The 56,942-nt window shown below is 73.1% G+C and carries 50 protein-coding genes (1 of these 50 running past the window's edge); 28 read left to right on the top strand and 22 right to left on the bottom strand.

All coding sequences use genetic code 11. From position 1 onward, the window contains the following. Positions 1–1,556, bottom strand: partial view of a hybrid sensor histidine kinase/response regulator gene (locus tag RAN62_RS00250; RefSeq protein WP_305782350.1) — the 5' portion only. Its footprint begins 511 nt before the window's first position; the window shows 1,556 of its 2,067 coding nt (coding positions 1–1,556); the start codon lies at positions 1,554–1,556; its stop codon lies off the left edge, out of view. 259 nt (positions 1,557–1,815) lie between these two features. On the opposite strand from RAN62_RS00250, the gene RAN62_RS00245 reads away from it, so the two are divergent. From RAN62_RS00245 to RAN62_RS00225, 5 genes are all read left to right on the top strand, one after another. After that, the gene (locus RAN62_RS00245; RefSeq protein WP_305782349.1) at positions 1,816–3,540 is read left to right on the top strand and encodes a serine/threonine-protein kinase; all 1,725 of its coding nucleotides are present in this window, start codon (positions 1,816–1,818) and stop codon (positions 3,538–3,540) included. An 18-nt stretch (positions 3,541–3,558) separates the two neighbouring features. Further along, positions 3,559–4,347, top strand: a complete 789-nt coding sequence (locus tag RAN62_RS00240; protein WP_305782348.1) for a L,D-transpeptidase family protein — start codon at positions 3,559–3,561, stop codon at positions 4,345–4,347. A gap of 64 nt (positions 4,348–4,411) precedes the next feature. After that, entirely contained in the window at positions 4,412–4,627 is a 216-nt protein-coding gene (locus RAN62_RS00235; protein ID WP_305782347.1) for a hypothetical protein, read from the top strand. 93 nt (positions 4,628–4,720) lie between these two features. Beyond that, on the top strand, positions 4,721–5,908 hold the full coding sequence (tuf, locus tag RAN62_RS00230; RefSeq protein ID WP_305782346.1) for an elongation factor Tu: 1,188 nt from the start codon (positions 4,721–4,723) through the stop codon (positions 5,906–5,908). A 41-nt stretch (positions 5,909–5,949) separates the two neighbouring features. Continuing rightward, positions 5,950–6,639 (top strand): aspartate/glutamate racemase family protein, encoded by a 690-nt coding sequence (locus tag RAN62_RS00225; protein ID WP_305782345.1) that lies wholly within the window; start codon positions 5,950–5,952, stop codon positions 6,637–6,639. On the opposite strand, the gene RAN62_RS00220 is transcribed toward RAN62_RS00225, so the two are convergent. Next, positions 6,632–7,426, bottom strand: a complete 795-nt coding sequence (locus RAN62_RS00220; protein WP_438874447.1) for an SGNH/GDSL hydrolase family protein — start codon at positions 7,424–7,426, stop codon at positions 6,632–6,634. The genes RAN62_RS00225 and RAN62_RS00220 overlap by 8 nt on opposite strands. Before the next feature lie 179 nt (positions 7,427–7,605). On the opposite strand from RAN62_RS00220, the gene RAN62_RS00215 reads away from it, so the two are divergent. Continuing rightward, entirely contained in the window at positions 7,606–7,995 is a 390-nt protein-coding gene (locus RAN62_RS00215; RefSeq protein WP_305782343.1) for a hypothetical protein, read from the top strand. A gap of 79 nt (positions 7,996–8,074) precedes the next feature. On the opposite strand, the gene RAN62_RS00210 is transcribed toward RAN62_RS00215, so the two are convergent. Genes RAN62_RS00210 through RAN62_RS00195 form a run of 4 tightly spaced genes read right to left on the bottom strand, consistent with a single transcriptional unit; the run spans position 8,075 to position 10,529 of the window. Continuing rightward, positions 8,075–8,344, bottom strand: coding sequence for a DUF6510 family protein (locus RAN62_RS00210; RefSeq protein ID WP_305782342.1), 270 nt, complete (start codon positions 8,342–8,344; stop codon positions 8,075–8,077). Further along, on the bottom strand, positions 8,341–9,075 hold the full coding sequence (locus tag RAN62_RS00205; RefSeq protein WP_305782341.1) for a ferredoxin reductase: 735 nt from the start codon (positions 9,073–9,075) through the stop codon (positions 8,341–8,343). The genes RAN62_RS00210 and RAN62_RS00205 overlap by 4 nt, the downstream gene beginning before the upstream one ends. Then, positions 9,075–9,674 (bottom strand): sulfite oxidase-like oxidoreductase, encoded by a 600-nt coding sequence (locus tag RAN62_RS00200; protein ID WP_305782340.1) that lies wholly within the window; start codon positions 9,672–9,674, stop codon positions 9,075–9,077. The genes RAN62_RS00205 and RAN62_RS00200 overlap by 1 nt, the downstream gene beginning before the upstream one ends. Positions 9,675–9,731: 57 nt before the next feature. Continuing rightward, positions 9,732–10,529, bottom strand: a complete 798-nt coding sequence (locus RAN62_RS00195) for a patatin-like phospholipase family protein (protein WP_305782339.1) — start codon at positions 10,527–10,529, stop codon at positions 9,732–9,734. Between the two features lie 290 nt (positions 10,530–10,819). Between RAN62_RS00195 and RAN62_RS00190 the strand changes: the two genes are divergently transcribed. Both RAN62_RS00190 and RAN62_RS00185 read left to right on the top strand, forming a co-directional pair. Then, on the top strand, positions 10,820–11,866 hold the full coding sequence (locus RAN62_RS00190; RefSeq protein WP_305782338.1) for an IPT/TIG domain-containing protein: 1,047 nt from the start codon (positions 10,820–10,822) through the stop codon (positions 11,864–11,866). Between the two features lie 65 nt (positions 11,867–11,931). Further along, a complete protein-coding gene (locus tag RAN62_RS00185; RefSeq protein WP_305782337.1) occupies positions 11,932–13,044 on the top strand; it encodes a hypothetical protein in 1,113 nt (370 codons plus the stop codon). Positions 13,045–13,091: 47 nt separating this feature from the next. Here the strand turns inward: RAN62_RS00185 and RAN62_RS00180 are convergent, their stop codons facing one another. Next, a complete protein-coding gene (locus RAN62_RS00180) occupies positions 13,092–14,213 on the bottom strand; it encodes a glycoside hydrolase family 26 protein (protein WP_305782336.1) in 1,122 nt (373 codons plus the stop codon). 223 nt (positions 14,214–14,436) lie between these two features. Between RAN62_RS00180 and RAN62_RS00175 the strand changes: the two genes are divergently transcribed. The 5 genes from RAN62_RS00175 (at position 14,437) to RAN62_RS00155 (ending at position 18,953) form a co-directional block, all read left to right on the top strand. After that, positions 14,437–14,727 (top strand): DUF1540 domain-containing protein, encoded by a 291-nt coding sequence (locus tag RAN62_RS00175; RefSeq protein WP_305782335.1) that lies wholly within the window; start codon positions 14,437–14,439, stop codon positions 14,725–14,727. 356 nt (positions 14,728–15,083) lie between these two features. Continuing rightward, entirely contained in the window at positions 15,084–15,836 is a 753-nt protein-coding gene (locus tag RAN62_RS00170; protein WP_305782334.1) for an NUDIX hydrolase, read from the top strand. Then, a complete protein-coding gene (locus tag RAN62_RS00165) occupies positions 15,833–16,783 on the top strand; it encodes a lipopolysaccharide kinase InaA family protein (RefSeq protein WP_305782333.1) in 951 nt (316 codons plus the stop codon). Before RAN62_RS00170 ends, RAN62_RS00165 begins: the two co-directional genes overlap by 4 nt. An 11-nt stretch (positions 16,784–16,794) precedes the next feature. Continuing rightward, on the top strand, positions 16,795–17,754 hold the full coding sequence (locus RAN62_RS00160) for a hypothetical protein (protein WP_305782332.1): 960 nt from the start codon (positions 16,795–16,797) through the stop codon (positions 17,752–17,754). Further along, positions 17,751–18,953 carry an adenylosuccinate synthetase gene (locus RAN62_RS00155; protein ID WP_305782331.1) on the top strand — a complete coding sequence of 401 codons (1,203 nt, stop codon included), beginning with the start codon at positions 17,751–17,753 and terminating at the stop codon, positions 18,951–18,953. The genes RAN62_RS00160 and RAN62_RS00155 overlap by 4 nt, the downstream gene beginning before the upstream one ends. Here RAN62_RS00155 and RAN62_RS00150 read toward each other — a convergent pair. Beyond that, the gene (locus RAN62_RS00150; protein ID WP_305782330.1) at positions 18,940–19,623 is read right to left on the bottom strand and encodes an alpha/beta fold hydrolase; all 684 of its coding nucleotides are present in this window, start codon (positions 19,621–19,623) and stop codon (positions 18,940–18,942) included. The genes RAN62_RS00155 and RAN62_RS00150 overlap by 14 nt on opposite strands. A gap of 54 nt (positions 19,624–19,677) precedes the next feature. Here RAN62_RS00150 and RAN62_RS00145 point away from each other — a divergent pair, with 54 nt between their 5' ends. Continuing rightward, positions 19,678–20,631 carry a helix-turn-helix transcriptional regulator gene (locus tag RAN62_RS00145; RefSeq protein WP_305782329.1) on the top strand — a complete coding sequence of 318 codons (954 nt, stop codon included), beginning with the start codon at positions 19,678–19,680 and terminating at the stop codon, positions 20,629–20,631. On the opposite strand, the gene RAN62_RS00140 is transcribed toward RAN62_RS00145, so the two are convergent. Continuing rightward, on the bottom strand, positions 20,537–21,766 hold the full coding sequence (locus RAN62_RS00140; RefSeq protein WP_305782328.1) for an MFS transporter: 1,230 nt from the start codon (positions 21,764–21,766) through the stop codon (positions 20,537–20,539). The two genes, RAN62_RS00145 and RAN62_RS00140, sit on opposite strands and share 95 nt — an antisense overlap. A 56-nt stretch (positions 21,767–21,822) precedes the next feature. On the opposite strand from RAN62_RS00140, the gene RAN62_RS00135 reads away from it, so the two are divergent. Beyond that, positions 21,823–22,323: a MarR family winged helix-turn-helix transcriptional regulator gene (locus tag RAN62_RS00135; RefSeq protein ID WP_305782327.1), complete on the top strand. Its 501-nt coding sequence runs from the start codon at positions 21,823–21,825 to the stop codon at positions 22,321–22,323. Here the strand turns inward: RAN62_RS00135 and RAN62_RS00130 are convergent, their stop codons facing one another. Then, complete coding sequence (locus tag RAN62_RS00130; RefSeq protein WP_305782326.1) at positions 22,324–23,469, bottom strand: DUF5925 domain-containing protein; 1,146 nt, start codon at positions 23,467–23,469, stop codon at positions 22,324–22,326. 190 nt (positions 23,470–23,659) lie between these two features. Between RAN62_RS00130 and RAN62_RS00125 the strand changes: the two genes are divergently transcribed. Both RAN62_RS00125 and RAN62_RS00120 read left to right on the top strand, forming a co-directional pair. Beyond that, a complete protein-coding gene (locus tag RAN62_RS00125) occupies positions 23,660–24,472 on the top strand; it encodes an alpha/beta fold hydrolase (RefSeq protein ID WP_305782325.1) in 813 nt (270 codons plus the stop codon). Continuing rightward, positions 24,469–25,116, top strand: a complete 648-nt coding sequence (locus tag RAN62_RS00120) for a 4'-phosphopantetheinyl transferase family protein (protein ID WP_305782324.1) — start codon at positions 24,469–24,471, stop codon at positions 25,114–25,116. Before RAN62_RS00125 ends, RAN62_RS00120 begins: the two co-directional genes overlap by 4 nt. A gap of 46 nt (positions 25,117–25,162) precedes the next feature. Here the strand turns inward: RAN62_RS00120 and RAN62_RS00115 are convergent, their stop codons facing one another. The 5 genes from RAN62_RS00115 to RAN62_RS00095 form a co-directional block, all read right to left on the bottom strand. Then, positions 25,163–25,921 (bottom strand): class I SAM-dependent methyltransferase, encoded by a 759-nt coding sequence (locus RAN62_RS00115; protein WP_305782323.1) that lies wholly within the window; start codon positions 25,919–25,921, stop codon positions 25,163–25,165. A gap of 82 nt (positions 25,922–26,003) precedes the next feature. Continuing rightward, entirely contained in the window at positions 26,004–27,215 is a 1,212-nt protein-coding gene (locus tag RAN62_RS00110; protein ID WP_305782322.1) for a VWA domain-containing protein, read from the bottom strand. Beyond that, positions 27,212–29,527 (bottom strand): DUF5682 family protein, encoded by a 2,316-nt coding sequence (locus RAN62_RS00105; RefSeq protein WP_305782321.1) that lies wholly within the window; start codon positions 29,525–29,527, stop codon positions 27,212–27,214. The genes RAN62_RS00110 and RAN62_RS00105 overlap by 4 nt, the downstream gene beginning before the upstream one ends. Further along, the gene (locus tag RAN62_RS00100; protein WP_305782320.1) at positions 29,520–30,581 is read right to left on the bottom strand and encodes an ATP-binding protein; all 1,062 of its coding nucleotides are present in this window, start codon (positions 30,579–30,581) and stop codon (positions 29,520–29,522) included. The genes RAN62_RS00105 and RAN62_RS00100 overlap by 8 nt, the downstream gene beginning before the upstream one ends. Continuing rightward, complete coding sequence (locus RAN62_RS00095) at positions 30,578–33,415, bottom strand: SWIM zinc finger family protein (RefSeq protein ID WP_305782319.1); 2,838 nt, start codon at positions 33,413–33,415, stop codon at positions 30,578–30,580. Before RAN62_RS00095 ends, RAN62_RS00100 begins: the two co-directional genes overlap by 4 nt. A gap of 53 nt (positions 33,416–33,468) precedes the next feature. On the opposite strand from RAN62_RS00095, the gene RAN62_RS00090 reads away from it, so the two are divergent. From RAN62_RS00090 to RAN62_RS00075, 4 genes are all read left to right on the top strand, one after another. After that, on the top strand, positions 33,469–34,113 hold the full coding sequence (locus RAN62_RS00090) for an NAD-dependent epimerase/dehydratase family protein (RefSeq protein WP_305782318.1): 645 nt from the start codon (positions 33,469–33,471) through the stop codon (positions 34,111–34,113). A 125-nt stretch (positions 34,114–34,238) separates the two neighbouring features. Continuing rightward, complete coding sequence (locus RAN62_RS00085) at positions 34,239–34,529, top strand: winged helix DNA-binding protein (protein WP_305782317.1); 291 nt, start codon at positions 34,239–34,241, stop codon at positions 34,527–34,529. 223 nt (positions 34,530–34,752) lie between these two features. Further along, the gene (locus tag RAN62_RS00080) at positions 34,753–35,460 is read left to right on the top strand and encodes a DUF305 domain-containing protein (protein WP_305782316.1); all 708 of its coding nucleotides are present in this window, start codon (positions 34,753–34,755) and stop codon (positions 35,458–35,460) included. Positions 35,461–35,733: 273 nt separating this feature from the next. Beyond that, the gene (locus RAN62_RS00075; protein ID WP_305782315.1) at positions 35,734–36,738 is read left to right on the top strand and encodes a glutathione S-transferase family protein; all 1,005 of its coding nucleotides are present in this window, start codon (positions 35,734–35,736) and stop codon (positions 36,736–36,738) included. Positions 36,739–36,889: 151 nt separating this feature from the next. On the opposite strand, the gene RAN62_RS00070 is transcribed toward RAN62_RS00075, so the two are convergent. Further along, on the bottom strand, positions 36,890–37,363 hold the full coding sequence (locus RAN62_RS00070; RefSeq protein ID WP_438874446.1) for a hypothetical protein: 474 nt from the start codon (positions 37,361–37,363) through the stop codon (positions 36,890–36,892). Between the two features lie 94 nt (positions 37,364–37,457). Here RAN62_RS00070 and RAN62_RS00065 point away from each other — a divergent pair, with 94 nt between their 5' ends. The 3 genes from RAN62_RS00065 to RAN62_RS00055 are packed head-to-tail and all read left to right on the top strand — an operon-like array spanning position 37,458 to position 39,994. Next, positions 37,458–38,144, top strand: a complete 687-nt coding sequence (locus RAN62_RS00065) for a response regulator transcription factor (protein WP_305782313.1) — start codon at positions 37,458–37,460, stop codon at positions 38,142–38,144. After that, on the top strand, positions 38,137–39,483 hold the full coding sequence (locus RAN62_RS00060; protein WP_305782312.1) for a sensor histidine kinase: 1,347 nt from the start codon (positions 38,137–38,139) through the stop codon (positions 39,481–39,483). Before RAN62_RS00065 ends, RAN62_RS00060 begins: the two co-directional genes overlap by 8 nt. 34 nt (positions 39,484–39,517) lie before the next feature. Next, positions 39,518–39,994: a hypothetical protein gene (locus tag RAN62_RS00055; RefSeq protein WP_305782311.1), complete on the top strand. Its 477-nt coding sequence runs from the start codon at positions 39,518–39,520 to the stop codon at positions 39,992–39,994. Between the two features lie 67 nt (positions 39,995–40,061). Here the strand turns inward: RAN62_RS00055 and RAN62_RS00050 are convergent, their stop codons facing one another. Next, positions 40,062–40,841, bottom strand: coding sequence for a DUF5995 family protein (locus tag RAN62_RS00050; protein WP_305782310.1), 780 nt, complete (start codon positions 40,839–40,841; stop codon positions 40,062–40,064). 170 nt (positions 40,842–41,011) lie between these two features. After that, positions 41,012–43,813 (bottom strand): helix-turn-helix transcriptional regulator, encoded by a 2,802-nt coding sequence (locus tag RAN62_RS00045; RefSeq protein ID WP_305782309.1) that lies wholly within the window; start codon positions 43,811–43,813, stop codon positions 41,012–41,014. A gap of 172 nt (positions 43,814–43,985) precedes the next feature. Here RAN62_RS00045 and RAN62_RS00040 point away from each other — a divergent pair, with 172 nt between their 5' ends. From RAN62_RS00040 to RAN62_RS00025, 4 genes are all read left to right on the top strand, one after another. Continuing rightward, on the top strand, positions 43,986–44,621 hold the full coding sequence (locus RAN62_RS00040) for an adenylate/guanylate cyclase domain-containing protein (RefSeq protein WP_305782308.1): 636 nt from the start codon (positions 43,986–43,988) through the stop codon (positions 44,619–44,621). Between the two features lie 39 nt (positions 44,622–44,660). Further along, on the top strand, positions 44,661–49,910 hold the full coding sequence (locus RAN62_RS00035; RefSeq protein WP_305782307.1) for a diguanylate cyclase: 5,250 nt from the start codon (positions 44,661–44,663) through the stop codon (positions 49,908–49,910). Between the two features lie 123 nt (positions 49,911–50,033). Continuing rightward, positions 50,034–52,091: a DNA gyrase/topoisomerase IV subunit B gene (locus tag RAN62_RS00030; RefSeq protein ID WP_305782306.1), complete on the top strand. Its 2,058-nt coding sequence runs from the start codon at positions 50,034–50,036 to the stop codon at positions 52,089–52,091. A gap of 13 nt (positions 52,092–52,104) precedes the next feature. Further along, positions 52,105–54,627, top strand: coding sequence for a DNA gyrase/topoisomerase IV subunit A (locus RAN62_RS00025; protein WP_305782305.1), 2,523 nt, complete (start codon positions 52,105–52,107; stop codon positions 54,625–54,627). Positions 54,628–54,819: 192 nt separating this feature from the next. Here RAN62_RS00025 and RAN62_RS00020 read toward each other — a convergent pair whose 3' ends face one another. From RAN62_RS00020 to RAN62_RS00005, 4 genes are all read right to left on the bottom strand, one after another. After that, positions 54,820–55,221 carry a hypothetical protein gene (locus tag RAN62_RS00020; protein WP_305782304.1) on the bottom strand — a complete coding sequence of 134 codons (402 nt, stop codon included), beginning with the start codon at positions 55,219–55,221 and terminating at the stop codon, positions 54,820–54,822. Continuing rightward, positions 55,218–55,568: a hypothetical protein gene (locus tag RAN62_RS00015; RefSeq protein ID WP_305782303.1), complete on the bottom strand. Its 351-nt coding sequence runs from the start codon at positions 55,566–55,568 to the stop codon at positions 55,218–55,220. Before RAN62_RS00015 ends, RAN62_RS00020 begins: the two co-directional genes overlap by 4 nt. A 52-nt stretch (positions 55,569–55,620) precedes the next feature. Beyond that, positions 55,621–55,875 carry a hypothetical protein gene (locus tag RAN62_RS00010; protein ID WP_305782302.1) on the bottom strand — a complete coding sequence of 85 codons (255 nt, stop codon included), beginning with the start codon at positions 55,873–55,875 and terminating at the stop codon, positions 55,621–55,623. Positions 55,876–56,397: 522 nt separating this feature from the next. Then, positions 56,398–56,691 (bottom strand): DUF4287 domain-containing protein, encoded by a 294-nt coding sequence (locus RAN62_RS00005; RefSeq protein ID WP_305782301.1) that lies wholly within the window; start codon positions 56,689–56,691, stop codon positions 56,398–56,400. Positions 56,692–56,942 lie beyond the last annotated feature (251 nt).

The following is a 56,942-nucleotide window of genomic DNA, read 5'->3' as shown; positions in this document are numbered from 1 at the left end:
CCCGCGGTGGTGGCCAGGCCGAGGCCGGCCGCGGTCGGGCGCGTACTGAAGAAGGGTTCGAGGGCCCGGCGGCGGGTCTCCTCGCTCATGCCCACGCCGGTGTCCTGGATGACCATGTGCACGATCTTGCCGGCCGGGGCGTTCTCGGCGGCGAGCTGACCGGGCTCGACGACCTCGTTGGAGGCGGCCACGCGGAGCATGCCGCCGTGCAGCATGGCGTCGCGGGCGTTGGCGGCGAGGTTGACGAGGGCCTGCTCGAGCGGTCCCCGTTCGCCGCGCACCGGCCACACGTCCGGGCTGAAGGCCAGGTCGAGCCCGATGCGCTCGCCGAGCGTACGGCTGAAGAGGCTCTGCACGTCGGTGAGCAGGTCCGGGATCGGGATGACCTCGGGGCGGTTGCCCTCGGAGCGGCCGAAGGCGAGCAGCTGGTGGGTCAGCGTGCGGCCGGTGGCGACGGCGTCGAGGATGTCCTTGGCCATCTGGTGCTGCGGGGTGCCCTCGGCGGTGGTGGTGGCGATCATGTCGGCCGAGCCGGCGACCACGGTCATCAGGTTGTTGAAGTCGTGCGAGATGCCGCCGATGAGCTGGCCCATGCTGTCGAGCCGGCGCAGGTGGTCGAGCTGGCGCTTGAGGCCCTTGGCGTCGATGTGGTCGGTCGTGTCGGTGACCATGCACAGGACGCCGTTGTAGCGGCCGTTCTCGTCCTCGAGCGGCATCATGCTCATCCGGACGTTGCGGTGCGAGCCGTCCGCGCGCAGCAGCCGGGTGGCGCCGACCGTCGAGCGGCCCGCCTTGCACTCGGCGAGGCGGCGGGTGAGCTCGGCCTGGCCGTGGTTGTCGAGGAAGCCGCGCAGCGAGATGCCGACGAGCTGGCGGCGGGGGAGACCCAGGACGACCCCGATCGGCTCGTTCGCGTACGTCGCCCGCCCCTCGGTGTCGAGCTGCAGCACCCCCTCCGGGATCGTCTCCAGCACCCGCCGGTACCGCTCCTCGCTGGCGCGCAGCCGCTCCTGGGCCCGCGCCGACGAGAGGGCCAGCGACAGCTCGCCGGCGATGTCGCGGGCCAGCTCGACCTCGGCCGGCGAGTAGAAGGCGCCCGGGGTGTTCCGGGTCATGATCAGATAGCCCGCGTACGTGTTGTCGACGATGATCGGGCTCAGCACGGCGGCATGGACCTCGGGCAGGTGCGCCGGGTCGAGATAGGCGGAGTGGTGCGGCGCGGGCAGCTGGTCGACCGGGGCGCCCTCCTCGCCGGCCAGCACCACCGGGCGCCGGCTCGCGGCCAGGCTGGTGGAGAAGGGGTCCTCGGGCAGGTCGCCGCCGCGGTCGAGCAGCCGCGCGTAGGGCAGCGCCAGCTCGTCGTCGGCGTGGAGATACGTGATCTCCTCGTAGTAGCCGTCGTCGCCGAGCAGCTGCACGCCGGCCCCGTCACCGAGCATGTCCGCCGCGGCGCGCGCTGCTGTGGCGCGGACCTGGGCGGCGTCCTCGGCGGCGCGGCTGAGCGCCAGTGCGAGGTCCGCCAGTGCGTACCGGAGCGGATAAGCCATGACACCCATGAGGCAATACTCGGCGTAATGGCCGCACGGTGCTGGCGATTCGCGAGGAATGCAACCGTACGGCCGAGCCCGGTCACACGAGTCACAGGAAGAACGATCGTTCGCCGGGCGCGGTGACGGGGGCGGCCGGGGGTGCCCGTCAACTGCCAACTCGGACGCCGGGGGTTGCCACTTGAACGGGACAATCAGCAAAATTCCGGCTCGGCCGAACTCGGTGCCGTGGCTGACCGTCACGGCGGGCGGAGGGACACGACCACCTGTGGAGCAGCACACGGGCAGCGGCTTACCGGCGGACGGCGGCGGGGAGGACGCGGCGACGCTCGACCTCAGCGGGCGGTGCGTCGGGTCCTCGTACATCCTGATCCGTCCCCTCGGTCAGGGCGCGACCGGCACGGTGTGGCGCGGCGTGGATCGGGCCTCGGGGCAGCCGGTGGCGGTCAAGCTGCTGCACGAGAGCCTGATGAGCCGGCCCAAGCAGGTGACGCGGTTCGTGCAGGAGCGCACGATCCTGCTGATGCTGCGGCACCGCAACGTCGTCCGGGTGCGCGACCTCTTCAGCGTCGGGGAGTCGCTGGGCCTGGTGATGGATCTGGTGCCGGGCGGCAGCCTGCGCGACCACCTGCGCGAGCACCCGACCCTCGCGCCCGCGGCGGCGGCCCGGGCCGGCGCGCAGATCGCGGCGGCGCTGGCCGAGGCGCACGAGCTCGGCATCGTGCACCGCGACCTCAAGCCCGACAACGTGCTGCTCGCCGACGCGCGCCCGGGCAAGCTCGACGTGCGGCTCACCGACTTCGGCATCGCGCGCGTCCTCGCCACCCCGCGCCTGACGACCACCAACGCCGTCGTGGGCACCCCGCACTACATGGCCCCCGAGGCGTTCCACGGCGCTCCCGCCAACCCCGCCATCGACGTGTACGCCCTCGGCGTCCTGCTCTACGAGCTCGTGTCGGGCTGCCACCCGTACGACGACGACACCGTGCACGGGCTCATGAACCTGCACATGCGCGGGGAGCCCCTCCGCCGCCCCGGCATCCCCGACGCGCTCTGGGCCGTCATCTCGTCGTGCCTCGAGCAGAAGCCCCGCCTGCGCCCGACCGCCGCCGAGCTCGCCGTCGAGCTGGGTGACGTCGCGCGCGCCGTGCCGGACGCCCCGGCGCTGCCGGCCGCCTCCTCGGAAGCCGCCCCCGAGCGCCGGTCGGAACCGCCGGGCCCGCCGCCGCTGGACTCGCCGCCTCACCCCTCGCTCGCGGGCATGCCCGTCGCGCGGCCCGTGCCCCGCCGCAACCAGCCGGCGAGCTGGCGGTGGGCCCGCCCGTGGGGCCTGGTCGGCCTGGTCTCCGCCGCGATGCTCGCCTCGGGCGTCGCCACCACCGCCTGGCACCTCGGCCGGGGCGAGACCTCCCTCGCCGCGCCGCCGCCCCCGGCGACCGTCGTCCCGTCCGCCGCTGCCGCCACGTCCGCGACGCCGTCCCCCGCCGCCACCACGAAGACCAGAGCCGCGAGCCGGGCGCGCACCCGGCCGCGCGCGGCGGTCACGGCCGCCGTGACCCAGGCTCTGACCCGTCCGTCCGTACGCCCGAAGCCGCGCCGGACCACCGCGAAGCCCGCGCCCGTCACCGAGAAGACCACCGGGCCCTGGGACTGCGCCCGTCAGCTCGCCTTCAGCATGGACAACGCGCTGATGGTCGAGCCGTGCCATCGGATCGGCGAGCGGGTGCAGGTGCGCGCCGCCCTCTCCGCCCCGCGCACCGGCACCGCCACGATGTGGGTGGCCCTGCGCGACGTGGGCAACGGTCGCACCACATCGGACTCCCGCACCTGCGGCGACCTGGTGTACGAGCAGGGGTCGGCGTCCCACCAGTGCGGTCCCGTGACCCTCGCTCCCGCCCGGGGCCACCGCTACCAGGTGGTGATGTCGTGGCGCTTCACGCGCGAGGGCCGGACGACATCGGGTAGCGCGAAGGGCAGCGCTTTCGATTTCTGACCGGTAAGGTCTGCCGTCGTGCGAAGGAAGCCGGCGGTAGTCCTGGTCGTGGTGCTCGCCGTGGCCGGCGTGCTCGGTCTCGGGGTGGTGCGTGCCCTGTCGGCGGATGCCGCGGCGGTGCCCGCCTACCACCCGACGAAGCTCAAGAACATCGGCGACGCCCAGCAGGTCGTCGTGGTGACGGGGAACAGCCGCACGTCGACGTACGGGACGCTCCGGACGTACGTGAAGAACGCCAACGGCACGTGGAGCGCGAAGTTCGCCGCCATGCCCGCGCGCGTCGGCTACGGCGGGTGGGAGTGGGCCGGCAAGCGGGTGCAGAACACGGGCACCACGCCGATGGGCACCTTCCGGATCACGTCGGCGTTCGGGCTCAAGGCGAACCCGGGCGCCCTGCTGCCCTACGTCAAGGCGGACGGCGACGACTACTGGGTGGGCGACAACAAGGACCCGAAGACCTACAACCTCTTCCAGCCATGGGCCTCGTCGACGCGTACGTGGCGGATCGGCGAGTCGGAGAAGCTGTCGTCCTATCCGAAGCAGTACGAGTACGTGGCGGTCATCGACTTCAACCGGCCGGTCGGCTCGTCGGTCACCTGGGACAGCGCGCACTCGCAACGGGTCACGAGCAAGCCGGTGTCGACGGTTCGCGGGTCGGCCATCTTCCTGCACATCAACGGCTCGGGGTCGACGGCCGGGTGCGTGTCGGTGAGCCGGGCGAACATGCTGACCGTCCTGAAATGGCTCAATCCCGCGAAGAAGCCGCGCATCGTGATGGCGCCGCTGGCCGACATCGGCCGGGTCTGATCCTCCGGCTTCCGCGGCGGAAATACAGTCGCGGGTACGCGCGTTACCGCCTACCGTGATCGCCATGTTCGCACTCGGTTCGCAGCCGCCCGCGGGGTTCTCCTCGCCGGCCGCTCCCGTGTGCGTGGCTGTCTCCGCCGCGGCTCTCGCTGTCGCGGCGCTCTCCGCGGCGGTGCTTTCCTCGGCGGCCTTCGTCGCGGCGGCATTCGCGTCGTCGTCCGCGACGTCCTCTTCGGTGGCGGGCTTCCCGTCCGCGGCCGGCGCCGATACCCGAAGCTGACCCTTCCCCAGCAGGTCCCGGAACCCAGGGGGAGGGTGGCCGGATCCTGCGCGGGTTCCCTCGTTTCTTGCATCCAGTAAGGACATCTCTCTCATGGCCAAGAGCCAGTTCGTCCGCACCAAGCCGCACCTCAACATCGGCACCATGGGTCACGTCGACCACGGCAAGACGACCCTGACCGCCGCCATCACCAAGGTTCTGTCCGACCGCGACCCGGCCACCAACCGGTACGTCGCGTTCGACGGGATCGACAAGGCGCCGGAGGAGCACGACCGCGGCATCACCATCAACATCGCCCACGTCGAGTACGAGACCCCCGCCCGCCACTACGCCCACGTCGACATGCCCGGGCACGCCGACTACGTGAAGAACATGATCACGGGGGCGGCCCAGGTCGACGGGGCCATCCTCGTCGTCTCCGCCCAGGACGGCGCCATGCCCCAGACGCGCGAGCACGTGCTGCTCGCGCAGCGGGTGGGCGTACCCCATCTGGTCGTCGCCCTCAACAAGAGCGACGCGGTCGAGGACGAGGAGCTGCTCGACCTGGTCGAGCTCGAGGTCCGCGAGCTGCTCAGCGAGTACGGGTTCCCCGGCGACGAGGTCCCGATCGTCCGCGTGAGCGCGCTCAAGGCGCTCGAGGGCGACCCGCGGTGGGTGCAGTCCGTGGCCGACCTGCTCGACGCGGTCGACGCGTACGTGCCGGTGCCGCAGCGGGAGCTCGGTGAGCCGTTCCTGATGCCCATCGAGAACGTGCTCACCATCAGCGGCCGCGGCACCGTGGTCACCGGCAAGGTCGAGCGCGGCACGCTGCACGCCGGCGAGCCGGTCGAGGTGGTCGGTCTCGGCCCGACGATCAGCACGGTCGCGACCGGGCTCGAGACGTTCGGCAAGTCGCTGCCGTCGGCCGACGCCGGCGACAACGCGGCGATCCTGCTGCGCGGCATCAAGCGCGACCAGGTGCAGCGCGGGCAGGTCGTGGCGCTGCCGGGCAGCGTGACGCCGCACCGCACGTTCAAGGCCCACCTGTACGCGCTGACGAAGGAGGAGGGCGGACGGCACACGCCGTTCGTGGCGAACTACCGGCCGCAGTTCTTCTTCCGTACCACCGACGTCTCCGGGGCGATCGACCTGGGCGAGCTGCCCATGGTCATGCCCGGTGACACCGTGGACGTCACGGTCGAGCTGGGCAAGGAGGTGCCGATGGACACCGGGCTCGGCTTCGCGGTGCGCGAGGGCGGTCGTACGGTGGCCGCCGGAACCGTCACCGAGCTGCTGGACTGATCATTCGAGGCGTGGGCCCCTTTCCTGATAGGAAGGGGCCCATGCTGACGATCGGGATGCTGGGCGGAATGAGCTGGGAGTCCAGCGCGCACTACTACCGGCTGGCCAACGAGCTGGTCCGCGACCGGCTCGGCGGTCTCCACTCGGCGCGCTGCGTGCTGCTGTCCGTGGACTTCGCGGACGTCGAGGAGCTGCAGCGCACCGGCGACTGGGCCTCGGCCGGCCGCCTGCTGGCCGCCGCCGCCCGTCAGGTCGAGGCGGCCGGCGCCGGCTTCCTGCTGCTGTGCACCAACACGATGCACAAGGTGGCCGACGAGGTGCAGCCCGCGATCGGCATCCCCCTGCTGCACCTGGCCGACGCCACCGCCGACGCCGTGATCGCCGCCGGCCTGGAGACGGTCGGCCTGCTGGGCACCGCCTTCACGATGGAACAGGACTTCTACCGCGACCGGCTCACCGCCCGCGGCCTGAAGGTCCTGACCCCGGACGTCGACGACCGCCGGGACGTGCACCGCATCATCTACGACGAGCTGGTCCTGGGCGTCGTCCGCGAGGAGTCCCGGGCCCGCTACCGTTCGGTGATCGCGTCCCTCGTCGCGAGCGGCGCCCAGGGCATCATCCTCGGCTGCACGGAGATCGAGTTGCTCGTGGGCGAGGCGGACAGCCCGGTCCCCGTCTTCCCGACCACCCGCCTCCACGTCGAGGCCGCCGTCGCCCGGGCTCTCAGTTGACGGCGTCCTCCAGGGCCGGGAGGTAGCCGGAGCGGTAGCCGGCGGCGTTGGGGTGGAAGGAGTTGCTCGCCGGGATCAGGACGAGGCCGTTGAGGTAGGGCGCGGAGCTGCAGATGCCGTGCCCGGCGAACTCGTCCGTGACGTCCGACCAGACGAAGCCCGCCGCCCGGGCGCGCGCCTCGATGACGGCGTTGAGGGCCCGGGCGCCGCGGTTGAGGGCCTGACGCTTCGGCAGACTCATGAGCGCGCAGGTGCCGGTCTCGCTGAAGAGGATCGGGTAGCCGAGGACGACGACTGTCGCCTCCGGGGCGCGGGCGCGGATGTCGGCGTACGTGGCGTCGAGCTTGGCCGGGATCGTCGTCTCCAGCAGGCCGAGCGCGTCCTCGACGGCGGCGGTGCACGCGGCCTGGGTGCCGAGCGTGCAGGTGAGCACGGTCGGGGCGAAGCCGACGTCGTTGCCGCCGATGGTCAGCGACACGAGGTCGGTGCCGGCGCTCAGGGCGGAGAGCTGGGTCGCGCGCAGGGTGTCGGTGGTGGCACCGCCACAGGCGACCAGCGTGTACGACGCGGGGTCGTTGGCCGCCGCGAAGAGTCCGGGGTAGGAGTTGGCGCTGCGCAGGCACGTGCCCGTCTGGCCGGGGGCGCCGACCCCGGAGGAGTAGGAATCGCCGAGGGCGACGTAGTCACCGGTGGCGGCGACGGTGGGTTTGGCGGCGACGGCGGGGGTGGCGGTCGAGACGAACAGGGCGGTCACGAGACAGGCGAGGACGGTCACGCGTCTCTTCATCGAGGGGCCTCCGGATCCGCGAGGGGGAAGGTTACTCGACAGTAAGACAATGTGACGGGCAAAGAAACATAGTGACATCGATGTGACGAGGCAGTAATGTTCATCGATGCTTTTCGCGTCCATGAGGGGCACAGGCATTCCTCAGCGGGTGCTCAGCCGGGCGGGTTAGCGTCGGTTCCATGGAAGAGGAACGAGCCAGGCGAGTCGTCGAGACGCTGCGCGCCCGCAACGTCTTCGCCCATGTGAAGCTGCCGCACGCGGGCATCACGCAATACGGCATCCGCGTCGTGCTGCCCGACGGCCGCGAGGCGATCTGGGACAACGACGGCACCGCGGGCCTCGAGGCGCAGATCATGCGGGACGGGGTGCTGGTGGGGTTCGTGCCGTCGATCCCGGGCTCGGACGGCTTCGGCGAGCAGCAGATCATCGACGCCATCGCCGCCGCGGACTACGACCAGCCGATCGGGCGCTCGCCGCGACCGGCCGCGCCCGTGCGGACGGCCCGCCCGATGGCCCCGGCGCGCCCGCCCGGCCTGGCCGACCGGTTGCGCCGGGCCTTCCGCGACTGAAGCCCGCGCCGGCCCGCCCCCGCGCCGGGCCTGCGCTGCGCCGGGCTTGTTGCGCCGGCGTGCCCGCTGGGCGGGCTTCTTACTCCGGCGCCGGCAGGGGGATGCGGACGCTCACGGCGCCGCGGAGGTCGAGCCAGGCCTGGCCCGGGGCGCGGACGAGGCGGAGCACCACGTCCTCGCACTCGGGGCAGCGGGCGACCAGGCCCGGCGCCGGCCCCCACACGAGCAGGGCGGCCACAGCGGACACCGTCTTGCAGCCCCCGCACGTGACGGCCGCGCCGGTCAGGTCCACGGCGAAAATCTCCGCGAGATCGCCGCCCAGGGCGTTGCCGTCGACTTCCGAGCTCATGCCGTGCCCCCGAATCGCTCGGTGCGGATCTTCCGGGAGTCGTGACCGAGAGCGACGAGGATGTCGGCGGCCGTCTCGACGAAGGCGGTCGGCCCGCACACGTACACGTCGGGCGCGAAGTCGGGCGGCCAGCCGTGCGAGTTGAGGGTCGCCACGCCGATCCGGCCGGGCGGCTCGCGCCAGCCCTCCGGCGCCTTCCGGGTGTAGACGAAGTGCACGTCCAGTCCCGGATCGTCGCGGACGTGGCGGCGCAGCTCGTCGGCGTAGAGAACGTCCTCGGGGGTGCGTACGGAATAGATCAGGCGGAACGGCTGCCGGCCCCGCACGTCTCCGCGCGCCCGGATCATGGCCATGAGCGGCACGACGCCGGAGCCGCCCGCCACCAGCAGGACCGGCGCGGTGCTCGCGGGCCGCCACACGAACCAGCCGCCGACCGGCCCGCGCAGCTCGACCTGCTGACTGGTCTCGAGCACGTCGGCGAGATAGCTGGACACCTCGCCGTCCTCGACGCGCTGCACGGTCAGCTCGACCCGGCCGCCCTCGCGCCACGACGACGCGATCGAATAGCTGCGCTGCGCCTGATAGCCGTCCGGGGCGGTCAGCCGCACGTCCACGTGCTGCCCGGCCAGATGCCCGGGCCAGCCGGGCACGTCGAGCACGAGCGTCCGGGCGGAGGCCGTCTCCCAGCGAGCCTCCGCCACCGTGGCCGCGCGCCACGTGAGACGCGCCATCAGTCGCCCTGGTAACGCTGCTCGCGCCACGGGTCGCCGTACATGTGGTAGCCGGCCTCCTCCCAGAAGCCCGGCTCGTCCTGCGGGATCATCTGCAGGCCGTTGACCCACTTCGCGGACTTCCAGAAGTAGAGGTGCGGGACGAGCAGCCGCGCGGGCCCGCCGTGCTCCGGGTGCAGCGGCTCGCCGTCGAAGGTGTGCACGATCCACGCCTTGCCGTCGAGCAGGTCCTCCACCGGCACGTTCGTCGTGTAGCCGCCGTAGCTGTGCACCATCGTGTAGTCGGCCGACGACTCGAGGTTCTCGAAGATGGTGTCGAGCGCGACGCCCTTCCACGTGGTGCCGAGCTTCGACCACTTGGTCACGCAATGGATGTCGACCGTGAACTCCTCCTGGGGGAGCGCGTTGAACTCCTCCCAGTTCCACGACGTCTTCTGGCCGAGCTCGTCGGTGACCGTGAAGCTCCACCGGTCGAGCGGGACGCGCGGCGTCGGCCCGGCGGACAGCACCGGGAAGTCATGGGTCAGGTATTGGCCGGGCGGCAGATCTGGCCGGGAAGAACGCCGCCGACCGCCGAACCCGGGACTGATGATGCTCATGGGGAGCAGTAAACCGCACTCCCGGGGGTGCGGGCAGGGTCCTGCGTACGGTGATCTTCACCGCGCTTCCCGTTCGGACACCTCGCTTGCCTGCGCCCGCCCCGCCTCCGCGGCCGGTCGCCGCCGGCCCGGATCCAGCGGATTGCGGCCGATCGCGGTCAGCGCGGCGTCCGTCGGCGAGATCACCCGAGCCTTCAACCGCTTCCCCTGTACGCGCGGATCGCCCGCCCGGTGCGCGCTCGCCGTGACCGGGGCGATGACCGTGGTGTCATAGCCCTCCGCCAGGTCGGCGTTGGCGACGGAGCGGACGCCGCCGTCGATGTAGCGCCGCCCGGCGACGGTCATGGGCGGCCACACCAGCGGCACCGCGCAACTGGCGGCGACGGCGTCGATGAGCGACACACCGCTGTCGTTCTCGAAGATCCGGACGGCGCCGGTCTCCGCGTCGACCGCCGGAATCCTGAGCCGCGTCGCGGGCCACTCGTCGCGGCCGACCCGGCGGGCGATGGCCTCCCGGCGTACGGACTCGGGCACCGTCTTGCTGCGCAGCGCCGCCCGTCCCAACCGGGCCCGCCCGCCCGGCCACCACGCGGAAAGCACGAAACCGGCCAGCACCCGCACCCCGACAACGGCGTCGCGATCGCCGGAGGTGTCGGTCAGCTCGTGCTCGTAAAGCTCCGCGAGGGTGCGCCCGCTAGTCAGCTGAGCGGCCACCACGGCCCCGGCCGACGTGCCGACGATGAGGTCGGGCCGCGTGAGATCGAGCCCCCGCTCGGCGAGCCCGTGCAGCAGCCCGATCGTCCACGCCACCCCGGTGACCCCACCACCGCCGAGCACGAGCGCCCGCTTCTCCATGGGCTCTTCTACCACCGCTGTCCCAATGGTCGCCACCGTGGCTCCGAACGTCGGCAAATCGGGTCCACTCGGACTAACCGACGGTTACATTGGGGTCGCTTTCAGTCACGTCGGTCTGGGCATCAGCCGCCGAACGGACTGCCGTCTCACGTTTGGAAGGACCCGTCCCCATGTCGCTTCTCGCAACGAGGCGTTCGCGGCTGGCTGCCTCTGCAACCGCCGCGGTCCTCGTGGTAGGCGCATCCCTGGCCGTCGCAGCGCCCGCCGCCACCGCCGCGGTACTGAACAACGTGACCATCACGACCGTGACGCCGTCGAAGGTCGCCGCCGGTCAGGCCAACCGCGTGATCCTCATCAACGGCACCAACTTCGACGAGGACCAGATCACCGGTATCACGCTGGGTTCCGACCCGGACTGTGCCAACCTCCAGAGCTACGTGGTCACCAGCGCGACCCAGATCTCCGTCAAGACGCCGGCTGCGGTTCCCGCCGCCTCGAACCCGGCCACCGCGGCGCCCGGCTGTGTGGCGACCACCGGTGCCGCCGAGGACGTCACGGTTCTGCAGGTCGATGCCTCTGGCGCGACGGGTTCGGTCACCAAGTCGGCCGCTGTCACGTTCGTGCCGCCGCCCTCGCTGACCGCTCTCGTGACTACCGCCGGTAGCGAGGCCTACCCCGCCTACACCGAGAACAGTGCCGAGCTGACGGACGCCACCAAGCGCGTACGCGATCTGACGACGGCCGGCGGTCAGGCGATCCGCATCAAGGCTTCCGGCGACTTCGCCTTCAGCGGCGCCACGTCGGCGGGCTTGTCCGGCACTCTCGGCGGCAAGCCGCTCACGACGGTCGGCTTCCTCACTCCACTCGGCGCCACGCAGGCGGCCACCGCTGCCGGCGACGCCGGCAACTACTGGATCGCCCGGACGGGAACGGCGCTGACCGCCTCGGCGACGCCCACCCTCTCCATCACGCAGGGGACGGTGACGCGGAACTTCGTCGTTGCCGACCACGGGCTCACCATCGTCGCCACACCCGTCGTCACGTCGCTCGACGTCAACTCCGGCAAGGTCAACGCCGCGACCACGGTGAAGATCACCGGTACCGGCTTCAGCGGCACGCCGGCCGACCTCTCGGTGACCTTCTGCGGTGTTGCCGCGCCCACCCCGACGGCCTCGACGCTCACCTCCATCACCGTCACCACGCCGACCACCGTCAGCGGCACCGCCGGCACCGGTCTCGGCACCGCGACCGCGGGCGTCTGCCCCGTTGTCGTCACCAAGGGCGGCGTGTCCAGCCCGGTCACCTCGTCCACTTACTTCGCGTTCCTGGACCGCTGATTTCTGAGCAGCACGGCGGGCGGGTGGCTTCGGCTGCCCGCCCGTTTTCTTCGGAAGGACTTCTCATGTCGCTTCTCGCAACGAGGCGGACGCGGCTGGCTGCCTCCGCCACGGCGCTGCTGGCGGGCGCCACGCTCATCGGTCAAGCGTCCCCGGCCCTCGCCGCCACAATGACGATCTCCGCCGTCTCGCCGGTCAAGGTCGGCGCCGGGCTGGCGAACAAGGCGATCGTCGTCACCGGCACCAACTTCGACGACGAGTTGATCGGCGGCATCTCACTGGGCGGGGATCCCAACTGCGCCAAGCTGGACAACTTCATCGTCTCCAGCACCACTCAGCTGTCGCTCAAGACACCGGCCAACGGCTGCGCGGCGTCCAGCGGCGGCAACGCCGAGGCCGTCACCATCTACGGGACCGACGGCACCACGATCCTGGCGACCAAGCCGGCCGTGCTGACCTTCGTCCCGGCACCGTCGCTGGCGGACGTGGGGGACAAGCCGGTGTTCACCGACAACAGCTCCGCCCTGGACGTCACCGGCCGGGTGCAGGCGCTCAATGTGGCGGGTGGTCAAGTCATCCGGGTCAAGGCCGGCGACGACTTCTCCTTCGACGGGCGCAGCGCCGCGGCCCTGAGCGGGACGCTGAACGGCAAGGTGCTGACCACGGTGGGCTTCCTCGCGGCGAACGGGACCACGGCGCAGGCCGCGAACAGTGCACCGGCCGGCCCGGGCAACTACTGGCTGGCGCGGACCGCCGCGCCGATGACCGCCACAGCCACGCCCAGCCTGGTCATCAATCAGAACACGGTCTCCCGCACGTTCGCGAGCACCGCCACGGGTCTGAGCATCGTCGCCGCGCCGATGATCACCTCGCTCGACGTGACATCCGGGAAAGTCGGCGCCGCGGCCAGGACGCGGATCATCGGCACCTCCTTCAGTGCCAACCCGTCGGAGCTGTCGGTCACCTTCTGCGGGCTGCCCGCGCCGATTGTCGGTGCGACCAGCGTGAACAGCATCTCGGTGGTGGTGCCGAACCCGGCCGCGACGCCGGCGACGTCCATCGACGACCTCGTGGCGGCCCTCGGGGGAACCGCGGGAGTCTGCCCGGTCGTGGTCACGAGAAACGGTGTCAGCAGTCCGATCACGAGTGTGACCGCCTTCGCCTTCCTCGACCGCTGATCAGGCGGGGACGCGGGCGGGTGGCGAGTGGCCGCCCGCCCGTTTGGTCACTCGTCGTACAAGTCTTTGTAGCGGGCCGCGGACTGCGGGTTCTGGGCGCAGTTGGCGGTCGTCAGGTAGAGGCTCGACTGGATGCCGCTGTCGTCGCAGTCGGAGAAGTAGGTTTCGTAGGCCAGGTATTGCGCGTGGTCGGCGAACCAGTCGTGCATCCAGGTGATGAAGTCGGGGTTCTCCCGGCCCGCGTCGCCGGTGGGGGTGATGCCCCATTCGCCGACGGAGAAGAGTTTGCCGTGGTCCCGGGCGAAGGTGTAGAGCCAGGTCAGGCCCTCGGGGTCGGCCGCCGTGGCCGTGAAGCCGGCGGCCGTGGGGGACCATGGGTAGTGGTCGTAATTGTCGATACCGACGATGTCGACGTAGTCGTCGCCCGGGTAACAGGTGGTGCTCACGCCGTCGCAGACGCCCGCCGGGGTGTTGTGGGCGTTGATGGTCCAGTCGAGGACGACGTCGGGGTTGGTGGCGCGGATGTTGTCGGCCGCGCGCCGGTAACAGCTGATCCAGGTGGCCGGGTCGTCCGCGCGCCACGAGGAGGTCTGCTCGTTGAACTCCCAGCCGAGCCGGACGATCGAGTCGGCGCGGTCGTGCGTCCGCATCAGGGTGCCGAAGGCCTGCCAGTCGGCGTCGTGGTCGCCGTCGGCGCAGCTCACGAGGTCCGCTTGCGCGCCGTTGGGGGTCAGGCCCTGCGAGATCACGAGTACGCCGTCGAAGTCCGCGAAGTTCTCGAAGGTCCAGCCGGTCCCGGCGGTCATCGTCTGCCAGGTCGACCGGTCGGTGTAGGTCTGCGCCACGGTGCACGCCCGGCCGCGCGCCGAGCAGAAGGCCGTGACGCTCGCGGTGTCGAGCCGGGGGCTGCCGTTGACGCCGGAGAGCCCGTTCGCGCCCGGCCAGGAGCCGGCGACGCGGGTGCGGGCGATCATGGCCGAGGCGGAGCGTGCGCCGGAGTTCGCGGTCGCGGTGACCGTGGAAGCCGACGGCGCCGGAGTGCCGGCTGAAGGTTCGGCCGCGGGCGTCTGCTCCGGAGAGCCGGTGACCGCCACTCCGACGGCCAGGCCGGTGAACGCGACGACGGCGGCGCCCAGCGCGGCCAGGAGCGAGCGGCGTGGGTCGGCCATGGTGGTCTCGTCTCCCGGGGGCGAGTTACGATATTTGTCCCAGTATCGCAGCTCGGCGGCCGGGCCGGAGCCACACCGGGAAATGGTGAGGATTGCCTTACCTCAAGGCTGGTAATTGTTGCCTTACCTATTCTCGTGACATCTTTTAATTGTCACGGCGCTCCGCTGGGCACCGATCGTAGTATTGGTTTATGGTCGAGCGGGAGAAAGGGAGGCGGACGCCATGACTCAGATGATGGAGATGCCGCGCGTTCAGACCTGCACGGTCAGCGGCTGCGGATACAACCACGACGGCTGCACGGCCTTCGCGATCACCATCGGCCGCACGAGCTCGGAGTGCGACACGTTCATCGACACCGGCGACCAGGGCGGGATGGGCCAGGCCGTGGCCCAGGTCGGCGCCTGCAAGCGGGCCGACTGCGTGCACAACAACAACCTCGAGTGCCGGGCGCCGGCCATCACCGTGGGCGCGAGCACCGATCGCGCCGACTGCCTCACCTTCGAGGCGAAGTAAGACCATAACTGAGCCTTACCTGAGGCCGCCGCCCCGTTCGGGACGGCGGCCTCGCCATTTCGACGGGGAGGTCGGGCAGCAATTCCCGGCCCCGCCGGAGTCACGGCTCCGCGCCCCGGCGGAGGACGTCGGCACAGTGTTCGGCGGTGGTCCGGGCCGGCCCGGCTTCATCGGCGGTCATCCAGCCGTGCAGGACCCTCGTCGTCCTCGTCCCGCCGATCCGCCGCAGGTCGAACCAGAAGGCAGCGCCTTGTCCACAGGGGCATCGGAGGAATCGGGGTTGTGCTCAGATTGAGAACGAGCTACGTTGTTCTCAGATCGAGTATTACTCAGGGCGAGAACAACGAGGAGTGGCCATGACCGAGGAAGAGGAGTTCCTGGCGGGGTACGACCCCGGCGCCTTCCCGAGCGTCGCGGTCACCGTCGACGTGGTCGCGCTGACGATCCGGGAAGGTCGGCTGCACGTGCTGCTCGTCGAGCGCGGCGGGCACCCGTTCGCCGGGTGGCGGGCGCTGCCCGGGGGATTCGTGCAGGACGAGACGCTCGACGCGGCGGCGCTGCGGGAGCTCGGGGAGGAGACCGGGCTGCGCCCCGGGGAGGGCGAGCTGGACCGGGTGCATCTCGAGCAGCTCCGGTCGTACGGGGATCCGCGCCGCGACCCCCGCATGCGCGTCATCTCGGTGGCCTACCTGGCGTTCGCGCCCCGCCTGCCCGACCCGCGGGCCGGGACCGACGCCTCCGGGGCCTTCTGGGTGCCGGTGGACGAGGCCGGGGAGCTGGCCTTCGACCACGCCGCGATCCTCGCCGACGGGCTGGACCGGGCGCGGGCCAAGCTCGAGTACACGCCGCTGGCCACCGCGTTCGTCGGCGCGGAGTTCACGATCGCCGAGCTGCGGGCGGTCTACGCGGCGGTCTGGGGCGAGGAGCTGCACGCCGGCAACTTCCATCGCAAGGTGCTGTCGGTGCCCGGGTTCGTGGAGAGCACCGGCGAGACGGCGGCGCGGGCGGGGGAGCGCGGCGGGCCCAAGCCGAAGCTCTACCGGGCCGGCGACGCGCGTCTGCTGCACCCCGCGCTGCTGCGACCCACCCGTGAGGACGGTGTCCGATGACGACCTTCGACGAGGCGGCCACGGCGATTGATCGAGCGACGAGCTTCGCGGAGCTCGGCGACGGCGAGAGCGCGTACCGGAAGCTTCTGAAGATCGTGCACCCCGATGTCGCACCCGCCGCGCAGAGGGCGACGGCGACGCGCGTCGCGGCGAAGCTCACCGAGCTCTTCGCCAGGCCCCGCACGCTGACGACGCGGCGCGCGACCTATCGGCTCGGAGAGGTCGTCGCCCGCGGCGACCTGGCCGACCTGATCGCGCTCGACGACGACAAGCTGCTCAAGCTGCCGCGCCGCCCGGCCGACAACGACCTCGTCCGCGCCGAGGCCGCCGCCCTCACCCGGCTGGACCGCGACGGCAACCCGCGGCACCGGGCTTATGCGCCGCGCCTGATCGAAACCTTCATCCACGAGGACGGCGCCGGGGCGCGGCGCGAGGCGCTGGTGCTGGAGCGGCTGACCGGGTTCGTGCCGCTGACCACGATGCTGCACAAGCTGGACGCCCGGGACGTCGCCTGGATGTGGCGGCGGCTGCTCACCGGGCTCGGCTGGGCGCACCGGGCCGGTGTGGTGCACGGCGCGGTCGTGCCCGAGCACGTGCTGATCCAGCCCGAGGAGCACGGCGTGGTCCTCGTCGACTGGTGTTACAGCGTCACCCCCGGCACGCCGGTCCCGGCCGTCGTGTCGCGCTACCGCACGACGTACCCGCCCGAGGTCCTGGCGAAGCGGCCGGCGACGGCGGCGACGGACATCTACCAGGCCGGCGGTCTCATGCTGGCGCTCATCGACCGGCCACCCGCCGCGCTGCGGCGGTTCGTGGCGGGGTGCCGCTATGCCGCACCCCGGATGCGTCCCCAGGACGCGTGGCAGCTGCTCGCCGAGCTCGACGAGCTGCTGGAGAAGTTGTACGGCCCCCGGAAGTTCCGGCACTTCACCGTGCCGGCAGCGTGAGGAGAACAGTCATGGGAAGCGGACGCTGGTCCACCAATGTCTACGACGCCGCCGCGAACTACCGCGCCGCCACCGGCACGAGCGCGTTCGCGTACAGCGACAGCGGCGCTCGCAAGGCGCACCCCGCCCTCGACCCGAAGGGCGTGACCGCGCGGGAGAGCCGCGACAGCGCCGAGCACCCGCGGAGCACGCCGATCGCGGTGCTCTTCGACGTGACCGGCTCGATGGGCACCGTGCCCCGGGTGCTGCAGACCAAGCTGCCGCAGCTGCTCGGCCTGCTGACCCGCAAGGGGTACGCGACCGACCCGCACATCATGTTCGGCGCGGTCGGCGACGCCACGTGCGACAAGGTGCCCCTGCAGGTCGGACAGTTCGAGTCGGACAACCGGATGGACGAGGATCTGGCCCGGATCGTGATCGAGGGCGGGGGCGGCGGGCAGCGCACCGAGTCGTACGAGCTGGCCATGTACTTCATGGCCCGGCACACCGATCTCGACAGCGTCACCAAGCGCGGGCGCCGGGGCTATCTGTTCCTCATCGGCGACGAGATGCCCTACGCGAAGGTGAAGCCCAAGGAGGTCAAGAAGTTCGTGGGCGACGACCTCAGGGAGGCCATCCCGGTCGAGGCGATGATCGCGGAGCTCCAGCGGGCGTACGACGTCTACTACATCATCCCGACAGCGGCCGGCTGGGGCGGCGACCAGGAGATCCTCGGGCACTGGAAGCGGCTGCTGGGCCAGAACGTCATCGAGCTCGACGACCTCGACGCGGTGTGCGAGACGATCGCGCTGACGGTCGGCCTGGGCGAGGACGCGATCGACCTCGACGAGGGGCTCGCGGACCTGACCGAGGTGGGCTCGACGGCCGGCGCCTCGGTGGGGCGGGCGCTGGCGCTGGTCCGGCCGCGCGGCGCTGTCGTGCGGACCGATCTGGTCACGACGACCGGCCCCGACGGGAACGAACGGCTGTGACCGGCGAGCACGTCGCCGTGGTCGATCTCGGCTACGGCGACGCCGGCAAGGGGACGATTGTCGACACGCTGTGCGCGGCGGGGGACGTCCGCGCGGTGCTGCGCTTCAACGGGGGAGCGCAGGCCGCCCACAACGTCGTCGCCGGGGGCCGGCACCACACGTTCGCGCAGTTCGGGTCGGGCACCTTCCTGGGGGTGCCCACCCACCTCACCCGGTTCGTGGTGGTCGACCCGCTCGCGCTGGCCGCCGAGGCCGCCGCGCTGGGCAACCCCTTCGAGCTGCTCACGGTCGACGCCGGCTGCCTGCTCGTCACGCCCTGGCACCGGGCGGCCAACCAGCTGCGCGAGCGGCGGCGCGGCGGGGCCCGGCACGGGTCGTGCGGCATGGGCGTCGGACAGACCATGGAGTACGCCCGGAGCCACGCCGACGCCCCGCGGGCCGCCGACGTCCGCTCCCCGGTGCTCCTCCGGCGCCGCCTCGCCGCCCTCCGCGACCGGCTGACGGAACGATACGGTCAGCTCGGCGGGCCGCCGCTTGACGACGTGGTGGACGCGTTCGTGGCCTTCGGCTCGGCGGTCCGGATCGTCGGCGGCAGTTACACCGCACGACTGCTGACCGAGGGCCGGTGCGTCTTCGAGGGCGCGCAGGGCGTGCTGCTCGACGAGTGGCGGGGCTGGCACCCCTACACGACGTGGTCGACGACGACGTTCGACAACGTGGGCGAGCTGTGCGACTCGTTCGAGCGGCTGGGCGTCGTCCGCACCTACACCACGCGGCACGGCGCCGGCCCGTTCGTGACGGAGGCGCCGCTGGACCTGCCCGAGGCACACAACGGCGCCGGTGAGTGGCAGGGCGCGTTCCGGGTGGGCCACTTCGACGCGGTCGCCCACCGGTACGCCGTCGAGGTGGCGGGCGGCGTGGACAGCCTGGCCGTGACCCACCTCGACGCCCCGGCGCGGTGTCCCGGGCTGCGCATCTGCACGGCGTACACGACGGGCAGCCGCATCGAGCCGGGGCCGTTCCGCGACCTGGACCACCAGGCGGTCCTCACCCGGGAGCTGGCGAGCGCCCGGCCGGCGGAGCTGCACCGGCCGGACGACTGGGCGGGCGAGATCGGCGCGTTGCTCGGCGCGCCGGTGACCGTGGAGTCGTGGGGCCCGGACCGCGCCGGCAAGCGGCTGGCGATCAGCTCCCGATGAGGACGCGGGCCAGCTCGGCGGGCTTCGTCAGCATCGGCCAGTGGCCCGAGTCGATGTCGACCAGGTCGAGCTGCTTGATCCGGGCCAGCTCCGGCAGGTCGCCCGCGTCGACCCACTCCCGCGCCTGGGCCGGCGTGAACTCCGGACACACCAGCACGACCGGGATGTCGTAGCGGCGCTCGTCCGTGTAGTGCACGACAGCCCGCGACACGCCCTCGGGTACCGGGACGGCCCTCGCGGCGAAGGCCCGCCGCGCGGCCTCGTCGAGGTCGGCGGCGTCCGGCCCCTCGAAGGGCGCCCACCCCGGGAAGGCCATCACGCCGTTCTCGGGCGGGAAGAAGTCGGCGTACTTGTCGCCCTCCGGCGAGGGCCAGCCGCCGATCAGCACGACCTTGGCGACCTTGTCCGGGCGGGCGTCGGCCGCCAGCCAGGCCAGCGTGCCGGCGGCGGAGTGACCCACCAGCACGACCGGCCCGGGCGCCGCGTCGGCCGCGGCGAGCACCGCGGCCACCTGGTCGGCCAGCGTCGCCGACGTGTTCCCGTCGCCCTGGCCCGGCAGGGCCACCGGCACCGCGTCGTGACCCCGCCCGCCGATCTCGGCGACGACGGCGTCCCAGGCGGAGGCGTCCAGCCACAATCCGCCGATCAGCACGATTCGCTCTGCAGTCATGAGGGGCAATCTAGAGCCCATTCCGGACGATCGGCTTCCGGTACGGTGCATCCCATGCCGACCACCGGTACGAGTCCCACCGCCCGGGCGCTGCGGACGCTCGAGATCCTGCAGGCACGGCCGGGCACGACCGCCGACCAGCTCGCCGAGGCGCTGGGCGTGACCGAGCGGGCGGCGCGGCGCTACGTCGGGATCCTGCGCGAGGCCGGCGTCCCGGTCGAGTCGGCGCGGGGCCCGTACGGGGGCTACCGGCTGAGCCGGGGCGTGCGGCTGCCGCCGGTCGTCTTCACCGAGGAGCAGGCGCTCGCGCTGGTCATGGCCGTGCTCGACGGGCAGCCGGCCGCGCACGACGCCGGCGAGGCGCTCGGCAAGGTCATCCGCGCCCTGCCCGAGCGGATCGCCCGTCAGGCGGCGATGCTCCGGGAGTACGCGTCGGCCGCCCCCGATCCGGAACAGCGGCGCCCCGATCCCACGACCACCAGCGCCCTCGTCGCGGCCGTCGCCGACCGGTGTCGCGTGGCGATCGGCTACGGCGACTGGGAGTCCGAGGTCGACCCGTGGGCCGTGGTCGTGCGCTACGGGCGCTGGTACCTGCTGTGCCACTCGCACCACGCGAACGCCGTGCGGACCTATCGCGTCGACCGGATCAAGGCCGTCCGGCGCACAGCGCACCGGTTCACGCCGCCCGACGGGCTCGACCCGGTGGCCGTACTCGAGGAGAACCTGGGGAAGGGCTGGCGGTTCCCGGCCCGGGTGGTCTTCCACGCGCCGCTGGCGGCGGTGGCGCCCTGGATCCGGCCGCCGATGGGCACGCTCGAGGCCGACGGCGACCGCTGCGTGCTCACCGGCAGCACCGGCAACCCCGCGATGTACGCCCAGGAGTGGCTGGCCGCCGTCCCGTTCGGCTTCACCGTCACCGGCGGGCCCGAGCTGCGGGCGGCCGTGGCGACGGTGGCGGCGCGCTTCGCGGCTGCGGTCGGGTCAGCTCCCGCGTCCCCCGCACAGTGAGGGGAACCAGCGCCGCGCCGAACATCACCGCCGCCGCGGCCATCAGTGACGTGTCGATGCCGATGCTCCGGGCGAGCGGGCCGGCCAGAGCGTTGCCGACCGGCAGGGCCAGGTAGGAGCCGAGGATCTCCCACGACACCACTCGCGCCAGCACCGAGTGCGGCACGTGGTCCTGCACCGCCGTGTCCCAGGCGACGGCGTAGAAGAACAGCCCCGCGTAGCCGACGACCGCCCCGGCCAGCACCGCGACGAGCGTGCCCGGCCACACGTAGGCCAGGGCCCACAGCGGCATCAGGAGCACCCCGGGCCAGCCCGCGAGCAAGAGCCGCCGGGTGCGCCAGCGCAGGGCGACGGCGGCGCCGAGGACGCCGCCCACTCCTTCGGCGGCGGCGACGAATCCGGCCGTACGGGCGCCGCCCAGCTGTTCCACCGCGACCACCTGCACCAGGACGAGCACCACGCCGTTCGCCAGGTGATAGCCGGTGGCCGCGAGTGTGCCCGTCAGTAGCCAGTCCCGCTCCCGGATCGCTCGCCAGCCCGCGCCGAGCTCGCTCAGCAGCCCCGCCCCGGCGACCCGCGTCGCCCGGGTCCGGATGAGCAGCGCGGCGACGCCGGACGCGGCGAAGCTCACGGCGTTGACGGCGAACCCGGCCGGGGCGCCGGCCGCGGCGACCACCACGCCACCGAGGGCCGGGCCGGCGACGCGGCAGGCGTTCTGCAGCATGCTCAGCGTCGCGTTGGCCTGCCGGCGCCGCTCCGGCGGGACGAGCATGGGCTTGAGCGCGGACATCGCCGGCTCGAAGAACGCCCCGGCCCCGGCGGAGACCGCGACGAGCACACACAGGACAACCAGGTGGTAGGTGCCCGACGCGAACATGACCGCGACGGCGGCCGTGGTCAGGACGCGGACGGCGTCGGAGAGCACCATGAGCCGCTGCGGCTGGACCCGGTCCGCCCACACGCCGCCGAAGAGGGTGCAGATCAGCAGCGCCACGACGGTCGCCGCCATGACCAGCCCGAGGTCGCCGGCCCCGCCCCCGGCGACGAGGACGGCGACGGCCAGCGCCACGGTCTGGAAGCCGTTGCCCAGCCATGACAGGGTCATGCCCGAGGCGAGCAGGCGGAAGTCGGTCACGGGTCCGGACAGTAGTTCACCGTCTAACTATTTGGCAATGAACTATGCTGGGGGACGTGGAGCGGGACGAGGTCGACGAACACGTACGCCGGTGGGCGAGCCTGTGGGAGGGCGACCCCGACGTGGCGCCGGAGATCGAGGGCGCGATCACCCGCATGCAGTTCCTGCTGCGCCGGCAGAAGCGGGGCGACGCGGCGGCCTTCCCCGACCCGGCGTTCACGGTCGAGGACTACAAGACGCTGCACGCGCTGATGATCCAGCCCTATCCCATCGAGGCCACGCCGGCCCAGCTCGCCGAGGTCGTCAAGGTGACCCGGGCCGCGATGACCGCCCGCCTCGACCGCCTGGCCCGGGCCGAGCTGATCACCCGCGAGGTCGAGCCGCAGGACCGCCGCCGCGTGCTCGTCCGGCCGACCGCCGCGGGCCGCGCCGCGTGGGAGCAGCACATCCACGCCGGCATGGCCCGCGACAGGGAGCTGCTGGCGGCCCTGAGCCTGACCGAGTTGAAGCAGCTCAACGCGTTGCTGCGCAAGGTGATGCTGCACCACGAGCGGTGACTACAGGTACATCCCGGTCGGGGGAGCGGACTTGGGCACGGTCACCGGCTCGGTGCCCGTGCGCAGGGCGTAGAGCTCGGCCAGGGTCGCGCCGGCGGGGCCGATGCCGGTGGGCCGGCCGAGCCAGCGGACTGCTTCGGCGTACGGGAGACGGCCGACCTCGATGCTGGCCAGGCACCGCCCCGGCCGGACCACCGCGGGGTGCAGCGACGCCAGATCCTCGTTGGTCGTCAGCGCGATCAGCGCGTTGCGCCCCTGGCCGAGCAGGCCGTCGGTGAGGTTGAGCAGCCGGGAGAGCGACTGCCCCGCGCTCGCCTTCGCCTCCCCGCTGACCAGCTCGTCGCAGTCCTCCAGCATGAGCAGACGCCAGCGCGGCTCGTCGTCGTCGCCGCTGCCCAGGGCCACGCTCATCAGATAGGCAGGATCGCTGAAGAGCCGCTCCGGGTCGAGCACGCAGTCGACCTGGCACCACGAGCGCCACTGCTGGGCCAGCGCGCGCAGCGCCGTCGTCTTGCCGGTGCCGGGCTCGCCGTGCAGCAGCAGGAGCCGCCCGTGGATGCTGGTGTGGTCGAGCCGCATGAGCCGCTCGAGGGTCTGCGCCACCGGCTCGGCATAGTTGCCGCGGATCTTCTCCCAGGGCGCGGCGTCGATCTCCCGCTGCGCGCGGCGCGGTCCGTGCGGACCGAAGTGCCAGAAGCCGATGGGTACGCTCTCCGCCGCGGGCGCGGGCTCCTCGACCGCACCGTCCACGACCGTCGCCAGCACCGACTCGGCCAGCTCAGCACTCACCGCGGTGACGGTCACCCGGGCCCGCCGGCTCTGCTTCCAGCGCATGACGTAGAGCGTCCAGCCGTCGCCGACGGACAGCCGGCCGTGGCTGTCCTCCTCGAGCGCGTCGCGCACCACGCGGGCGGCGTCGCTGGTCAGCGGGGCGTCGGCGCGGACGTTCTCCAGATAGCTGGTCCGGCCGAAGGGCTCGCGCCCCTGCACGAAGGCGTCGAGCGCGAGCAGATCGACGACGTCCACCAGCCGGTCCGTGTCGTCGACGGATCCGGAGAGCGGCAGCGCCGCGGGGGCGGGCGGGACGGCCGCCAGCTCCACGGTGCGGCCGGCGAGCCGATCGACGGACTGATGGGGCGTACGCATCTGCCCATGATCTTCCCTCGGCGGCGGGCCGGCACCCGGTTTTCCCGTCAGTTGCTCCGATCGGGAGCGCCCGCCCGCTCGGCCCGCTCGCGCGCCCAGCCGGACGGGGTCGGCGCGTACTCCCCGGTCAGCGGCATGACGTGATCCCCCACCACACTAGTGAGTGGCCGGCCGCCGGTAGGGTGCGATCATGCCCACGATCGATGTCTCCGGCGTCACATTGAGTTATGAGGCGTCGGGCCGCGGGGAGCCGGTCCTGCTGCTCACCGGCACGGGTGCCCGCGGACGCTCGTGGGCGTTGCACCAGGTGCCGGCGCTGACCTCGGGCGGGCTCCGGGCGTACACGATGGACAACCGGGGCAGCGGTGACAGCGGGCCGGCGGTCCCGGGTCTCACCGTCGCGGACCTGGTCGCCGACACCGTGGCGGTCGTCGAGCGCGCCGTGGGTGGTCCGTGTGCCTTCGTCGGTACGTCCATGGGCGCGCTCGTCGTCCAGGAGCTGCTGCTGGTCCGGCCCGACCTGGCGACCCGGGCCGTGCTGATGGCCTCCCGCGCCCGCCCCGACCCGATGTCGACGGCGCTCAACAACGCGGAGCGGGAGCTGGGAGAGAGCGGGGTCGCCCTGCCGCCCCGCTACGCCGCGGTGGTCCGGGCGCTGCAGAATCTGTCCCCGGCCACGCTCGCCGACCCGGAGCTGAGCCAGGACTGGCTGGACCTGTTCGAGTTCTCGCCCGAGGACGGGGCGAGCCCCGGCGCCCTGGCTCAGCTGGGCGTGCAGCTGACGACGGATCGCCGGGGCGCGTACGCGCGGGTGCGCACGCCCGTGCACGTCATCTCGTTCGCCGACGACCTGATCGCCCCGCCGCGGCACGGGCGGGAGCTGGCGGCCGCGATCCCGGGCGCGACCTACGCCGAGATCCCGGACGCGGGCCATTACGGCTATCTCGAACAGCCCGACGCGGTGAACGCCGAGCTGCTGCGCTTCCTGGGGCGGCGCGCATGATCGCGCGGTTGCTGCCCGCCGCCGTGCGAACCGCCGAGGTGTGGGCCGACCCCGCCGGCGTCGAGCTGCTCCCGGGCGAGGCCGAGCTGGTCGCGAACGCCGTGCCCAAGCGGCAGGCGGAGTTCGCCACCGTGCGGCACTGCGCGCGCACGGCCCTGGCCGAGCTGGGCGTCGCCCCCGTGCCGATCCTGCGCGGCGAGCGGGGCGCCCCGATCTGGCCGGCGGGCATCGTCGGCAGCATGACCCACTGCGCCGGCTACCGTGCGGCGGCCGTGGCCCGGTCGGCCGACCTCGCGGGCGTGGGCATCGACGCCGAACCGGCCGGGCCGCTGCCGGAGGGCGTCCTCGACCTGGTGTCGCTGCCCGCCGAGCGCGCCCATCTCGCCGAGCTCGCCGCCGTCCGGCCGGACGTGTGGTGGGAGCGGCTGCTGTTCAGCGCGAAGGAGTCGGTCTACAAGGTCTGGTTCCCGCGTACGGGCGCCTGGCTCGGCTTCGAGGAAGCGGCGCTGACCTTTGACCCGGTGGCGGGGTCGTTCTCCGCGCGAATCCTGCGGGACGGGCCGTTCGCGTCGCTGCACGGCCGGTTCGCGGTCGAGGACGGTCTCGTGGTGACCGCCATCGCCCTGCCTGCCGCCTCCTCCTGACGGGCGCCGCCTGGCCCGGCCGGCCTTGTCGTGCTCGTTTCCGTGCCTAGCGCAGGCCGATGACCGCCGCGTCCGCTCCGCCGCGCCACAGGATGCCCGTTTCGCTGAAGCCGCCGTCGCGCAGCGCCTGGAGGTGCCACGCGGCCGGGGGGTTCCACTCGGTGTGGCTGCCGCCCGGATAGATCCGCTCCCGCTCGGCCAGCAGCGGGGCCAGCTCCTCGTCGCCGGCCACCCGCGCCCACCAGGCAGTCCAGTCGAGCGCCGCCCCGGTCGCCTGGCGGGCCGCGCGCTCGGCGTCGGCGCGGGCCACGAGCAGCTTGGTCAGCCCGGGCAGGCTCTCCTCCGGCATGTAGTCGGCGTTCACGAAGATGCCGCCGGGCCGCAGCACGGATCGGATCTCGGCGTAGAGGGCGGCCACCCGCTCGCCCGGCAGCCAGTGCAGGGCCGTCGCGGTCAGCACGGCGTCGAACCCGGTGTGCGGCAACGCCTCGACCCAGGCCGGCGACCCGAGGTCCGCGGACACGACGGTGGCCCGGCTGTCCTCCGCCAGCGAGGCGCGGGCCAGCGCCAGCAGCACCGGGTCCTGGTCGAGCACCGTGGTGGTCGCGCGCGGGAAACGCGCGAGCGTCCGCAGGCTGATCGTCCCGGTGCCGCCGGCGAGGTCGAGCACCCGCGGCGCCCCGCTCTCGGTGACGGCCCCGACGGCGTCGAGCATGGCAGTGAAGCGCTGCTCCCGGTCGGGCAGGTAGCCCTCCTGCTGACGGTCCCAGCTCTCCTGCCACGCGGCCGCCGTGTAAGCACTCATGGGGCTCACGCTAGTTACATCTGCCCTCCCCGGCAAGCCCTGTTGCCAAGAGTGTGCAACAACGCTGCCCTCCGGCCGGCGGTCATCGCTCGGCCTGCTGCTGGGCGAAGGCCATGAGGTCCCGCCGCTCGATCGCCGCGGCCATCAGGTCCGGGAAGGCCTCGGGCGTGCACGCGAACGCCGGCACCCCCAGCGCGGCCAGCGCGGCGGCGTTCTCCGCGTCGTAGGCCGGGGCGCCCTCGTCGGACAGGGCGAGCAGCACGACCACCTGCACGCCGGCGGCCGTCATCTCGGCGACACGGCGCAGCATCTGCTCCCGGACGCCGCCCTCGTAGAGGTCACTGATCAGCACGAAGATGCTGTCCCGGGGCCGCGTGATCAGCTGCTGGCCGTAGGCGATGGCCCGGTTGATGTCGGTGCCGCCGCCCAGCTGCGTGCCGAAGAGCACCTCGACCGGATCGCTGAGCTGGTCGGTCAGGTCGACGACGGCGGTGTCGAAGACCACGAGCGACGTCCGCAGCGACCGCATCGAGGCGAGCACCGCCGAGAAGACGCCCGAGAACACGACGGACGCGGCCATCGAGCCGGACTGGTCGACACACAGGACGACGTCGCGCTGGATCGCCGTGGTGCGGCGGCCGTAGCCGATCAGGCGCTCCGGGACGACCGTACGGTGCTCGGGCTGGTAGTGCTTGAGGTTCGCCCGGATCGTGCGGTCCCAGTCGATGTCGCTCAGCTTCGGCCGGTTGATGCGGGCCGCGCGGTTGAGGGCCCCGGAGACCGCGGCGCGCGTCTTCTGGCTGATCCGCTTCTCGAGCTCGTCGACCACCTTGCGCACGACCTGGCGGGCGCTCTCCTTGGTCTGCTCGGGCATGACCCGGTTGAGCGTCAGCAGCGTGCCGACCAGGTGCACGTCCGGCTCCACCGCGTCGAGCATCTCCGGCTCGAGCAGCAGCCGGGTCAGGTCGAGGCGCTCGATCGCGTCGGACTGCATGACCTGCACGACCGTGCTCGGGAAGTACTCGCGGATGTCACCCAGCCACCGCGCCACCTTGGGCGCCGAGCCGCCGAGCCCCGCCGACCGGCCGGCCTGCTTCGTCCCGGGGTCGCCGTCCCCGCCGGTGTCGTAGAGCGCGGCCAGCGCGGCATCCATCCGCCCGTCGCGCCCCTCCGCCCCGCCGAGCGACTCCTCCGCCGCCCCACCGAGCACAAGCCGCCACCGCCGCCGCCGCTCCGCCACCGCGTCCGCCGCGGGTGAGGCCGGCGCGGGTGTCACGTCCGGATCGGTGCTCATCCGATCTCCTTTCCCAGCAACGCCGCCAGCGTCGGAAGCACCCGCGCGGCCCGGTCATGGTCGAGTACGAGCGGCGCCTCGCCCGTGGTGCGCACCCCGCCGGCGACCCGGTCGCCGATCGCGCGCCGTTCGCCGGTGGCGAAGCTCCCGAACGTACGCCGCAGCAGTGGAAGCACGTCGTCGAACGCCTCGGCCGCGATGTCGGCGAGCCACGAGTCGACGAGCTCCAGCAGCTCGTCGTCGTGCACCAGCAGCAGCCCGCCGCCGGACAGGAAGCCCTCCACCCACGCGGCGCCCTCCGCGGGCGGCGTCCCGACGGTCAGCGCGAGCCCGAGCCGCCGGCGCACCTCCGCGCTGTCGAGCCGCCCGGCGTCGAGCAGCAGCCGGGTCAGCCGCCCGGCGATCAGCCCGTGCAGCCCGGCGCGCCCGGCGACCGACGTCAGCGTGCCGAACCAGCGTTCGCTCAGCGCCGCCTCGTCGAGCAGTCCGACCGCCTGGTGCACCCCGTCGATGTGCCCGCGCAGGGTCTTGGCGGCCTCGTCGGACAGTGACCCCACCGCGGCGGGCAGCCCGGCGCAGATCCGGGTGAGCAGGCTCGACGTCACGGTGGCGAGCCCGGCGACGTCGGTGCGCCGCACGTCGCCGTAGCGGAGGGTGCGGGCGAGCGCGGGAATCGCCGCCATCAGGTGCTCGAGGTCGGCGTCGAGGGCGGCCCGGGTGTCCAGGGCGGCCAGCACGGGCGGGAAGGCGTCGGCGAGATCGGCGAGCAGGCACACCTCGACGAGTGCGGTGACCTCCCCGAGCGACTGCGCCTTGCCCGCCGCCTCGACCACCTTCGCCGTGGCCGCGGCGGCGACCGTCGTGCCGTACATGCTGCCCTCGACAAGCTGCACCGCGAAGTCGGGCAGCCAGCGCAGCCGCCACTGCTCCCGGAACGTCCCGAGCCCCCGCCGCGCCGCGTCCGGCTCGCCCCACGGCACGCCGATCGCGCGCATCCGGTGCAGCAGCCGGCTGCGGGCGAGGTCCATGTCGCGGCGCAGGTCCAGCTCCTGCACCTTTTCGAGCGCCTCCGGCTTCAGGCGTACGGCCCGCTGCTGCGCCGCGAGATCCTTCGCCAGCGGTACGGCCGGCATGTCGTCCGGCACTCCGCCGAGTCGCTCGCCCACCACCATCCGCCGGTCGATCAGCTCGGTCCGCAGCGGTTCCCCCTCGCAGAGCACCGCCTCGGCCGCCTCGGTCACCTCGGCCAGCCCGGCGAGCGGCCGTCCCCGCACGGTGGCCAGCGCCTCCGCCAGCCGGGTCGCCTCGATGACGTGCGCCGACGACGTGGGCACCCCCTCGGCCCGCAGCACCCCGGCGGCGTCCACGAGCCACCGCGGCACGACGTCGGCACCGGTCGTGAACAGGTGGTGGTACCAGCCGGGCGACCGCACCCCGGCGCCGTAGCCGGACCAGGACGCCAGCCGCCCGTAGGTCCAGGGCACCCAGGTGAAGCTGACCTTCGCCTTCTTGCGGCCCTTGAGCAGCGCGGTGTCGTCCTTGACCGCGACCTTCCGGCTGAGCGCGGGCACGTGCCAGGCCCCGCACACCACGGCGATGTCGTCGTGCTCGCGGCGCACCTCCCGCAGCACCGACCGCATGTACGCCTCGCGCACCAGGTCCTCGGGGTCCTCGGGCGCGGACTCCCGGATCGCGCCCATCGCCTCCGCGATCGCCTCGAAGGCCGGCATGCCCCGGTGCTCGACGACGTCCTCCCACCAGCGCTCGGGATCGTCGTAGCCGGCCGCCGTCGCCAGCTCCCCGATCGGATCCACCGGCCGCCGCCGCGCCACGCCGTCGCCCTCACCCGGCTCTCCGCGCGTGTCCTCCGCCGCGCCGGGCGTGTCGTGCGCCGCACCGGGCGTGTCACCCGACTCGCCGCGCGTGTCGTCTTCCGCGCCGGGCGCCACACCGGCGGGCGGCCCGGCCGCGGGCGGCGTGTCCGGCGTCCCGGGATCGGTCAGCCGGAACGCGAACGGCAGGTCGAAGAACCGCACCGGCACGCCGTTCGCCACGGCCCACCGGATCGCCTGCCACTCCGGCGAGAACACAGCGAACGGCCAGAACGCCGACCGCCGCGGATCGTCCGTCGCATAGCCCAGCAACGCGACCGGCGGCTCGAGCCCGGCGCCGCCCACCCACCGCACCAGCTCGTCCGCCTCGGGCGGCCCCTCGACCAGCAGGATCGAGGGGCGCTGCTCCTCCAGCGCCCGGACCACGGCACGGGCCGAACCCGGGCCGTGGTGACGGATGCCGTAGTGCCGCTCAGGCATCGCGCGCCGCGCGGTAGAAGGCGCGCCAGTCCGAGCGCTCGCGCACGACGGTCTCCAGGTATTCCCGCCAGACCACGGCGTCGGAGACCGGGTCCTTGACGACGGCGCCGACGATGCCCGCGGCCACGTCGCTCGGGCTCAACCGGCCGTCGCCGAAGTGCGTGGCCAGGGCGAGCCCGTTGGTGACGACCGAGATCGCCTCGGCGGTGGAGAGCGTGCCGGTCGGCGACTTGAGCTTGGTGCGGCCGTCCTCGGTCATGCCGTTGCGCAGCTCGCGGAAGACGGTGACCACGCGGCGGATCTCCTCCAGCGCGGTGGGCACCTCGGGCAGCTCGAGCGACCGGCCGAGCTGCGCGACCCGGCGGGCCACGATGTCGACCTCGTCGTCGGCGCTGGCCGGGATCGGCAGGACGACCGTGTTGAAGCGGCGGCGCAGGGCGCTGGACAGCTCGTTGACGCCCCGGTCACGGTCGTTGGCCGTGGCGATGAGGTTGAAGCCGCGCTGGGCCTGGATCTCGGTGTTGAGCTCGGGGACGGGCAGCGTCTTCTCGGAGAGGATCGTGATGAGCGCGTCCTGCACGTCGGACGGGACGCGGGTCAGCTCCTCGAGCCGGGCGATGGTGCCCGTCTGCATGGCGCGCATGATCGGGCTCGCGGTCAGCGCCGCCTCGGACGGTCCCTCGGCGAGCAGGCGCGCGTAGTTCCACCCGTAGCGGATGGCCTCCTCCGCCGTCCCGGCCGTGCCCTGCACCAGCAGGGTCGAGTCGCCGCTGATGGCCGCGGCGAGGTGCTCGGAGACCCAGGTCTTCGCGGTGCCGGGCACGCCGAGCAGCAGCAGCGCCCGATCGGTGACCAGCGTGGACACGGCGACCTCCATGAGCCGGCGCGGGCCCACGTACTTCGGGGTGATCTTGGCGCCGTCGCCCAGCAGATAGGTCACCACCGCCTGCGGCGACAGCTTCCACCCCGGCGGGCGCGGCCGGTCGTCGGCGGCGGCGAGCTGGGCGAGCTCGTCGGCGTACTGGTCCTCGGCGTGCGGGCGCAGAGCGGTCACTCGAACTCCTGGAGCATCTCGTGGCGGAAGGTGAGGGTGCGGGCCAGCTCGGTGACGGCGCGGATCCGGGCGGGATCGGTGCCGTCGCGGTGCAGCTGGTCCGCGAGCTTGGTGAGGTGCGGGGCGTAGCGCGGCGGCATGACGGGCGCCGCCGCCCGGCACAGCTCGGCGAGCTGCCAGCTGTGCTTGTCCTTGCGGGCGCGGAGCGCGACGGTCTCGATCACCGCGACGGCCAGCTCGTCGGGCCACGGGCCGGGGTGCACGGCGAGCAGCCGGTGTGCCAGGTGGTCCTCGCGGCGCAGGAAGTCGGCGGCGATCCGGGCCAGGTCGGCCGGCGGGAGCAGCAGGTGCAGATCCCAGCGTACGGCCTCGCGCAGCCCGCCCGTCCGCTCCCGGCTGTCGTGGTGCACGAGCGCGGTCGCCCACTCCGCGGCGCCCTGGGCGATGGCCGCCTTGGCCCATCCGTGCAGCAGCGGCACCTCCCAGTCGTTGCCGCGGGCCAGCTCGACGACCTTCGCCGGCCCGCGGTCGTGCGTCCACGTGCTCAGCGGCGCCCCGGCGACGACCTCCTCCAGCAGCCACGCCTGCACCCCGGTGCCCCGGGCCGGCTTGGCGGCGAGCCCGTCCCGGCGCAGCTCCGGGGTCAGCTCCTCGGGCGGAGTGACGATCAGCCGGTCGCGGCCGAGGGCGCGGCGCTCGATCCGCACGGCCGCCCGGGCCCGCTCGGCCATCCGCTGCCCGAGCGCCGACCCCGGGAGCCGCTGCAACAAGTCGAGCGCCGCCTCGCGTACCTCCTTGCGCCGGTCGTCGAGCGCCGCGTCGAGGAATCCGTCGTCGGCGAGCGACAGCCCGGTGCTGAGCGCGCCGACGAACCGCGCGCGGTCCTCGGGTGCCTCCGTGGCCCAGGCCTCGCGCAGCAGGGCCAGCCCCGCCGCCGGGTCCACAGTGCGCAGTCGCGTGAGGTGGGCGAGGCGCTCTCCGGGCGTACCCGTGTGCCAGGTCTCGGGGTTGTCCGGCGCGGCCGTGCCGGGCGCCTCGTCGCGCACCCAGCCCCAGTCGGGCCGGAGCCCGGCCAGCCAGCGGCCGCGCTCGCCGGCCACCCGGGCGATCGCCGGGCGGATCACACTGTTGCGCCGGCCCGCATCGAAGAGCGCCGGCAGTGTCTCGGGCGGAACATGCCCGCCCCATCGGGCCGCCGCCCCCAGCCACTGCGACAGCAGATCCTGCGGCCCGCTCCCGTCGAGCAGCCGCTGCAGCCGGACCCCCGCCGCGGATGGCACAGGACGGCCCGTCTCCGCGGGAGCGGGAGTGACGGCGGGGTGCCCGGTCGCGGGCGTGATCCCGGCCCGCCGGTAGGTCAGCGCCGTCGCAGCCGCCTCCAGCAGTGACGTCTCGCCGCCGAGCGGGATCGAGGCGTCCCCGGCGGCGACGGTGGTCGCCGTGAAGGGCCGTCGCGCGGTGCCCACGAGCGCCGTCGCCAGCAGGTCGGGCGGCAGCTCGGGGCTGCGCGGGGCACTGCCCGCCGGACCGGGCGGGGCGGCGAGCACGAACCGGCCGCCCGCCCAGGCCGCGAGCGGGCGCAGGCCGGCCGGTGTCCACTCGCCGGCGACGGTCGCGGGCTCGCCGCCCGCCGCCGCGAGCAGCCACCACGGCTCCCGATGCCCCGCGGCCAGCGGCAACGACTCGCCGGTGGCGTCGGTGAGGAAGCCGTCGGCGCTGGGCGCGACCCCGGCGAGCAGCACCGGAAGGCCGGTGCGCCACGGCTCGGCGGCCAGCGCGGCCGCCCAGCTCTCCAGGGCCGCGGACAGGCCGGTCGCGCCGATCGGCTCGGGCAACAGCGGCCGGGTCGGCCCGAGCCGATCTTTGATCACCGCGCGCAGGGGGAGCGCCCCCGGATAGAAGCAGAGGTCGCCCTCGAAGAACGTGCCCGGCACCAGATCGGTCGCCAGCGTCTGCCCGGGCGCCGCGAAGGACAGGTGCAACGCGAACCGCCGCCGGTCGGCCCCGAGCAGCCACGTGCGGCGGGTCGTGAGCGCGCCGTCGTCGCTGTCCTCCTGGCCGAGCACCTGCCAGCGGTCGCGCACCGGCTCGCCCGCCAGCACGTCCTCGGTCGCCACCGGGAAGCCGATCCGCGACCGGACCGTGGCGGCCAGCTCCGGCGGCAGGTCGGCCAGGCGGTCGTGCCCGGCCACCAGGAGCTGGAGCAGCGCGAGCTCGCCGAGCAGCCGGTCGGCCCACTGCGGCCCGATGCCCGCGATGCCGCCGAGCCTGCGCACGGTGCCGGCGACGGCCGGGGCTTGCGCGTCGACCAGGCGTGCGGCCATCGTCTCGAAAGGCCGGTGTCCGGCCCGCTCCGCCGCGGCCAGGCCCTGCTGCACCTGGTCGTCGAGCCAGCGCCGCAGCTCGGACACGCCCGCGGCGACCCGCTCGGCCCGCTGCCCGGCGCGCTTGGCCGCAGCGGCCGGATCGGTGCTCTTGGGGGCGGCCGCCTTGACCGCGCGCTCGGCCCGGCCCTGGCGCCACTCCGTGACGAAATCGGGCGCCGGCTCGCCCTCGCCCACCTCGCCGGAGCTCCACAGGAACAGCAGGGCGAGCGCGTGCTTGCACGGGAACTTCCGGCTCGGGCACGAGCACTTGTAAGCCGGGCCGGCCACGTCCACACAGACCTGGTACGGATTTTTCCCGCTGCCCCGGCACAGCCCCCACAGCACGTCGTCGACGGCGCCGCGCTGCTCCCACGACGTGGGCGCGGCGAGCTTCTGCGCACTCTTCAGCGAAGAGGCGTCGGGGGCGGCGGCGGACACCTGGGCGGCGGACCATCGTTCAACGGGCACCGCAGCAATGTAGAAGGCGGGTACGACAAAACCGCGTGGGGGAGACTGGTGTCATGCGGATCATCATCTTCGGCGCCACGGGCATGGTCGGGCAGGGCGCGCTGCGCGAGAGCCTGCTGGCGGCCGACGTCGAGGAGGTGCTGGCGATCGGGCGGCGCCCCACCGGCGTACGCCATCCGAAGCTGACCGAGGCCACCCTGGCCGACCTCGCCGATCTGAGCCCGCTGACCGGCCGGCTCGCGGGTTTCGACGCCTGTTTCTACTGCCTGGGCGTCTCCTCGACCGGCATGAGCGAGGCCGACTACACCAAGATCTCCTACGACCTGCCCACCGCCGCCGCACACGCCCTGTCCACGATCAACCCCGAGATGACCTTCGTGTACGTCTCCGGCGCCGGCACCGACATCGACGGCCGCGCCGCGTGGGCCAGGATCAAGGGCCGCACCGAGCTGGAGATCATCAAAACCTTCCCCCACGGGTACGCCTTCCGGCCCGGCTTCATCCAGCCCACGCACGGCGCCACGTCCAAGACCCGCCTCTACCGCTGGGGCTACGCCGTCACCGCGCCGATCACACCGTTCCTGATCCGCCACCTGCCCCGCTGGACCACCACGAACGACGCCCTCGGCCGAGCCATGCTCCGCGCCGCCCGCATCGGCTTCCCGACCCGCATCGTCGAGAACATCGACCTCCGCTGACCCGCCCGCGTCCTGGTTTTCCCGGGGTGTCGCGGATCGGGGTTTCTCGTCGGTGTGGTGGTGTCTCGCGCACCGACCGTCACGGCGGCGAAGGCGATGACCATGCCCGCCACCTGCAGCGGGGTGTGACTCTGCCGAGCGCGGCCCAGCCCACGACCGTAGCGACCACCGGCGAGAGCAACGCGAGCAGCGACACACGCACGGCGGACAGCCGGCCCTTGGGAGCCCCGCCCGACCGGCGCGGCATTCACGTGCGCCTGACCGACGTGGGCCTCGCCGTCGTCGATCGCGCCGTGGCGGCGGGCCTGGACGCTCAGCGCGATCTGCTCGCCCACCTCACCCCGCGCCGGCGCGACCAGCTGGCCGGCCTGCTTCGGACGGCCCTGAACGGCAACGGCCCGACGCCGCCGGCTTGACCGGCAGCGGCCAGGGCCTTGGTTGGAGGCCCCTGCGCGCCGCTTCCTCGGTGGGTGGGCGACGCGCAGGGGTGGCTGGGAGAACGCTCTCTGGCGTGCGGCCAATGTTACGCCGACGTTGCCGATCGTCAATGTTTGAACGGGAAGAAATTGTTGGTTCACGGCGCGATGGAAGAGGTTGCTCACATTGACACGGGCGGCGCGCGCGCCGAGACTCGCCTGTGTGAATCGGTATTTCCCCCGCCTCCCCGCCGATGCTCGTGACGCCTTCCCGGGCCGGCGTGGCACGCCCGTCGATGCGCTCCGGGTGCCGCGCTCGTCGGCGCTGCGGGCGGCGGCGGGTCTGATCGTGGCCGTTGTCCTGCTCGGGGCGGGCGGCTGCGGCGACGATGCCCGGCCGGCGGGGGGTGACAGCGCGCAGGCTACGGGCGGCCAAGTCAGCGGGACAAAGGGGAACGATACCGGCGATTCCGGAGCCGGGGCGGCGGGCGGGGCGGGCGTGTTCGGGGGCACCGACCGGGCCTGGATCGAGATCAACATCGCCATGGACGAGGAGTTGTTGCCGCTGCTGGCGCTGGTGCCGGAGCGGGGCGGCGCCCGGGTCAAGGCGCTGTCGGCCGAGGTCAGCAGCTTTCATGAGCAGGAGCTGACGGCGCTGCGGGCGCTGCACGACCAGGCGCAGCTGCCCGCGGAGAACCCGCACAAGGGCATGCCGATGCCGGGCATGGTCACGCCGGAGCAGGTCACGGCGGCCGGGCGGGTGCGGGGCGCCGCCTTCGACACGCTGATCGTCGGGCATCTGCGGGCCCACTTCGAGCAGGGCGTCAATCTGGCCGAGAGCGAGCGCAAGGCCGGGGTCGAGCCGCAGACCAAGGCGCTGGCCGACAAGGTGATCGAGAGCCGGCGCGCGTTTCTCAGCGAACTCGGCTGAATTTCTTTTCGAGTTTCTGTTATCGGCGGGTGCGAAAAACGTCCAGCGGCGGGCGCCGGTTGTTCCGCAACACTATTAGTCCGTTCGGCCGGGTCGCTTCCGGAACGCGATTAATGACTGTTACGTGCGCGCTTCCCGGCGTACCGGCAGCGGCAGCAGTGCCCGTTCGGCGGCCCGCCACGTGATGAGCGTGACGGCGGCTCGTGAGGGTAGCGCCGGGCCGGAGTGGGCAGCGGCACAGTGCGAGGCGGCTCCGCGGGGGAAGATGAGGGCATGGCTTACGTCTCCACCACGGGGGAGTTCACCCGCGACCAGCGCTACATCGCCACCCGGATCACCGCGGACGGCCGGGACGGCTATCCGGTGGAGCCCGGCCGTTACCGGCTGGTCGTGAGCCGCGCGTGCCCGTGGGCGAACAGGACGATCATCGTGCGGCGGCTGCTCGGGCTCGAGGACGTGCTCTCCATGGGCGTCGCGGGGCCCACGCACGACGAGCGGAGCTGGACCTTCGACCTCGACCCCGGCGGCCAGGACCCGGTGCTCGGCATCGAGCGGCTGCAGGAGGCGTTCTTCCAGCGCTACCCCGGCTACGACAAGGGCATCACCGTGCCCGCGATCGTCGACGTGCCGACCGGTCAGGTGGTCACGAACGACTTCCCCCAGATCACGATCGACATGTCGCTGGAGTGGAAGCAGTACCACCGGCCCGGGGCGCCCGAGCTCTATCCCGAGGCCCTGCGGGCGGAGATCGACGAGGTCAACCGGCACGTCTTCCGGGACGTCAACAACGGCGTCTACCGGGCCGGGTTCGCCGGGTCGCAGGAGGCGTACGACAAGGCGTACCACCGGCTCTTCGACCGTCTCGACTGGCTGTCCGAGCGCCTGGCCGGGCAGCGTTACCTCGTCGGCGACACCATCACCGAGGCGGACGTGCGGCTGTTCACGACGCTGGTGCGCTTCGACCCGGTCTACCACGGGCACTTCAAGTGCAACCGCAGCAAGCTGACCGAGATGCCGGTGCTGTGGGCGTACGCCCGGGATCTCTTCCAGACGCCCGGCTTCGGCGACACGATCGACTTCGTCCACATCAAGCGGCACTACTACGAGGTGCACCGCGACATCAACCCGACAGGCATCGTCCCGGCCGGTCCAGAGCTGGGCAACTGGCTGAGCGAGCACGGGCGCGAGTCGCTCGGCGGCCGCCCGTTCGGCGACGGCACCCCACCGCCCCCGCCCAAGCCGGACGAGGTCGTCCCCGCGGACCACGGCGCCCGGTAGGGCCCCGGCCCGGCGACCGGCGCGCACCGCGGCCGCAACGCCCGGTGCAGCGAGCACGGGCCGCCCGCAAGCACGCCAGGCAAAAGGCCGGATAGCGCGCAGCCCGCCGGAGCGGGAGAAGCCCGCCGCGCAGCGACCGACGCCCGGCCGCTCAGGACAACGACCCGGCCCACGTCAGCACGGCCTCGACATCCGCCCGCGTCCACCCGATCGCCGAATCCACCGGCACCAGCAACGTCGGCGCGCTCCGGCTCGCCGCCCACTCCCGGCCCGCGCCGGTGTGGTTGTCGTCGATCCAGGCGGCCGGGCGGTCGCCGGCCGCGGCGGCGATCGCGGGCACCTTGGCGGCGGGCGGGAAGGGCAGAGGCGGGAACGGGACGACCGGCAGCGGGTCGAGGCCAAGGAGCGGGGCGAGCAGGTCGTTCGCGTCGTCGCCCCAGCTCGTGGCCCACTGCGGGTCGGTCACCGCGGCGAGCTCGCGGATCCAGCCGCCGTGGGCGGGGTTGTAGCGCTCGGGTCCCTGACCGGGGTAGAACTCGTGCTCGACGTATCCCTCGGGGCAGGTGGACGCACCGAACGGGTTGAGCACGCCGTCGAGATCCAGCAGGAGCAAGGGTCGGTTCACGGGGACCATCAAACACCGGGCCTCCGACAGTTTCACGCCGCACCCGTACATTCCTCGAACACAGCACACACGCGGGCGCGGGCAGAATGGGCCCGTGACAGCTGGTTCCAAGGGGCTGGTCCTGGTGGTCGAGGACGAGCGGCCCATCGCCGACCTCGTCCGCCTCTATCTGACCCGCGACGGCTTCGGCGTCCACGTCGAGCATGACGGCGCGGCCGGTCTGGCCGCCGCCCGGCGTCTGCGCCCGGTGGCGTGCGTGCTCGACATCGCGCTGCCGGGGCTGGAGGGCACCGAGATCTGCCGGCGGCTGCGGGCGGACGGCGACTGGACGCCGGTCGTGTTCGTGACCGCGCGCGACGACGAGGTGGACCGGATCCTCGGTCTCGAGCTGGGCGGCGACGACTACGTGACCAAGCCGTTCAGCCCCCGAGAGCTGGTCGCCCGGGTTCGGGCCCTCGTGCGCCGGGCGAACGGGCCGGCGGAGGCCGAGCAGGTGCGCACCCTGGGTGCCGTGACGCTCGATCCGGCCCGGCGGCGCGTGACCGTGGACGGGGTGCCGCTCGCGCTGACCTCGACCGAGTTCGACCTGCTGGGACATCTGCTGGGCCGGCCGGGGCGGGTGTTCAGCCGCGAAGAGCTGTTGTCCGGCGTCTGGGGCTACGCGGCGCACCAGGGCACCCGTACGGTCGATGTGCACGTGGCCCAGGTCCGCGCCAAGCTCGGCGCCGCCGCCGGGGTGATCCGGACGGTCCGCGGTGTTGGCTACACCGCCGATGCGTAGGTGGCTGGCCACGCTGGCCGGCCGCACAGTCCTGGTCACCGCGGCCACTGCGGTCGTCGCCGTGCTCGTCACCGCCGTCGTCGCCCTGCCGATCGCCGTCCGTTCGGCCCGTCAGGCCGCCGCCGCGGACCTCGCCGAGAAGTCGGCGCTCGCGGTCGAGCTGCTCGCCACCGAGCGGGCGCCGGCGCGGGCCCGCATCGTCGACCGGCTGCGCGACGACGGCATCGAGGTCTATCTGATGCGGCGGGGCGTCGCCGATCGCCCGGGACTGCCGCCGCGGGTGACCGAGCAGATCGCCGCAGGCCACCCCGTCGACACCACCGGTACGGTCGGCGGCGCGGCCGTGCTCATCTCCGGCCGCCCGCTCAAGGGTGTCAACGCGGGTGTCGTGCTGACCCGCCCGGCCGTGTCCGGGACCGGCGCCCGCGTGCTCGGCGGCGTGTGGATCGCGCTGCTCGCCGGGCTGGCCGGCGGGATCGGGGCGGGGGCGCTGCTCGCGCAGTTCCTGGCCCGGCCGTTGCGGCAGGCGGCGGCCGTGGCGGCGCGGTTGTCGGCCGGAGACCGCTCGGTGCGGCTCGCGGAGCGCCCCCCGGCCGAGGCCGCCGAGCTGGCGGCGGCGCTCAACCGCCTGGGCGCGGACCTGGAGATCAGCGAGGGCCGGGAACGCGAGTTCCTGCTGTCGGTCTCGCACGAGTTGCGTACGCCGCTCGCCACGCTCAAGGGCTACGCGGAGGCGCTCGCCGACGGGGTGGTCGACGGGGACGCCGTCCCGAAGGCGGGCGCGACGATGCTCGCCGAGGCCGACCGGCTGGAGCGGCTCATCGCCGACCTGCTCGTGCTGTCCCGGCTGGAGGCGGCCGACCTGCCCGTGCACCTGACGACGGTGGACCTGGGGGAGCTGGTCGCGGCCGCGGGAGAAGCCTGGGCCCCCCGGTGTACGCCGTCCGGCCCGGCCCTGGCGGTGCGGGTGCCCCCGGCGCCGGTGCTGGTGACGGCCGATCCGGATCGCGTACGTCAGATCGTCGACGGCCTCTGCGAGAACGCCCTGCGCGTCGTCCCGGCCGGCGCCCCGCTGATCCTCGAGGCGCGCGCCGGCGGCGTGGTGGAGATCCGCGACGGGGGACCGGGTTTCACCGACGACGACCTGCGCGTGGCCTTCGACCGGGGCGCCCTGCAGCAGCGTTACCGGCACGTCCGCAAGACGGGCAGTGGGCTCGGTCTGGCCCTGGCCGCCCGGCTCACCGCTCGCATCGGCGGCACGATCACAGCCGGGCACGCCCCGGAGGGCGGCGCGATGTTCACGCTGACGTTCCCTTACGCAACCCGAACAGAGCACTGACCGGGATCGAGCACCCGGGCGGCAGGCTCGGGACATGACTTCTCGCATGACCCTCGCCCTGGCCACGCTGGGTGTCGCCGGCCTCCTGACCACAGGCTGCGCGACGGCGGGCCCGGCCCCGGCCGACCCCACCGCGACGACGATGACCGAGGAAACCATGGCGCTGAAGGCGGTCGGGGTGACAACCGACGCCGACCCGTCGCCGTCCGCTCCGGCGAAGAACCGGCCGAACCGGAAGTACCTCCGCAAGAACACCCTGCACGGCGAGATCACCGTGCAGAGCAAGGACGGCCCGCGCGTGCTGGTTGTCCAGCGCGGCACGGTCGGCGCGACGGACGGCCGGACGCTGACGGTGAAGTCGTCCGACGGCTTCACCCAGACCTGGACGCTGGGCGGCGAAGCGAAGGTCCGCACGAAGAAGGGCGAGCTGAGGACCGGCGCCCCGGTCGGCGTCGCGGGCCGGGAGGAGAGCGGCAAGCCCGTCGCCCGCCTGGTGGTCGTCACCGGATGACATGGTTCAGGGCCCGCGGCCGGCGTGTGACCGGCCGCGGACCCTGCCCCGCCCCCTCGGTGAAGTCCTATTGCAGCAGCGAGCCCATCGGCGACAGCAGCAGCTTGCCCAGCGCCTCGGCCGTCCGGTCGAGCCGGGCCTGCTCGGCCGCCACGGCGCGCAGGTCGTGCCGGATGGGCCAGAGCTTCTGGGTGTTGCGCCAGGCGACGTCGCGGGTCCACTCGACGGCGCTGCCCTGCCACCAGTCGTCGAGGTCGCCGTTCATCATGTCGATGAGCAGCTGCCAGCGGTCGAGATAGCCGCGGCGCAGCCCGGGGATGCGCTCGGCGAAGATCTCGTTGATCTGCAGGTAGTCGCGGTGCTGGTCGCTGCCGTCGACCGGCTCGCAGCCCTCGAAGTCGAGCGTGGTGACCAGGGCGAACGGCAGGTCGTAGTGCAGGTGGGCGTTGATGCCGGCGGCGGCCGAGGCGGTCGGCCCGGTGCCGGGGCACGGAATGCGCTGCAGGAGCAGCATCCACGAGCGGGGGCAGGCGACGCTCGCGTCGGACCACTGGCGCAGGGCGTCGAAGTAGCGGCCGGCGAACTCGACGTCGAGGCGGGCGACGAAGCCCGGGTCGGCGAAGCTGCCCGCGAAGAGGCGCTCCAGCACGTTCTCGCTGATCGTCAGGTAGAGCCGGTTGAAGTCGGCGAGCGGGTTGCCCTCGAGCAGGGGCGGCACCTGGCTCAGCACCGCCTGCAACCGGGTGAGCTGGTCGACCACCCCGGGAACATCGCCGGGATGCCCGGCGAGAACGCCGGCCATCTCCCGCTGCACGGGCCCCCAGACGGACGCCTCGGTGAGCATCATCGATCCTCCCACGGACAGGACATCGGACCCCTAGCACCGCCCGGCGGCAACCTGAACCAGAGCTGCCGGGCGGTGCTCCCCCGAACGAGGATCAGCCTGCCGCACAGATACGTCAGAGGGATCGGTAGATATACGTATCCTCGCGCGCGTGGTAACGAAAAGGTAACGGCTTACGCCGCGCCGAGGTAGACCCGGCTGGCCTGCACGCGGGTGCGGACCTGGAGCTTGTCGAAGATGTGCCCCACGTGCACGCCGACGGTCCGCTCGCTGATGAACAGCCGCCGCCCGATCTCGCGGTTGGTCAGGCCCTCGGCCACCGCCGCGAGCACCTCCCGCTCGCGGTCGGTCAGCGCGGCCAGCTCCCCCTGCACCTCGGCGGCCGGCGCGGCGGAGACGGCGAGCGGCACCCGGGCGCGCTCGGCCACCTGCACGATCTCGGCCAGGAACGGCTTGGCCCCCATGGCCTGCGCGGTCTCGTACGCCTCCCTGAGGGCTGCCGTCGCCGCGGCCCGGCGCGTGCGGCGGGCGAACGACGCCTCGGCCTGCCGCAGCCGGGAGTACGCCCGGGGGTACGGCTGCTTGCGCCTGTCCCACGCGGCGGCCGAGCGGGCCCACAGCTCGGGGTCGCTGCGCTCCTCGATCCGGCTGATCTCGGCGGCGCACAGGTCGAGATAGGCGTCGATCATGGCGCGCACCGGCCCGGTGGCGTCGGCGGCGCCCCGGGCCATGCGGTCGACGACGGACTGCAGGCGGCGCACGGCCAGCTGGTCGACCGGGATCTCGCCGCCGGCCCGGGCCTCCGCCTCGGCGCGCAGGCCGTGCCAGGCCAGGATGCCCAGCAGCACCAGGTCGTCGGACTTCGTCTCGGTCAGCCCGCGCTGCACCGCCGCCCGGGCCACGTCGTGCTGCCCGCGCCACATCGCGTTGCCGGCGCGCAGGGTCAGCATCGGGAAGACGTGCCGGGCGCCGCCGCCGGCCAGGATGGTGGCCACGGCGTCGAGGTCGCGGTCGGCCTTGTCGGCGTCGCCGAAGCCCACATAGAGCCGGCACCGGGCGAGCAGGATCTCGACCGCGTCCGCGCCGGAGGGCCGATGCTTCATCGCGTCGTTGAGCAGCAGCTCGGCCTCGGCCCACTGGCCGATCCGGAAGAGCCCGTTGGCGGCGATCGCCAGCAGCCGGGTCGCGTGGACGCGGCCCTGACCGAGCGCCGCCAGCTTCGCCGCGCCGCGGCGGGCGACGACCACCCCCTCCTCGACGCTGCTGAGCGGGTTGGCGAGCAGCTCGGCGAGGTGCTGATAGGCGATGCCGATGTCGTCGGGGTGCCCGGAGCGCTCGGCGATGGCGACGGCCTGGCGGACGACGGCCAGCCCGGCGTCGGTGTCCTCGCGCAGGGCCAGGCTGACGCCGAGGGCGGCGCTGGCTCGGACCAGGGCGGCGGTCGAGCCCTCGGTGCCCTCGGCCAGGTCGAGGGCCTCGCGGGCCCGGTCGGCGGCGTCGGCGTAGCGGCCCAGCTGCACGAGCAGCTCGGCGAGGTAGGCGGCGGCCCCGGCCTTCTCGTGCGGGGTGCACTCCTCGGCGGCGAGCGCCGCCTCGTATTCGGCCTCGGCGTGGGCCGTGCGCCCGGCTGCCGCCAGATAGCGCGCCCGGCGCAGGTGGATCTCGCACGGCCCGGGCCCGTCCGCCCGCGCCGCCAGCTCCTCGAGCGTGCTCAGCGCGCGCTGGTGCTCCCCGCAGCGGTGGGCGGCCTCGGCGGCGTGGCCCAGCAGCTCGGTCCGCCGCGGGTCCTCGTCGCAGGTCAGCGTGAGGGCCAGCGCCCACTGGCGGAACGCCTCGGCATAGCCGTAGAGCTCCTCGGCGGCCCGAGCGGCGGCCACGACCGACGGCAGGGCGCGGATCGGCTCGCCCGCCCGCTGCCAGTGGTGGGCGAGGCGGGCGTGGTCGTCGTCGCCCGGGGTGGCCTCGATGGCCTCGGCCCAGCGGCGGTGGCGCAGCGCGTGCTCGGCCGGCAGCACCTCCTGCTCGAGGATCTCGGCGACCACCCGGTGCCGCAGCCGGTAGCCGTCGCCGGCGCTGGTCACGAAGCGGTGGGCCACGGCGGCGCGGACGCCCTCCAGCAGCTCCGGCTCGGCCAGCGGCAGGGCCCGGGCCAGCAGCGCGTGCTCGACCGGCTCGACGCCGGCGGCCACGGTGTGCACGACCTCGTGGGCGGTGGGCGGCAGCTCCTCGACCCGGGACAGGAAGATCTCGCGCAGCGTGTCGGACAGCTCGACCCGGCCGTCGCGCAGGTCGCGGGCCAGCTCCTCGGCCACGAAGGGGTTGCCGCCGCTGCGCTTGAAGACGCGGGCGGCGTCCTCGGCCGCGGCGTCCGGCCCGGCCACGGCGGCGACCAGCTCGGCGGTGGCCTCACGATCGAGCGGGGCCAGGTCGATCACCTGGACGCTGCGCAGCCGTCGCAGCTCGGCCAGCACGCGCCGCAGCGGATGGGAGCCGTGCAGCGACTCGGCCCGCACGGCGGCCAGCACGGAGAGGTTGATCTCACCGAGCCCCGCGAGCAGATAGAGCAGGAGCTGACGGGTGCTCCGGTCGGCCCACTGGAGATCGTCGAGCACGAGCAGCAGGCGCCGGCCGCTGGCGAGCTCGCGCAGCTCGTGCGACACCCGCTCGAGCAGCGCGCCCGCGCCGTCGGAGCCGGGGGCGGCCGGGCCGGACCAGGCGCCGGCGTGGCGCAGCGCCTGCAGCACGGGGTGCAGCGGGGAGGCGTCACCGATGTCGAGGCAGGCGCCCCACAGGACCGCGACGTCGTCACCGAGCGTGCTCGCCACCTCGGTGAGCAGCCGGGTCTTGCCGACGCCGCTCTCGCCGGTCACGAAGACCGCCGCGGTGCCCCCCGGACCCGCCCGCAGACCGGCGCGCAGGGACGCCAGGATGCCGGAACGTCCGACAAGTGGCGCGTCATCCCCTTCGCTGGCCATGCGAGGCAGCCTAGTGGTAACGACCGGTCGTCGTTCTCGTCGGTTCGGACTGTTCTCCGTCACGAAATACCGACGGACTCCGTACTGTCGCAGATACGTCATTCTGCCGATCCGGGGTCCGTGACCGGCTGGCACTGTTCTCCACGCCCTAGGCGGGAGAGGAGCGCCAGACATGAACGCAACCGCTGAGTTGAGCTGCCGGCGACAGACCGTCACCGTGCTCTTCATCGACATCGTCGGTTTCACCAGTCTCGTGGAGACGCTGGACTGCGCCGACGTGCACGAGCTGCAGGTGGACTACTTCCGGGCGGTCTCGGCCGTCGTGCGCGAGGCGGGCGGAGTGGTCGAGAAGTTCATCGGCGACGCCGTCATGGCTGTGTTCGGTGCCACATGTCCGGATGCCGGGACGCCGGAGGCGGCGCAGCGCTCCGCGGCGGCCGCCGTCAACGCCGGTCTGCTGGTGCAGGAGGCGCTGCGGGGGCGTCTCCTGGCCGGCCGGCACGCGGTGCGCACCCGGGTCGGGCTCGCCACCGGCGACGCGATCGTCGACCTCGAGGCGACCCGGCAGGGCGGCTACGGCATGGTGCACGGCAGCATTGTGGCCACGGCGTCACGCCTTCAGGCGTACGCTCCGCATGACACCGTCGTGGTGTGCGCGGCCACCCAGGAGGCCAGCGCCGAGGCGGTCGCCTTCCAAGAGCTTCCCCCGGTCTCCGTGGCCGGCAAGCGGGCCCCCGTCGAGCTGTGGCGTGCCCTGCACCCGCGCAACGACCTGGCGGCGGTTCCGGTGCTGCAGGCTTGCGGGTAAAACCTTCAGCACGCCGCCGGGGAGCCGATAGAGGCAAACGTGGGTGCCTCGCCTTCCGTTCCGGCCGAGCCGGCAGCGGCACAGTTCGAACCCGGCGCATATGACGCCGGGCTCGAGGTGCTGGGCGAGATCGGCCGGGGCGCCCAGGCCGTCGTCCACCGCGTCGCCCGCGGCGGCACCGAGTACGCCCTGAAGCAGCTCCTCGCCGACGACCTCGACCCCGACCGGCGCCGTGAGTTCCGGCGCCAGGCCGCCCTGCTCGCGGCGATCACCAGCCCGCACCTGCCGCGCGTGCGCCAGGCCGGGGAGATCGCCGGCCGCCCGTACCTGATCATGGACCTGGTCCCCGGCGAGCCGCTGTCCCGCCGCCTGCTGCGCGGCCCGCTGGACGAGCGGCAGGCCGTCGCGCTCGGCGCCGACCTGGCCTCCGCGCTGCGCGCCGCCCACGAGCACGAGCTCGTGCACCGCGACATCAAGCCCGAGAACGTCCTGGTCACCGAGGCCGGCGCCGCCACGCTGGTGGACTTCGGGCTGGCCACCATGCCCAGCGGCGAGGCCCTCGGCCCCGGCGACGCGATCGCCGGCACCCTGACCTACTGCGCCCCCGAGCAGGCGGGCATGCTCAACCGCCCGGTCGACGCCCGCTCCGACCTGTACGCCCTCGGGGCGGTGCTGTTCGAGTGCGTGACCGGCGCGCCGCCCTTCGCCGCGGACGACGTCGGCGAGCTGCTGCACCTGCACGCCACGGCGCCCGTACCGGATCCGCGGGCCCTGGCCCCGGGGCTCGGGGCGACCTTCGCCGCCATCCTCGTGAAGCTGCTCGCCAAGGACCCCGACGACCGGTACCGCGGTGCCGCCGGGCTCCTCGCCGATCTGCGCCGCCTCGCCGCCGAGCCGGGTGCGGTCTTCGCCCTGGCCGGGGAGGACTGCCCGGCCGTCCGGGCCGAGACGCCGCTGACCGGGCGGGACGCCGAGTTCGCGGCCCTGCGCGACCACTGGGCCCGCGCCACGGGCGGCAACGGCGGTCTCGTGCTGCTGCACGGTCCGGCCGGTGCGGGCAAGACGCGCCTGGCCGCCGAGCTGGCCGCCCACGTGGCGACGACCGGCGGCGTGGTGCTGCGCGGCGGGGCGTCGGCGAGCGACCGCCGGCCGATGGGACCGCTGCGCGCGGCCGTCGACGCGTACGTCCGGGATCTGCTCGTGGCCCCGGGCGGCCGGGAGCGCGCCGCCGAGATCGTGCGCGCCGCGGCCGGCGAGAGTGCCGCCCTGGTCACCAACCTGTCGCCGGCGCTCGACGACCTGCTCGCCGGGCCCGAGCTCACCGGCGAGGTCGGCTTCGGCCGGCACGCCGCGGCGGTCGCCGACCTGCTGACCGGCCTGGCCCGCACGGCCGGCCCGCTGCTGCTGCACCTCGACGACGCCCAGTGGTACGACGAGGGCACCGTCCGCGTCCTGGAGCGGCTCGCCGCCGCCGTGGCGGACGTCCCGTTGCTGGTCGTCGCCACCGCCCGCCGCGACGAGGACAAGCCGTCGCCCGTGCTCGGCCGGCTGACCGCGGTCCGGACCGACGAGATCGGGCTGGCGCCGTTCGGGCCGGCCGACATCGTCGAGCTCATCGCCCGCATGTCCGGCGGCGTCCGGCTCGCCGAGCCGGCGGGCGCCCACATCGCCACGCTCACCGGGGGCAACCCCTTCGCCACCGTCGGGTACGCCCGCGCGGTGATGGACGCCGGCCTGCTGCGACCCGTGTGGGGCGAGTGGGTCGTCGACCAGGACGGCGTACGCGACCTGCAGCTCCCCGCCGACTCCGCCCAGCTCATCCTGCGCCGCCTCGCCGGGGTGGACGAGAGCGCCCGTGACCTGCTGCGCATCGCGGCGGTCGTGGGCACCACGTTCGACCCCGAGGTTGTCGCCGAGGTGGCCGGGGCCGAGCGCCGGGCGACCCTGGACAGCCTCGACGGGGCGATCCGGCAGGGCGTCGTCGAGGCGCGCGACGGGTCCTACCGGTTCGTGCACGAGAGCATCCGGACGGCCGCGCAGGCGGGACTGGCCGCCGGGAAGGTGACCGAGCTGCACGGGCGGATCGCCGACGCGCTGGACGCCCGGGCGGGCTCCGACGCGTACGTGCTGGCCCGGCACTGTGTCCTGGCCGGTCCCGCCGCGGACCCGCAGCGGACGCTGCGCGCCTGCACCGAGGCGGGCGCCCGGGCCCTCGCCGAGCACGCCGCCGACACCGCGCTGACCTGGCTGGAGGCGGCCCGGGCGGCCGCCGCGGCCGGGGGCATCCACCTCAACTGCCGCTTCAAGCAGCTGCTCGGCACGGCGTACCACCACAACGCCCGCTTCGCCGAGGCCGCCGAGACCCTCACCGAGGCGCTCTCCGAGACGTCCGACCCCATGCTGCGGGCCGGGATCCAGCTGCTGCTCGCCCGCGTGCACGAGAGCGCGGGTGCCGGTGCGGCCCAGCTCGACGCGGTCGAGCACGGGCTGGCGGAGCTCGGGCGCACGCTGCCCGCGCACAAGCTGGTCCGGGTGGCCACGACCTTCTGGCTGGTCGTCATCGGCGGCCTGTGCCGGCTGACCGGGCTCGGTTACGGCACCGCGAAGGGTGGCACCCGGGAGCGGCTGCGGCTCGAGGCGACCCTGCACCACTTCGGGGCGTCCGGCGCGATCCGGGTCATGCGGCCGGGACGGGCGTTGCTGCACGGCATGCGTACGGTCTATCCGGTCAACCGGCTGGGCCGCTCCCCGGAGCGGGCCCGCGACCTGGCCGCCCTCGGCGTCGCCCTGCGCTTCCTCGGGCTGCGGCGCCCGGCCGACCGGCTCACCGGCAACGCCGAGCGGCTCGCCGCGCGCCTGGGCGACCCGACGCTGACCGCGCGCGTGGACTGGATGACCGCCGTGGCGATGCACGGCACCGGCGGCGACTCCGGCGAGCGCCTGCGGCGGGTGCTGCACGAGCGCGACCGCTTCCTCGACCCGGGCCTGGTCCTCGACAGCTACTCCCTGCTCGGCTGGGAGGGCCTGCTGCGCGGCGAGGTCGCCGAGGCCGAGGCGGCCACCGCCGGCCGGCTGCGCTGGCAGGACATCACCGGCCACCACGACCGGGCCTGCATGATCGCGGTCGAGGCCGCGCTGCTCGCCCTGCGCGGGCGGGCCGGCGAGGCCCTCACCGAGCTCACCCGGGCCGGCGCGGCCGCCCGCGAGGTGCACGAGATCGTGCACACGATCATGGCCCGGATGGTCGGCGCCCTCGAGCGCGACGACCTGGGCGCGGCCTTCGACGACGCGGTCGCCGAGTTCGAAGGACTGGGCCTGGGCGTCCGCGAGGTGCTGCCGAGCCACCACGGCTTCTACGTCTACCTGGCGTACGGCCGGCTCGAGCAGGCCCGCCGGGCCGCCCCCGCCGAGCAGGAGAAGGCGATGCGCGCCGCCGAGGCCGCCGTCGCGCTGCTCGGCCGGGTCACCCCGCGCCCGCTGATCGCGGCCCACCACCGGATCACCCGCGCGGCCCTGGCGGTGCTCACGCCGGGCGGGGCGGCGTCGGCGCTGGCGCTGCTCACGGAGTCCGAGGAGCTCTTCCGTACGGTCGACGCGCCGCTCACCGCGTACGAGGCGACCCTGGTCCGGGCCCGCGCGCTCGCCGCGTCGGGCGTCCCGGGCGAGGCGGAGCGGCAGGCCTACCTGGCCGCCAGCATCGCCGAGAAGCGGGGCTGGCCGCACCGGGCCCGCAAGGCGGCGGCCGAGTTCCGCATCGACGCGGGGCGCCGCAACCGCCTACCCGTGGCCGCCGGCCGGGGCCGCGAGGGGCAGCGCTGGGCCGCCCTGGAGCAGCTCAGCAACGCCGCCTCGCGGGTGATCGACCCCGAGCGGCTGACCCGCGTGGCGCTGGACGAGACCGTCCGGCTGCTGGGCGCCGAGCGGGCCCTGCTCTTCCTGGTCGACTCGGCGAAGGGCCGGCTCACGCCCTATGTCGGCCGCGACGCCGCCGGGCAGGACCTGACCGAGCTCAAGGGCTACAGCAAGACCGTCGTCAGCAAGGTCCGCCAGAGCCGCGAGCCGCTCGTGGTCACCGGCACCGACGAGGGCGAGGCCCTGGGCGCCGCCAGCGTCGTGCAGTTCGGCCTGCGCAGCATCCTGGTCGCCCCGCTCGAGCTGGACGACCGCCTGCTGGGCGTGGTCTACCTGGACAGCCGGGTCGCCAAGGGCGTCTTCACGGTCGAGGACGCCGACGTGCTCACCGCGATCACGCACCACATCGCCGTCGGCCTGGAGACCGCCCGGGCGGCGCAGCTCGAGGTCGCCGTGGCCGCCGCCAACCGGCAGCGCGACGTCGCCGAGACGCTGCGCCGCGCGATGGCCCGCCTCACCGGCACCCTCGACCCCGAGCTGGTGCTGCGGCGCCTGCTGCTCACCGCCCGCCAGACCCCTGGCGGCGAGCGCGGCTGGCTGCTGCTCGGCACCGCCGAGTCGGCCGAGATCAGCGTGCTGGGCAGCTCCGCCGGCCCGTCGTCGCTGGTCCTGGACGAGCACCCCGAGCTGCGCAAGCTCTTCGAGAACCGGCAGGCCGACCTCACCGCCGGCACCCCGCCGTGGGCGGCCGCGCTGGGCGACTGGGCCGGCACCAGCTGGCTGACCGTCACGCTGGACGACCGGGAGGGCATGGTCGGCGTCCTCATCCTCGCCAGCGAGAAGGAGGGCGTCTACACCGCCGCCGAGCTGGGCGTGGCGGCGGCGCTGGTCAGCCAGGGCATGGTCGCCTACGACAACGCGCGGATGTTCACCCGGATCAACGAGCTGGCCACCACCGACAGCCTCACCGGCGTCGCCAACCGCCGGCGCTTCTTCGAGCTGGCCGAGCGCCAGCTGGTCGCGGCGCTCGACGGCCGGCGGCCGGTCACCGCGCTCATGCTCGACATCGACCACTTCAAGAAGATCAATGACACGTACGGGCACCAGGCCGGCGACGACGTCATCAAAGAGGTGGCCGAGCGGGTGGTGGCGTGTGTCCCGCCGGACGGCATCGTCGCCCGCTACGGCGGCGAGGAGTTCGCGGTGCTGCTGCCCGGTGTCGCGGACGACGGGCCGGCCATCGCCGAGAAGGTGCGCGCCGCGATCGCGGGCACCGAGGTGGACACCCGGATCGGTGACATCCCGGTGACGGTCAGCGTGGGCCTGTCCGTGCTGCGCGCCGACGACACGCCGGACGCGCTGCTGGCCCGGGCCGACGCCGGGCTCTACGAGGCCAAGCAGGCCGGGCGCAACCGTGTCATGGCTCACGATGCGTAGCATTTGACCGCTTTGTCGCGTGGCGGGTCCGTCACCTCCGGTCCCGCCTCACCGATCATGTCGTACCTCCCCGGTAGGCTCGCCGCGTCGTTGACGGCTGTGACTGCTCGGGAGCTGTACCTCGTGACTGCGCAACAAGAGATCCTCTACGGGGCCGATGACCTCACGCACCTCGAGGGCCTCGACGCGGTCCGCAAGCGTCCGGGCATGTACATCGGCTCCACCGACAGCCGCGGCGTCAACCATCTCGCCAACGAGATCATCGACAACGCGACCGACGAGGGCGTGGGCGGTCACGCCCAGCATGTCGCCGTGGTGCTGCACCCCGACGGCTCGGTGCAGGTCGACGACGACGGCCGCGGCATCCCGACCGGCATCAACGCCAAGTCCGGGCTGTCCGGCGTCGAGCTGGTGCTCACCCGGCTGCACGCGGGCGGCAAGTTCGGCGGCTCGGGCTACAAGACGTCCGGCGGTCTGCACGGCGTCGGCGCCTCCGCCGTCAACGCGCTCTCCCTGCGCTTCGACGTGACCGTCAAGCAGCAGGGCAAGGTGCACGAGATCTCCTTCCAGCGCGGCGTGCCCGGCGTCTTCGCCGGCGACGGCCCCGGCGCGAAGTTCACCCCGCAGCCCGGCCTGCGCGTCGCCCGCCGGATGAAGCGCGGCGAGAGCACCGGCACCTCGATCCGCTACTGGTACGACGCCCGTTACTTCGAGACCGGCGCCCGGCTCGACGTCGAGGTCGTCAAGGCCAAGCTGCGCAACACGGCGTTCCTGGTCCCCGGCGTGGAATATGTCGTCGCCGACTTCACCGGCGAGGAGCCGGTCGAGGAGACCTTCCACTTCCCCCACGGGCTCGCCGACATGGTCGAGTTCCTCACCCCGGCCGCCGACAAGCCCGTCTCGGGCATCCTCATGGTCACCGGCGAGGGGTCCTACAAGGAAAATGCCGCCGACGCCAACGGCGTGATGCAGTCCAACGTCGAGCGCAAGGCCGAGATCGAGGTCGCGTTCCGCTGGGGCACGGGCTACGAGCGCACGGTCGAGTGCTTCACCAACACGATCCGCAACATGCACGGCGGCACCCACCGCAAGGGCTTCGAGCGGGCCATGGTCCGCGCCCTCAGCGACGCCGTGCGCAACACCCGGGGCCTGCTCAAGGCCAAGGAGGACGCGCCGGTCCTCGACGACTACCTGGAGGGCCTGACCGCGGTCATCCACGTCCGGGTGCCCGAGCCGCAGTTCACCTCGCAGACCAAGGACGAGCTGTCCACCGCCGGCGTCACCCGCGTCGTGCAGGGCCTCGTCGAGCAGCACCTCAAGCAGTGGATCGACGACCGCAAGACCAAGGTCGAGGCGCGCACGGTCCTGCAAAAGGTCGTCGACGCCGCCCGCGTGCGCCTCACGCAGAAGCAGCAGAAGGACGCGGCCCGCCGCAAGACCGCCCTCGAGGGCGCGTCGATGCCGCCCAAGCTGGTCGACTGCCGGGCCACCGGGATCAGCCGCAGCGAGCTCTACATCGTCGAGGGCGACAGCGCGCTCGGCACGGCCCGCATGGCCCGCAGCTCCGAATACCAGGCGCTGCTGCCGATCCGCGGCAAGATCCTCAACGTGCAGAAGGCCAGCCTCCAGCAGGTCCTCGACAACGCCGAGTGCTCGGCCATCGTGCAGGTGCTCGGGGCGGGCTCCGGGCGCACGTTCGACATCTCCACCATGCGCTACGGCCGCGTCATGATCATGGCCGACGCCGACGTCGACGGCTCGCACATCCGCACGCTGCTCATCACGCTCTTCGCCAAGTACATGCGCCCGGTCATCGAGGCCGGCCGGCTCTACGCGGCGATGCCTCCCCTGCACAAGGTGAGCACCAAGGGCCGGTCGGGCGAAACCGTCTACACCTACACCCAGCAGGAGATGGAAGCCACGGTCGGCCGCTTCGAGCAGGCCGGCAAGAGCGTCAACAAGCCGGTGCCCCGCTTCAAGGGCCTGGGTGAGATGGACGCCGACGAGCTCTGGGACACGACCATGAACCCCGCCTCGCGGACGGTGCGGCGGATCACGCTCGACGACGCCGAGCGCGCCGAGGCGACCCTCGAGCTGCTGATGGGGGAGCGGGTCGAGCCCCGCAAGAACTGGCTCATCGGTGCCGCCGGCCGCATCGACCAAGACACGATCGACGCCTGAGGAACGGGTAGCCATGGCACGCCGCAAGAACGAGAAGACCCGGGTCGATCTGTCGGCCTTCGACCAGGCCGGCGCCCGGGTGATCGACAACCCGCTCACCACCGAGGTGGAGGACTCCTATCTGGAGTACGCCTACTCGGTCATCCACAGCCGCGCGCTGCCCGACGCCCGGGACGGGCTCAAGCCTGTCCACCGCCGCATCCTGTTCTCCATGCAGGAGCAGGGGCATCGACCCGACCGTCCCTATGTGAAGTCGGCCCGCGTCGTCGGCGACGTGATGGGCCGCTATCACCCCCACGGCGACGTCGCGATCTACGACGCGCTGGTCCGTCTGGCCCAGGACTTCACGCTGAACGTCCCGTTGATCGACGGCCACGGCAACTTCGGCAGCCCCGACGACGGCCCCGCCGCCGCCCGTTACACCGAGGCGCGCATGTCCCGCGAGGCGATGCACCTCGTCGGGGAGCTGGGCGAGGGCACGGTCGACTTCAAGGCCAACTACGACGGTTCCGAGCTCGAGCCTGTCGTCCTGCCCGCCGCCTATCCCAACCTGCTGGTCAACGGCACGTCGGGCATCGCGGTCGGCATGGCGACGAACATGATCCCGCACAACCTGGGCGAGGTCGTGGCGGCCGCGCGCTGGCTCATCAAGCACCCCGGCGCCACGCTCGACAAGCTCATGACCTTCGTGCCCGGCCCCGACCTGCCCACGGGGGGTCAGCTGCTCGGGCTCGACGAGGTGCGCCGGGCGTACGAGACCGGGCGTGGTGTGGTCCGCATGCGCGCCAAGGCGACGACCGGCCCGCTCGAGGGCGGCCGGGGCCGGCAGGCCATCACGGTGGTCGAGCTGCCCTACGGTGTGGGCAGCGAGAAGATCATCGAGGCGATCACCGACGAGGTGAAGGGCAAGCTCTACGTCTCGGGGCCGAAGAAGGGCCAGCGCCAGGCCGCCCGGCTGCAGGGCATCGCCGACGTCAAGGATCTCACCGACCGCGAGCACGGCACCCGGCTGGTCATCGAGTGCAAGGTCGGCGTCAACCCGCAGGCCCTGCTGGCCGACCTCTACCGGCTGACCCCGCTGGAGACGTCGTTCGGCATCAACAACCTGGTGCTGGTCGACGGGCAGCCGCGCACGCTGGGGCTCAAGGAGCTGCTCGAGGTCTTCCTGGCCCACCGCTATGACGTGGTCACCCGGCGCACGACCTTCCGCCGCACCAAGCGTCAGGACCGGCTGCACCTGGTCGACGGTCTGCTCATCGCGCTGATCGACATCGACCGCGTGGTCGCGATCATCCGGGGCAGCGACGACGCGGCGGCGGCCAAGGCGTCGCTGATGAGCGAGTTCGGGCTCAGCGACATCCAGGCGACGTACATCCTGGACACCCCGCTGCGCCGGCTCACCCGCTTCGACCGCATCGAGCTGGAGACCGAGCAGGAGCGGCTCAACGCCGAGATCGCCGAGCTGTCGCGCATCCTCGACAACGAGGACGTCCTCAAGCAGGTGGTCTCCGACGAGCTGGCGGCGGTCGTGAAGGAGTTCGGCTCCCCGCGCCGCACCACGCTCATCGACGGCGACCTCAAGGAGGTGCTCGCCGCGTCCGCGCCGGCCGGCCCGCTCGAGGTGGCCGACGACCCGTGCCAGATCATCCTGTCCGCGACGGGGCTCATCGCGCGTACGGCCGCCGAGAGCGAGGAGGCCGCCGAGGGCCAGCAGCGCAGCGGCCGGGGCAAGCACGACGCCGTCCGCGCCGTGGTCCACGCGACCGCGCGCGGCCGGATCCTGCTGATCACCAGCCGGGGCCGCGCCTTCAAGACGGACGTCCTGCCCCTGCCGGTCCTCCCCGAGCAAACCGGCACCGTCTCGTTGCGGGGCGGCATGTCCGCCTCCGAGCTGATCCCGCTGGAGAAGGGCGAGCGCGTCGTCGGCCTCGCCCCGCTCACCCCGGGCGACTCGCCCGGCCTCGCCCTGGGCACCCGCCGCGGCATCGTCAAGGTGTGCGCCCCCGAGTGGCCGGTCCGCTCCGACGAGTTCGAGGTCGTCACCCTCAAGGACGGCGACGAGGTCCTCCAGACCACCTGGCTCACCGACGGCGGCGAGGCGTTCGTCTTCGTCACGTCCGACGCGTCACTGCTGCGCTTCCCGGCCAAGCTGGTCCGCCCCCAGGGCCTCAAGGGCGGCGGCATGGCCGGCGTCAACGTCGCCCCCGACGCCGAGGTGCTGTCCTTCAACGTGGTCGACACCCGCGACCACGAGCATGGCGAGCCCATGGTCGTCACCGGCACGAGCACCCAGGTCAAGCTGACCCCGTTTGCGTCCTACCCGGCCAAGGGCCGCGCCACGGGCGGCGTCCGGGTGCAACGCTTCCTCAAGGGCGAGGACAGGCTCACCGTCGCCTGGGTCGGCCCCCGCCCGGTCGGCGCCGGCACCAACGGCGACCCGATCGACCTCCCGGAGCCGGACGGGCGCCGCGACGGCTCCGGCACGCCGGTCCCGATGAGCCCCCAGATCGTCGGCCACCTCATCGAGCGCGGCTGACCGTTCCGCATCGCCGGCGGCATCTCTCGCATCGCCGGCGCCGCCCGGGTGGGTCTCCCGCCCGGGCGGCGCTCCTTGCGACTTCTTCCGCCGCGCTCTCACCTGGCCGAGTCGCCGCGGTTTCCCGTCCGGGCGGCGCCGGTCGGTCGGCCCCGCCGCATCGAGGTCATCCACCCCGCACCCGGCTGCGGCCTATCGCGGGTCGAGTCGCTGACGCACGCTGGTCCACCACCGGGGGATGCGTGGTGCCGCTTCCGTCAGCGGACCGCTGGCGGAAGCCTCCTCATCGACCACCCGAGGCGCCGGATGGTCGACCTCGTCGCCGGGCGCCTTGCGGTCCACCAGCTCGGCGAGGAGCACCTCGATCGTCTCGCGGTACTGCTTGATCAGCGAGATGCGCAGCTCGTCGCGCACCAACGGCTCGAAGGACTCGTAGTCCGCGACGATGGCGCGCTTGAACTGAGTGGCCGACACGTTGAACCGCTGGACGTCGGAGGGCTTGATGACGCCCGCGCGAAGCAGCGAGGCCAGCCTCTCGGCCGCGGGCTCCTCGATGGCTTCCCGCAACAAAGCCTCCAGGTCCCCGGATCTCATCGCCGGCCGAGGTCCAGGAACAACTGGCGGATCTCCGCCTCCCCCTGGATCTCGCGGATGCGCATGGAGACCCGGGCGCGCTGAGCCGTGACCTCGATCGCTGTCCTGAGGTCTTCGGCCCCTCCCACCAGGGCGGCCACCGCTCCGCGAGGTCGGGCCTGAACGCGGGAGTCGTCCTGCATTTCCCCATAGATGTCGTAGCCCGTCTTCACGGTGCTGATCACCACCGCTTGCACGGCCGCGGCGATCGGTGTGTGCAGTGCCTCGACGATGGCGCGAGCCATGGCGTGCCCGGCGCTGGACGAGACAGTGCGGTGCATGCCACCGCCGTCCACGCGCAGTTCCACGTCTTTCCAAGGTTCCACGGTGCCTCGAATCTTCGTACTCGATCGTCGGTGATCAGTCGCGGAACGCCCACAGCGCGCCCACAGCGAACAGAGCGGAGAGAACAACGGCGGCCCCGATGCCCTGGATCATCCAGCTGAGACACCCCGCCCCGAAAACCTGCAGCAGGGCCAGCCAGCGGATGCTGCCCGCGTCCCCGCCCGTGGCCCGGCGCTCCCGGCTCAGGAGCGCGACCATCGGGAACGCGACGATCTGGCGCACCGAGCGGCTCGGGCCGTCGGCCGGCAGGGCGGTGAACGCCGCGATCAAGAGCCACCGGACCGCGGCGACGAGCAGGCCTGCCGCTCCGAACAGGACCAGATAAATTGTGGACGGTGGAAGCCATCGCCGTGCGTGACGGGTGGCCGGTACGTGTGCCGGAGCGTGGAGCGGAACCCTCACGGAAAGCAACGTCGTTCGCCTTCTCGGAGCGGCGGACTCGTCGGCCGCACCGGCGTCGCGGTCCCCCTTGGCTGTGTCGCCGCTGCCCCCTGGCTCCTGCCGCCGGGTAGCGAAGATCCGCGAGCCGATGACTCCGGCGCCCGCCTCGACGCCTTGCGGAGGAGTCTTCGGAGGCGCCGGCCGGGTCGCCGAAGATCGCCGGGAGCCTGCCGGCTCCGGCCCTCGCCGCCGGCATCCGGGTGGTCTGGCTCGACTGCGACGTCCATCGCGGGGAGGGGGCCAACTTTGCTCTTCGGCGCCTACCCTGCGCACGGCGATCCCGGCGAGATCGCCGTGCGCCCCGCCGTGCACTGCGCCCTGCCGTCCATCGCGGTGTGGGTGCAGGCGGAATCAGGCCGCCGGGCGGGTGGCTTTGCCGTCGAGCCAGAGTTCGGTGGAGTCGTCGCGGTGGGTGCCGTCGGTGCCGACGTGTTTGTCGCTGATGGTGGGGCCGTTCTTGAGGACGTGCCACAGGGCCATGGCGTGGCCGCGGCCGATGTCGTAGTCCTCCTTGAGCCAGGCCGCCACGTCGCCGGCCTTGGCCTGCGGTGGTTCGAGGCCCTTGTCGTGCGCGATGGCGATCAGCTGGCGCGGGGTCTTGCCGGTCTTGTCCTCGATCGCGTCGAGATAGGCCTGGAACGACATGAGTCATCTCCTCGCTCACGTGCCGGTGTCTTCAGGCCGCAGGCTACCGCCCGGGAACGAGGTCATGACATCGGCCGAAGGCGCCCCGGCATGGCGAGCCGCCAGCGCTGTAGCGGAACCACGTCGGCGAAGGCGACGGTCGCCACCATCACGGCGGGCCACTGCAACGCGACGGCGGGCCATCCCGACCGCGGTCGCCATGATTGTGACCGCGGCGGCGGGCGTCACGACTGCGGTGGCGGACAGAGAGG

Source organism: Symbioplanes lichenis (assembly GCF_030709675.1).
In the GTDB taxonomy this organism is placed as follows: Bacteria; Actinomycetota; Actinomycetes; order Mycobacteriales; family Micromonosporaceae; genus Actinoplanes; species Actinoplanes lichenis.
The sequence above is the reverse complement of the archived record's forward strand: the minus strand, read 5'-3'. Positions and strand labels throughout refer to the sequence as shown.

Coding starts and splice junctions, on each gene's coding strand:
- RAN62_RS00235 (WP_305782347.1), top strand. CDS start 4,412: ATGTTCGCACTCGGTTCGCAGCCGCCCGCGGGGTTCTCCTCGCCGGCC.
- tuf (WP_305782346.1), top strand. CDS start 4,721: ATGGCCAAGAGCCAGTTCGTCCGCACCAAGCCGCACCTCAACATCGGC.
- RAN62_RS00225 (WP_305782345.1), top strand. CDS start 5,950: ATGCTGACGATCGGGATGCTGGGCGGAATGAGCTGGGAGTCCAGCGCG.
- RAN62_RS00220 (WP_438874447.1), bottom strand. CDS start 7,426: ATGAAGAGACGCGTGACCGTCCTCGCCTGTCTCGTGACCGCCCTGTTC.
- RAN62_RS00215 (WP_305782343.1), top strand. CDS start 7,606: ATGGAAGAGGAACGAGCCAGGCGAGTCGTCGAGACGCTGCGCGCCCGC.
- RAN62_RS00210 (WP_305782342.1), bottom strand. CDS start 8,344: ATGAGCTCGGAAGTCGACGGCAACGCCCTGGGCGGCGATCTCGCGGAG.
- RAN62_RS00205 (WP_305782341.1), bottom strand. CDS start 9,075: ATGGCGCGTCTCACGTGGCGCGCGGCCACGGTGGCGGAGGCTCGCTGG.
- RAN62_RS00200 (WP_305782340.1), bottom strand. CDS start 9,674: ATGAGCATCATCAGTCCCGGGTTCGGCGGTCGGCGGCGTTCTTCCCGG.
- RAN62_RS00195 (WP_305782339.1), bottom strand. CDS start 10,529: ATGGAGAAGCGGGCGCTCGTGCTCGGCGGTGGTGGGGTCACCGGGGTG.
- RAN62_RS00185 (WP_305782337.1), top strand. CDS start 11,932: ATGTCGCTTCTCGCAACGAGGCGGACGCGGCTGGCTGCCTCCGCCACG.
- RAN62_RS00180 (WP_305782336.1), bottom strand. CDS start 14,213: ATGGCCGACCCACGCCGCTCGCTCCTGGCCGCGCTGGGCGCCGCCGTC.
- RAN62_RS00175 (WP_305782335.1), top strand. CDS start 14,437: ATGACTCAGATGATGGAGATGCCGCGCGTTCAGACCTGCACGGTCAGC.
- RAN62_RS00170 (WP_305782334.1), top strand. CDS start 15,084: ATGACCGAGGAAGAGGAGTTCCTGGCGGGGTACGACCCCGGCGCCTTC.
- RAN62_RS00165 (WP_305782333.1), top strand. CDS start 15,833: ATGACGACCTTCGACGAGGCGGCCACGGCGATTGATCGAGCGACGAGC.
- RAN62_RS00160 (WP_305782332.1), top strand. CDS start 16,795: ATGGGAAGCGGACGCTGGTCCACCAATGTCTACGACGCCGCCGCGAAC.
- RAN62_RS00150 (WP_305782330.1), bottom strand. CDS start 19,623: ATGACTGCAGAGCGAATCGTGCTGATCGGCGGATTGTGGCTGGACGCC.
- RAN62_RS00145 (WP_305782329.1), top strand. CDS start 19,678: ATGCCGACCACCGGTACGAGTCCCACCGCCCGGGCGCTGCGGACGCTC.
- RAN62_RS00130 (WP_305782326.1), bottom strand. CDS start 23,469: ATGCGTACGCCCCATCAGTCCGTCGATCGGCTCGCCGGCCGCACCGTG.
- RAN62_RS00125 (WP_305782325.1), top strand. CDS start 23,660: ATGCCCACGATCGATGTCTCCGGCGTCACATTGAGTTATGAGGCGTCG.
- RAN62_RS00120 (WP_305782324.1), top strand. CDS start 24,469: ATGATCGCGCGGTTGCTGCCCGCCGCCGTGCGAACCGCCGAGGTGTGG.
- RAN62_RS00115 (WP_305782323.1), bottom strand. CDS start 25,921: ATGAGTGCTTACACGGCGGCCGCGTGGCAGGAGAGCTGGGACCGTCAG.
- RAN62_RS00110 (WP_305782322.1), bottom strand. CDS start 27,215: ATGAGCACCGATCCGGACGTGACACCCGCGCCGGCCTCACCCGCGGCG.
- RAN62_RS00105 (WP_305782321.1), bottom strand. CDS start 29,527: ATGCCTGAGCGGCACTACGGCATCCGTCACCACGGCCCGGGTTCGGCC.
- RAN62_RS00090 (WP_305782318.1), top strand. CDS start 33,469: ATGCGGATCATCATCTTCGGCGCCACGGGCATGGTCGGGCAGGGCGCG.
- RAN62_RS00075 (WP_305782315.1), top strand. CDS start 35,734: ATGGCTTACGTCTCCACCACGGGGGAGTTCACCCGCGACCAGCGCTAC.
- RAN62_RS00060 (WP_305782312.1), top strand. CDS start 38,137: ATGCGTAGGTGGCTGGCCACGCTGGCCGGCCGCACAGTCCTGGTCACC.
- RAN62_RS00055 (WP_305782311.1), top strand. CDS start 39,518: ATGACTTCTCGCATGACCCTCGCCCTGGCCACGCTGGGTGTCGCCGGC.
- RAN62_RS00050 (WP_305782310.1), bottom strand. CDS start 40,841: ATGATGCTCACCGAGGCGTCCGTCTGGGGGCCCGTGCAGCGGGAGATG.
- RAN62_RS00045 (WP_305782309.1), bottom strand. CDS start 43,813: ATGGCCAGCGAAGGGGATGACGCGCCACTTGTCGGACGTTCCGGCATC.
- RAN62_RS00040 (WP_305782308.1), top strand. CDS start 43,986: ATGAACGCAACCGCTGAGTTGAGCTGCCGGCGACAGACCGTCACCGTG.
- RAN62_RS00025 (WP_305782305.1), top strand. CDS start 52,105: ATGGCACGCCGCAAGAACGAGAAGACCCGGGTCGATCTGTCGGCCTTC.
- RAN62_RS00020 (WP_305782304.1), bottom strand. CDS start 55,221: ATGAGATCCGGGGACCTGGAGGCTTTGTTGCGGGAAGCCATCGAGGAG.
- RAN62_RS00005 (WP_305782301.1), bottom strand. CDS start 56,691: ATGTCGTTCCAGGCCTATCTCGACGCGATCGAGGACAAGACCGGCAAG.